We start from the raw sequence: 57,267 nt of genomic DNA, 5'->3' as shown, positions 1-57,267 counted from the left end.
GCGAACTGGGGTGGGGAGTAGCCGTGCTCCTCGGCGAACGCCTCCGCCGCCGCGGTGCTGACCACCCGCTGCTCCCCGTCGGGCAGATGCTCGCCGACGACGCTGATCGAGCTGAGCACCGTCACGCCCTCGGCGGCCTCGCCCACGGGCTCCAACCACAGCCCGCTCGCCTGCGCGCCGCTCATGACGAGCGGGACGTCGGCGCCGACGGCCGCGTACTGCTGGGCGAAGGCGACGCCGGGCGCGCCGGTGCCCCAGAAGAAGAACGCGTCCGGGGCGTCGTCCTCCACGGCGGCGATCACATCGTGGAAGTCGGCGGTGGCGTGCTCGTACTCGTGTGCCGCGACCAGCTCCACCCCGTGCTCCTCTGCCATGTCCTCCATGGCGAGGAACCCGGCGATCGCGTAGGACGTCGCCGAGTACGCGACCGACACCCTGGTGACGCCCGTGTCCTGGAAGTACTCCAGAGCGCGTCGGGCGTAGGCCGAGGTCGTGGAGGTGACGACGAAGACGTTGTCCCTGACGGGGGTGAGCTGTTCGTCGGCCGGCGTGGGGGACAGGTAGGGGATCCCGCTCATCTCCACCGAGGGAAGGGTCGCCATGGCGGAGTCGGAGACGGTCGAGCCGATGACCGCGACGGGATCGCGGTCGATGATGTCGTTGAAGGCCTGGACCGACTGGTCGGGCGAGCTCCGGTCGTCGCGGGTGATGAGTTCGATCTCGCGGCCGAGGACGCCTCCGGCGGCGTTGACCTCGGCGACGGCGAGCTCCACCGCCCTGTGCCCGTCGGTGCCGAGGGCGGAGTAGTCGCCGGTCAGAGGGGCGATGTATCCGACGAGGACGGCGCCGACGGCGCCGTCCCCGCCGTCGTCCTCCTGGCCCGCGCCGCATGCGGCGGTCGCGAGGAGGGCGAGACAGGCGAGGGGTGCGAGGGGTCCGCGCACACTGTGCTCCTGGGGGATCGGAAGACGGGGTCGGTGCGCGCTCCCGGCGCGCGGCGGTTCGTGCACGCCGGGGAGTCCGGGAGGCGCCGCCGGGGACGGCGCGCCCTCCCCGGACCCGGGGCGACGGCTCAGGTCCGGAGCCTCACCCCACCCGGACGGTCACGGAGCCGAGCCGGTCGAACTCCGCGGTGAACGTGTCCCCGGCCCGCATGGGGACGGCGGCGTGCAGGGACCCGGTCATGACGAGGTCGCCCGCGTTGAGCGCCACCCCGTTCTCCCCGAGGGTGTTGGCCAGCCAGGCGACGACCGCGACGGGGTCCCCGAGCGCCGCGGCGCCCGCGCCGGTGTCGACCAGCGCGCCGTCGCGCGTGAGCACCATGCCGATCAGGCGGGGATCCAGCTCCGACAGAGGAACGACCCGCTCGGAGAGCACGACCGCGCCCATGGACGCCAGGTCGGCGACGGTGTCCGCGAGCTTGATCCGCCAGTCCTCGATCCGCGAGTCCACGATCTCCAGCCCGGCCCGCGCCGCCGCGACCGCCTCACGCGCCCGCTCGGTGGTCACCCCGGGGCCCTCCAGCCGCTCGCCCAGGACGAACACGATCTCGGCCTCGACCTTCGGCGCGATGAAGCGGTCGAGTTCGACCGTGTCCCCGTCGGTGTAGGTCGCCGAGGCCAGGACCGGGCCGTAGTCGGGCGAGTCCACTCCGAGCAGCCGCTGCATGGGGGCCGCGGTCAGCCCGACCTTGTGGCCCAGGACGTGGTCGCCGTCGGCGAGCAGCATCGTGACCAGCTCCCGCTGGATCGCGTACCCGTCCGCCATCCCCAGCGAGGGGTCCTCGTCGGTGAAGGGGGGGATCGGCTCGCGCTTCTCCCGGGCGTCGTAGAGCGCTCGCGCGCGCGTCCGTGCCAGCTCGTCGGCGTTCACGCGGACTCCCTCTCCCCGGCGGCGAGCCGCACCGCGACGTCGATGATCATGTCCTCCTGGCCGCCCACGTACCCGAGCTCTCCGCAGCGGCGCAGGATCTCGTGCGCCGGGACCCCGTAGCGCTCCGCCGCGCGTTCGGCGTGCAGCAGGAACGAGGAGTACACGCCGGCCCAGCCCTGGACGATGGCGTTGCGGTCCATCTTCGGCCAGCGGGGAAGGTAGGGGCGGACCACCTCCTCGGCCGCCGCCAGCAGCGCCGGCACGTCGAGGCCGGTGCCGACGCCCAGCCGGTCGAACACCGCCGCCAGGACCTCGGTGGGGGAGTTGCCCGACCCGGCGCCCAGCGCGCACAGCGAGCCGTCGAAGTAGCGCACGCCCGCGTCCCGGGCGAGCACGGAGTTGGCCACGCCCATGGAGAGGTTCTGGTGACCGTGGTATCCGACCCAGGCCTCGTCGCCGACCTCGTCGACGAGGGCCTCGAAGCGCTCCAGGGCCTCGTGCATGAGCAGGGCTCCGGCGGAGTCGGTGACGTAGGGGCACTCGCACCCGGCGTCGACCATGATCCGGGCCTGCCGCGCCAGGTCCTTGGGCCCGACGCGGTGCGCCATCATGAGGAACCCGACGGTCTCCATGCCCAGTTCGCGCGCCGCGGCGAAGTACTGGGGCGAGATGTCGGCCTCGGTGCAGTGCGTGGCGACGCGGACCATGCGGGCGCCGGCGTCGTGGGCGCGTTTGAGGTCGTCGACGGTGCCGATGCCGGGAACGAGCAGGACGGCGATCCGCGCGTCGCGGGCCTCCTCCGCGGCGGCCGAGATCAGCGTCATCTCGTCCGTGCCGGAGAACCCGTAGTTGAACGACGAGCCGCCGATGCCGTCGCCGTGGCTCACCTCGATCCACTCCAGCCCGGCCGCGTCCAGAGCGCGGACGGTGTCGCGGACCTGGGCCTCGGTGAAGCGGTGCGCCATCGCGTGGCTGCCGTCGCGCAGGGTGGTGTCGACGACGCGCACGTCGTGGGTCAGTTCGGGGCGGGTCATGCCGCCGCTCCCATCTTCGCTCGGGCCATGAGTTCGCCGACACGGGCGGCGGCCGCGGTCATGATGTCGAGGTTGCCGGCGTAGGGGGGCAGGTAGTCGCCGTTGCCCCTCACCTCCAGGAGCACCGTGACGCGGGCGTGCCCGTCCCACTCGGGGATCGGGTCGTCGAACTGCGGTTCGGCGCGCAGGGTGTAGCCGGGGACGTACGTGCGCACCTCGGCGACCATGTCGTGGACGGAGGAGGTGATCGCGTCGCGGTCCGCGTCGGCGCCGACCATGCAGAACACGGTGTCGCGCATGATCATCGGCGGTTCGACGGGGTTGAGGATGATGACGGCCTTGCCGCGCGCGGCTCCGCCGACCTGGGCGACCGCGTCGCCGGTCGTGTGCGTGAACTCGTCGATGTTCGCCCGCGTTCCCGGTCCCGCGGACCGGGAGGCGATCGAGGCGACGATCTCCGCGTAGGGGACGGGGGTGATCCGGGAGACGGCGTGCACGATGGGGATGGTCGCCTGCCCGCCGCAGGTGATCATGGAGACGTTCTCCGAGCCGATGTGCGCCTCGCCGTTCACCGCGGGGCTGACCATCGGCCCCAGGTGGGCGGGGGTGAGGTCCACGGCCTGGATGCCCGCCGCGGCGTAGCGGGGGGCGTTCACGACGTGGGCTCCGGCCGAGGTCGCCTCGAACACGATCTGGGGGAGCGGGTCCTGCCGCAGCAGCCAGTCCACCCCCTCCGCGGAGGCCTCGATGCCGTGGGCGCGGGCGCGGGCCAGGCCGTCGGACTCGGCCACGCCGACCACGTACCGGACGTCGATGACGGGGCTGCCCCGCAGTTTCGCCAGGAGGTCGGTGCCGATGTTGCCCGGGCCGACGATCGCCGCGGGTATCTTCTGCGTTGCCATGTGGGGACCATGGCAGGGCGCCGAGCGGTGTGAGGGCCCGTGTTCCACACCGTGGAACACGGCCGGGCGGGGGCGCCGCCCCTCGGGCACGCTGCGACCATGAGAGCAGCAGTAGCCGTCTCCCAAGACGCCGACGACCCCCTGGCGGGATTGGTCCTCAAGGACGTTCCCGTACCGGAGCCCGCACCCGGCTGGGCGCTGGTGCGCGTCCTGGCCTCGTCGCTGAACATGCACGACCTGTGGACCCTGCGCGGTGTCGGGCACCCGCCCGAACAGCTGCCGAGGATCCTGGGGTGCGACGCGGCCGGGGTGGACGAGGACGGGCGGGAGGTCCTCGTCTACCCGGTGATCGCCGACGCGGACGCGGGCGGCGGAGACGAGACCCTCGACCCGGACCGCGCCCTCCTCTCGGAGCGGCACGACGGCGCCTTCGCCGAGTACATCACCGTGCCGCGGCGCAACCTGGTGCCCAAACCGGAGTGGCTGTCCTTCGAGGAGGCCGCCTGCCTGCCGGTCGCCTGGACGACCGCGTACCGCATGCTGTTCACCCAGGCCCGGATCAGGGCCGGTGACCGCGTCCTCGTCCAGGGCGCGGGGGGCGGCGTCGCCTCGGCCGCGATCAGCCTGGCCGCCGCGGCGGGGGCCACGGTCTACGCCACCAGCCGCAGCGAGTCCAAGCGGCGGGCGGCCCTGACGTGGGGGGCGCGGCACGCGGTGCCCACCGGCGAGCGCCTGCCCGAACGCGTCGACGTGGTCGTCGAGACGGTGGGCGAGGCCACCTGGTCCCACTCGCTCAAGTCGCTGCGCCCCGGAGGCACGGTCGTCATCGCCGGAGCCACGAGCGGCGCCAACCCCCCGGCCGACCTGGCCCGGATCTTCTACCTCCAGCAGCGCATCCTCGGCTCGACCGGCTGTACCCGGCACGAGGTCGTCGCCATGCTCCGCATGATGGAGGCGACCGGCCTGCGGCCCGCCGTCGACCGGGTGATTCCGCTCGCGGACATCCACGAGGGCTTCAAGGCGATGGCCGCCGGTGACGTCACCGGGAAGATCGTCGTCCTGCCCACCGACACCCCGTCCACCGATCACTGAGGAGCCCCACCATGCCGGTCGCCCTTGTCGGTATCTCGCATTCCCCGCTCATGGGGACCAACCAGCCCGCCGACGACGTGGTCGCCCGCGTCGACGCGGCGTTGGACGACGCGCGCGCCTTCGTGCGCGACTTCGCGCCCGACCTGGTCGTGCTGTACGCGCCGGACCACTACAACGGCTTCTTCTACCGGAAGATGCCGCCCTTCTGCCTGGGCACCGCCGCGAACTCGGTCGGCGACTTCGGCTCGGCCGAGGGCCCCGTGCGCGTGGACGGCGAGGCCGCCGGGACCATCGCCCGGGCGGTGCTCGACCAGGACGTGGACCTGACCATCTCCGCCCGGATGACCGTCGACCACGGCTTCGTGCAGCCGCTGGAGGTGCTCTTCGGCGGGATCGACGCGGTGGACGTCGTGCCCGTCTACGTCAACGGCGTCGCGGCGCCGCTCGGACCGGTGCGGCGCGTGCGCGCCCTGGGCGAGGCGGTCGGCCGGGCCGCGGCCGCACTGGACCGCAGGGTCCTGTTCGTCGCCTCCGGCGGGCTCTCGCACGACCCGCCCGTCCCCGTGCTGGAGGGCGCGCCGCCGCGGGTGGCCGACGCCCTCATCGAGGGCACCCCGCCCACTCCGGAACAGCGCGCGCGGGGGGAGAAGAGGGTGCTGCAGGGCGCCTTGGACTACGTCGCGGGCACCTCCGACCAGCGGGAGCTGAACCCGGAGTGGGACAACCTGGTGCTGGACACACTGGCCTCGGGGAAGCTGTCCGAGGTGGACGGCTGGACGAACGCGTGGTTCGAGGCCGAGGGCGGCGGGTCCGCCCACGAGGTGCGCACGTGGATCGCCGCCTACGCCTCCCTGGGGGCGAGCGGGCCCTACGCGGTGCGCTCACGCTTCTACGAGGCCATCCCGGAGTGGATCGCGGGATTCGCGGTGACCACCGCCCGTCCCGTGCCCGAGCGGTAGGTCCGGGACGGGCCCGGCGCACGCCTGGCCCCCGGCGACGCCCGCCGGGGGCCGGAGCGGCCGGGGGACCTGAGTCACACGGTGGCGCCCGCGGCCGTCCTGGCCTGCGCCCGCTTCACCGCGAGCGACGCCGCGTAGGCGATGCGGCGCAACTGGTCGGTGTAGCGGGCGGGGTCGAAGCGCCCGGTCCGCCCCGCGATGGACAGGGCGGCGACGGGCCGCTCGCCCCGACCGAGCACGGCCGTGGCCACACAGCTCAGGAACGGGGACGCCTCGCCGTTGTCGAAGGCGAGGCCGTGGGCCCGGATCCGGCCCAGCTCCCGGCGCAGGTCCGCCGGATCGGTGATGGAGGAGTCCGTGAGCCGGACCAGTCCGTTCCCCGCGAACGCCTCGAACGGGTCGGGGGAGTAGGCGAGCAGGACCTTGCCCACGCCCGTGCAGTGGGCGGGCACCGTGGAGCCGACCCTGGACGGAGCGGGAACGGCCCGGTGGCCGTGGAGTTTGGCCAGGTAGACGATGTCCGTTCCGCGCAGGACGCCCAGGTGCACGGTGGCGTGGGTGAGTTCGTACAGCTCGGCCACGAACGGGGTGAGGGTTTCCGCCACCCAGGTGTGCCGGGGCGCGTGGACGCGGGCTCCGAGGTCGTAGACGTTGCGGGCCAGCCGGTAGCTCCGGCCGTGCCGCTCCACCATCCCGTTGCGTTCGAGGATGCCCAGAAGCCGGAACGTGGTCGACTTGGTCAGCCCGGTGCGGCGGGCCAGTTCGCTGACGCCCAGTGCCTCCTGGTGCCCGCCCAGGAAGCGCAGGAGACCGAGCGCCTTGTCCACCGCCGTCTGCTGGGAGTCACCGGTGTCGGAGTGGTACACCTCGCGCGGCGGCCGCGCGTCGAGGGGGCGGGACAGGTGGTCGTCGGGCTTGATGTCCATGGTCATGGCACTGTCCTTCGGCGCGGACGACGTGAGGCGTGACACTCATCATAATAGACACTCGTCTCCCATAGAGGACAGTTGAGAGTGAAATCTTTTCCGCCGTGTTTCCGCCGCCTTGCGTCGCCCGCGTTCCGCGATCCGGCACGGGGGTTGGCGGACGGGTCCCCCGACCAGGTGTCGTGGACCACGTGCAGCCACCACGGCGCACGGCCCGGGGCTCCCACCCGGCCCCGGGCCCAGACCACCTCGGAGGAGACCGTGACCATCGCCCCGACCCCGGCCGCGCCCCGCGCGGGCTGGCGGACGCCGTCCCCGGCGTCCGCCGACGTCAGCGCCTACCTGGACCTGGAACGGGGTGTCCTGGACCGCCGAATATGGAAGGACGAGGCGCTCTACCAGCAGGAGCTCCGACGGGTCTTCGCGCCGAGCTGGCTCTTCCTCGCGCACGAGAGCCAGCTCCCCAAGCCGGGGGACTTCGTCACCGCCTACATGGGCGAGGACCCGGTGATCGCGGTGCGCGGCAAGGACCGCCGCGTCCGGGTCTTCCTCAACACGTGCCGCCACCGCGGCATGCGGCTGTGCCGCGCCGACGCCGGCAGCACCAAGAAGTTCACGTGCAGCTACCACGGGTGGGCCTACGACCTGGACGGAAGCCTGGTCAACGTGCCCAACCCCGACGCCTACCCCGACCACTTCGACACCGCCGACTGGGGCCTGCGGGAGGTCGCTCGGGTGGACTCCCACAAGGGCCTGGTCTTCGCGACCTGGAACCCGGCGGCGCCCGCGCTCACCGAGGCACTGGGCGACATGGCCTGGTACATGGACGCCTTCCTCGACCGCGACCCCGAGGGCACCGAGGTCGTCGGAGGAGTGACCAAGTGGGTGCTGGAAGGGAACTGGAAGCTCGCCGCCGAGCAGTTCGCCAGCGACTGGTACCACGTCAACATGGCCCACGCCTCGGCGCTGATGGTCATGTCGCCCACCGGCAGGGGCCCCAAGAGCGAGATCGCCAACACCCCCGGCCGCCAGTTCACCTCGCCGGAGGGACACGGCGCCGGGTTCCCCGTGCACCCGCGCAGCCGCTTCGACGACCAGACGGTGCACGGGTACTACGACTACGACCAGCTGCGCGGACGGCTCGGGGACGCCCGCGTCGAGGGGCCCATGACCACGGGCCACGCCACCGTCTTCCCCAACTTCTCCTACCTGCCGGTCAACGGCACCATCCGCGTCTGGAACCCCAAGGGCCCCGACCGGATGGAGGTGTGGACCTGGACGCTGGTCGACCGGAGCATGCCCGAGGACGTCAAACAGGCCCAGCGGCTGTACAACCTGCGCACCTTCGGGCCCAGCGGCATCTTCGAGCAGGACGACGGCGAGAACTGGAGCGAGATCCAGGCCGTCTCCCGCGGCTTCATCGCCAACGACACCCGGCTCAACTACCAGATGGGCCTGGGGATCCACCGCGACGACGACCCCGACTACCCCGGCCGGGTGGGCGAGCTCTACAGCGACAACGCCGCGCGGGGCTTCTACGGCCGCTGGCGCGACCTGATGAACACCCCGGCCTGGCACGAGAACCCGGAGGCATCCCATGGCTGAGACCGCCCAGGCGATTCGGGTCGGCTCCACCGCCGACATCGAGGACGGCGAGGCACTGGTGGTGCCCGCGGACCGCACGGGGACCGGGGACGCCATCGCGGTCTTCCACTCCGACGGCGAGTTCCACGCCCTCGACGACACCTGCACGCACGCCGAGGCGTCCCTGGCCGAGGGCTGGATCGAGGACGGGCAGGTGGAGTGCCCGATGCACAGCGGGCGGTTCTGCCTGCGCACCGGCGAGGCGCTGTGCATGCCCGCCACCGAGAACGCCCGGACCCACCCGGTCGAGGTCCGCGACGGCGAGATCTGGCTCCTGCCCCGGAGCGGGACGTGACCGCGAGGGCGACGCGCTCGGTGTGCGTGGTCGGCGCCGGACTGGCCGCCGTCAGCACCGCCGCCGAGCTGCGCGCGCTCGGTTTCGAGGGCGTCATCACGATGCTCGGCGCCGAGCCCCACCAGCCCTACGACCGGCCGCCGCTGAGCAAGGACGTCCTGCTGGGAAAGGCCGACGCGGCCCCGCCCCTGCGCCCGGAGGCCTGGTACGCCGACAACGCCGTCGACCTGCGCCTGGGCACGCGGGCCGTCGGTCTGCGGCGGGGGGAACGGCGCGTGCAGACCGCCGCCGGGGGCTTCGTCGAGGCGGACGCCGTGGTCCTCGCGACGGGAGGCCGCGCGCGCCGGCTGCCCGTGGCGGTGGCGCCCGGCGTGAGCACGCACGTGCTGCGCACGGTCGAGGACGCCCAGCGGCTCCGGGCCGCCCTGGTCCCCGGCGCGCGGGTCCTGTGCGTGGGCGCCGGACTCATCGGGGCCGAGATCGCCTCCAGCGCCACCGCCCTCGGCGCACGCGTCACCCTCGTCGACCCGGTCTCCGTTCCGCTGGAACCGGTCCTGGGCCGGCTGCTCGCCCGGACCCTGCACGAGACGCACGCCGAGCGCGGCATCCGCGTCCTGCACGGCACGCTGGGCGGCGTGCGGGCGTCGGCCCTCGGCACGCGTCTGGCGGCCGTGTCCACGGCGGACGGGCCGGTGACGGTCGAGGCGGACGTGGTCGTCGCGGGGATCGGCATGGCGCCCGACACCGAGGTGGCCGTGTCCGCGGGACTGGACACCGACCGGGGCGTGCTCGTCGACGACGCGCGGCGCACCTCGACGCCCCACGTGTACGCGGTGGGCGACGCCGCCCAGAGCAGACCCGGATCGGTCCGGCCCGCGCACGGCGAGCACTGGGACAACGCCCTGACCGACGGCAGGGCCGCCGCCGCCGCGATCCTCGGGCGCCCCCGGCCGGAGCCGTCGGCGCCCTGGTTCTGGTCCGACCGCCACGGCACGCACGTGGAGGCGGTCGGGCACATGGGCGACGCCGAACGCGTCGTCGTGCGGGGGGATCCCGACGCGGGGAGCTTCACCGTCTTCGGGTTGATCGGGGACCGCTGCGTGGCGGCCGGCTCCCTCGACCGGAGCGCCGACATCCGCGCCGCCCGCAGACTCGTCGACCGCGGCACGCCGGTGGCCGACCAGGCCCTGGCCGACGAGTCGGTCCCGCTCAAACGGCTCCTGCGCCGGTGAGCGCGCCCCCGCCGCCACCGACCACCGACGATACGGAAAGGGAGGCACGATGACCTCCTCCACCGAGGCCGCGCCCACCGGGGGCGCGCCCGCCGACGCCGCACCTCTGGCCGACCCGGCCGCGGTCTCCCTGCACTTCGAGACCCACGTCCTGTACGCGAACGAGGCCCGCTACCTGGACGGCGACCGGTTCGGGGACTGGCTGGACCTGTTCACCGACGACCTCGTCTACTGGGCGCCCACCCGGAGCAACCGGCTGCGCCGCCAGCAGCGCCTGTCCGTCTCCGCCTACGGAGGCGCGGCGTTCTTCGACGAGACCAAGGACAGCCTCGCCTGGCGGATCCGCCGCTTCGAGTCCGGCATGGCCTGGGCGGAGGACCCGCCCTCGCGCACCCGGCACCTGGTCACCAACATCCTGGTGCGCCCGGCCGACGACCAGGAGCTCACCGAGCACGGCATCCCCCGGGAGGTCGCGGAGGAGTCGGCGCACTACACCGCCGAGTCGTCCTTCATCGTCTACCGCAACCGGCTCGAACACGAGGTGGACGTCTACGCGGGCGGTCGCACCGACCTGCTGCGGCGCGACGGCGGCGGGCGGCTGCGCGTCGCCCGGCGCACGATCCTCCTGGAGCAGAACGTCCTGCTCGCCAAGAACATCAGCACTTTCTTCTAGAGGCGGGGAACCACCACATGACCACCGACGAGCGCACGACGCTGACGGAACACACCGTTCCCACCAGCCTCGGGGACCTCTTCGTGCAGGAGAGCGGATCCGGGCCCGCCCTGGTGATGCTGCACGGCGGCGGCCCCGGCGCCTCCGGCCACAGCAACTACCACCAGAACCTCGCCGCGCTGACCCCGCACTTCCGGGTGCTGCTCGTGGACCAGCCCGGTTTCGGCCGCTCGCACAAGCCCACCGCCGAGGAGCTGGAGAAGGGCGACGGCATCACCTCCTACACCGTCACGGCCCTCATCGAGGCCCTCGACGTCCTCGGGGTGGAGCGGGCCCACGTCCTGGGCAACAGCCTGGGCGGCGCCGCGGCGCTCGCCCTCGCGCTCCGTGCCCCGGAGCGGGTGGACCGCCTGGTGCTCATGGCGCCCGGGGGCGGATGGCTCCCCTTCGGGGCCACACCCACCGAGGGCCAGAAGGAGATGTTCCGCTACTACAACGGATCCGGCCCCAGCCTCACGAAGATGCGCACCTACCTGCGTGTCATGCTGCACAACGCCGGACAGATCCCCGAGGAGACGCTCAACGAGCGCTACGAATCCTCCCTGGACCCCGACCACCAGGCCTTTTATCATGTCCTGAACGCCTCCTTCGCGGCCAGGCACGGCATGGACCCCCTCTGGCGGGACGTCCACCGGATCAGCTCCCCGACGCTGCTCCTGTGGGGCCGTGACGACCGCACCATCACCCTGGACGGTGCCCAGGTCATGCTCAAGCAGATCCCGGACGTGCGGCTGCACGTGTTCTCCCGCTGCGGGCACTGGGTGCAGTTGGAGCGCAGGCGCGAGTTCGACCGCCTCGTCGCCGACTTCCTCATGGACGGGGGAGAGTCCGGTGAGTGAGCCCGCGACCCGGACCGTCTCCGGCCGGCGGACCGGATGGCTGGCCGGAACCAGCGCCCTGATCACCGGAGGCGGCTCCGGACTGGGCCGGGCGGTCGCGCACCGCTACGTCGCCGAGGGCGCGAGCGTCACCGTCTTCGACCGCGACGCCGGCAAACTCGCCGCTCTGGACGAGGAACTGCCCGCGGACCGCCTGCGGACCGTCACGGGCGACGTCACCAGCCTCGTCGACCTCCGGGGCGCGGTCGCCGCCGCCGAGGACGCGTTCGGAGGCCTCGACACCCTCGTGGCCAACGCCGGGATCTGGGACTACCACCGGACCCTGCCGCGCCTGGGCGACGCCGACCCGACGGCCGCCTTCGACGAGATCTTCCACGTCAACGTGCTCGGCTACCTGCTCGCCGCACAGGCGGCATGGCGGTCCCTGGTCGCCTCACGGGGGAGCATCGTGCTGACCCTGTCCAACGCCGCGTCCTGGCCCAACGGCGGAGGACCCCTGTACACGGCCAGCAAGCACGCCGCCCTCGGCCTGATGCGCGAACTGGCCTACGAACTGGCCCCGAAGGTGCGCGTGAACGCCGTGGCGCCCGGCGGGATGCGCACCGACCTGCGCGGACCGCGGAGCATGGACCTCGCGGAGCGGGCCATCTCGGCCTCCTTCGACAGGGCCGCCGCCCGGGGCGCGAGCACGCCCATGGTCCCCCTCCACGACGCCTCCACCGAGCCCGAGGACTTCACCGGCCCCTACGTGCTGCTCGCCTCCGCGGCCAACAGCGGCAACATCACGGGAGCGGTGCTCCCCGTCGACGGCGGCATCGCCGTCCGCGGCTTCGCGACCCCGGCCGGCGGAGCCGACCTGTGACCACCGCCCCTCCCCTGTCCCTCCATCCGCGCAGGAGAACACCGTGAACGCCCTACCCAGTCCTCCCGGGATCGCCGCCAGCGTCCGACGCATCGCCCGCAGCCGCCCCGACGCGGAGGCCGTCGTCTACGAGGGCGAACGGATCAGCTTCGGCGAACTCGACAGGCGCGTCCGCCTGCTCGCCGCGCAACTCACCGCGCGCGGCCTGCGGCGCGGCGACCGCCTGGCCTACCTGGGGTTCAACAGCTCCACCCTGCTGGAGGCCCTCATCGCCGCGGCCTCGCTCGGCGCGGTGTTCCTGCCCGTGAACTTCCGGCTCAGCGGCCCGGAGACGTCCGTGATCCTCACCGACGCGGGTGTGCACACCCTCCTGGCCGAGGAGGGGCACCGCGCGCTCGTCGAGCAGATCGTCTCGGATCTGCCCGCCTGCGGGCGCGTGCTCATCGACACCGATCCGAACGTTCCCGCCGCCGACGACACCGGTCCGGGCTGGAAGCGGCTCTCGCAGCTGACCGACGGCGGACAGGACGCGCCCGAGCCGGCCAGGGTCGCCTCCGACGACGTCGCCGTGCTCATGTACACCTCCGGGACCACCGGCAGGCCCAAGGGGGTCGTCCTCACCCACGGCAACCTGTGGTGGAACCAGCTCAACGTGGTCTCGGCGGTGGGCTTCACCCCGGGGGAGACCACCTACGCCGCCGCCCCGATGTTCCACATCGGCGGACTGAACGCCCTGACGCTGCACACCCTCGCGCTGGGCGGGAGGGTCGTCGTGCGCCGCTCCTTCGACCCCGCCGCCGCCCTGGCCGACCTGGTGGAGCACCAGGTGGCCACCATGTTCGGCGTCCCGGCGATGTACGCCGCCCTCGCGCGGCAGCCCGGGTTCGCCGACGCCGACCTGTCGAGCCTGAGGGCCCCCGTGGTCGCGGGTGCGCCCGTGCCGCCCAGTCTGGTCCTGGAGTACGACGAGGCGGGGCTGCGGCTGCAGCAGGCCTGGGGCCTCACCGAGACGGCGCCGTTCGCCACGTTCCTGCCGCCGGACCTGGCCACCGCCAAACCGGCGTCCGCGGGCGTGCCCATGCCCTACTGCGAGGTGCGCCTCGCCGACCCGGCCACCGGGGAGTTCGTGGACACCCCCGACACCTCCGGTGAGGTGGTGGTCCGCGGCCCCAACGTCACGCCCGGATACTGGCACAACGAGGAGGCCACCCGGGCGGCGTTCCGCGACGGCTGGTTCCGCAGCGGCGACATCGGCCACATGGACGCCGACGGAGACCTGTACATCGTGGACCGCCTCAAGGACATGATCATCTCCGGGGGCGAGAACATCTACCCCGCCGAGGTGGAACGGGTGGTCGTCGAGCACCCGGCGGTCGTCGACGTGGCGGTGGTCGGCGCGCCCGACCCCACGTGGGGGGAGACGGTCGTGGCGGTCGTCGCCTGCGAGGAGGGCGCCGCCGCCCCGACGCTGGAGGAGCTGCGCGAACACTGCGCCGCGTCCCTCGCCCGGTACAAGCTGCCCCGCGCCCTGCTGGTGACGGAGGCGGTACCGCGCAACGCCAGCGGCAAGATCGACAAGCGCCACCTGCGGAACTGGGTGGGACAGCGCGTCGCGCGCCAGGGCGGGTCCCCGTCGGAGGCGCGGCCGGAGCCGCAGGACGCGGGAGCCCGGGCCTGAGGCCGCCGCGTGCCAGACGACACCGGGGGCGCGGCCGCGGGCCGCGCCCCCGCCGATCCCCGAGGAGGGTGAGTTGAGCGTCCACACCGTGATCGACTTCGACGACGTCCCGCGGGTCCCGCGCCCGGAACTGCCCGACGCATGGCTCGTGCGCGACGTGGAGGCGACGTCCGGCGCCGGGCCGGTGCGCGCGTTCGCGGTCACCCGCGCGGAGAGGGAGGGCGAGGCGGTCCGGCTGGAGCTGTCCCGCGCGGTCCACGGCCGCTGGCGCGGCGACTACCCGGTCGGCGCACGCGACATCGTGCTCGACGTCCTGGGCATGGGCCTGTCCGGGAGCGCCTCCGCGGCGGTCCGGGCCACGGCGGACGAGCTGATCCGGCTGGACCCGGCCTGCCGCCGGATCCTCGCCCCCTGCCCGGTCTCGGACCTGGTGCGGATGGCGATGCTGGAGGAGGCCGGGTTCGCCTTCGTCACCGAGGTGGACACCGACGAGGGGACCTACGGGTTGCTTCTGCGCATGGCCGACCACCGGCCCTAGGACCGGGTGACGGGGGCCGGGCAGGGGCCGCTGTGGTCGACGGCCCGCCGCGTGCCGACCGTCGAGCCGCCGGAGGTCCCGCCGGTCCCCGGCATGGGCCTGGGCACGCTGGCCACCAGGTGCAGCGTGCAGGGGCCGCCCAGGGACCGGTAGACGTGCGTGCGGTCCCCCGGATAGCGGGCGAAGTCGCCCTCCCCCAGTTCCAGGGGGGCGTCCGCGGGGCCGACCTGGACCCTGCCGGAGATCACGTACAGGTGCTCCAACGTGCCCGGAGGGTGGGGAGGGAACACGCGCTCGCCCCCGGCCGCCACCCGCAGGACGTAGTTCTCGATCACACCGGACCCGTAGATGTGGTCCAGTTCCCGGCTGGAGACGGCGCCCTCCTCGTTCCACCGGGCCTCGTCGCCGCGCTGCACCATCACCAGTTGCGACTGCGTGGAGAGCAGGCGGGTGAGCGGCACCTCCAGAGCCTGGGCCAGCGCGTAGAGGGTGTCCACGGTCGGGTTGCCGGTGCCCAGTTCGAGCTTCGAGATCGTCTGCTTGGCGATTCCGGCCCGGCGGGCCAGTCCGGCCAGGGACAGACCGCGCTGTTCACGCAGCATGTGCACGTTGCGTGCCACGAGTTCGTTGCCTGGAGTCACGTTCGAATTGTATTCGGGTCGGTGCCCCGGAATACGGGCGGCCCTCGTCCCCGGGCCGCCGTTCCGCCCCGGATTCCCCCCGATGAACTGGGAGTTCTCGCCCGTGGCAGCCGTGCCACATGTCGGCACGGGACTCCGTTCACGCGGCCGGACGGACCTACGTTTGCTGTGACCGCGATCACCGCCCCACGGGTGTCGTCATGGCGGTCCAGTCCCCCTTCCTCTCCGAGAACGAGACATTGAGATGAGCACTGAACCTCCGGTCCCCCCGACCGCCGCACGGACGTCGTCGCGTACCGCTGGCAGGGAGGCGGGCAAGGTCGCCTTCGCGTCCTTCGTCGGCACCGCCGTCGAGTGGTACGACTTCTTCCTCTACGGAGCCTCCGCCGCGCTCGTCTTCGGCGCGCTGTTCTTCCCCACGGACAACGCCCTGGTGAGCCAACTCGCCGCACTGGGGACGTTCACCGTGGGGTTCGTCGCCCGCCCCCTGGGCGGCATCGTCGCGGGGCACTTCGGCGACCGCATCGGCCGCAAGCGCATGCTGGTGCTCTCACTCATGCTCATGGGCGTCGCCACCGTGGGCGTCGGCCTGCTGCCGACCTACGCCGCGGTCGGTGTGGCGGCCCCCGCCCTGCTCGTGCTGCTGCGCGTCGGGCAGGGACTGGCCGTCGGAGCCGAGTGGGGCGGCGCCGCCCTCATGGCGGTCGAGCACGCCCCGCCGAACAAGCGGGCCCTGTACGGCTCCGCGCCGCAGCTGGGCGTCCCCGCGGGCGCCATCCTCGCCAACCTCGTGCTGCTGACGGTCGTACAGGCCACCGGCGACGCCTTCATGACCTGGGGATGGCGGATCCCGTTCCTGCTCAGCGTGGTGCTGGTGGTCATCGGAATGTTCGTGCGCCGCCGGGTCACGGAGAGCCCGCTGTTCACCGAGGCGGCCGCCGCGCACCCCGAGCCCGCCCAGCGGAGGAACCCGCTGGTCACCGTGGTGCGCGAGCACCCATGGGCGGCCGTGCGCGGCATGTTCGCCTCGGTGGCCTCCACCTCGTGGGGCTACGTCATCCTCGTCTTCATCCTGTCCTACGGGCCGACCAGCGTCGGCTACTCCCGGAACACGATGCTGACCCTCATCATCCTGTCCAGCCTCCTCCAGGTCGGCGCGATGCTCTACGCGGGCCGCGTCGCCGACCGGATCGGACGGCGCAAGGTCGCCCTGATCGGGTCGGGACTCCAGGTGATCGTGGCGGTGGCCTTCTTCCCCGCCTTCGACAGCGGGACCGTCTGGCTGGCGCTGACCGTGTGCCTGATCGCGTCCGTCGGTCTGTCGGCCCAGTACGGCCCCCTGCCGGCCCTGCTGTCGGAGCAGTTCCCGACCGAGGTGCGCTACACGGGAGTGTCGGTCTCCTACATGTTCGGCAACATCCTCGGCGGCGGCCTCGTACCGCTGGTGGGGACCGCCCTGGTGGCCGCCACCGGGACGTCGTTCTCCGTCGGCCTCTACATGCTGGGGCTGAGCCTGGTGACCGCCGTCGCCGTCCTGGCGACCCGCGAGACGGTCGACGACGACCTGTCCGCGGTCGCCTCGTCCTCCCGGCCCTGAGGGGACCGGGCCCGCGGGCGACCCGCCCCGCCGGGTGCGGAGGGGGCCGCCGCGTCCCTCAGCCGCGCTCCCGTTCCGGGACGGGCTTGGGACTGGCCAGGAACGGGCGCGCCACCCGGTCGGCCAGGCGGGTCGCGGCCAGGCGCAGCAGCTGACGCCGCACCAGCAGCCGCGTGGTCGAGGCGGGCACGAACCACCGGGCCAACCGCCGCCCGGCCGCCTGCTTGACCTCGATCACCGGCTTCACCCGGCCCTCGTACCGGGACAGCGCCGCCGCGAGCTCCCCGCCCGAGCGTGCCGGGGCCAACTCCCGCCCCAGCACCTCGGCGGCGGCCACCGCCATGCTCGCTCCCTGGCCCGCCATGAGCGACACGGCCTGGCAGGCGTCGCCGACCAGCACGACCCGCGAACGCGACCAGTCGGGCACGACGATCTGCTCGACGGCGTCGTAGAAGGGACGTTCGGGGCAGGACTCCAGCAGCCGCGGCAGGTGCCAGCCCATGCCCGCGTACACCTGGCGCAGACGGGCGCGCGGGTCGTCGGGCAGCGACCCGTCCGGCGCCAGGTGGCACAGGAAGGTCGCGCCCGTGGACTCCGACAGGCGGTACAGGCCCGCCTGCGCCCGGGGCGCCTCCAGTATGTGCGCCTCGCGCCCCAGATCTCCCGCCACCTCGGCGTCCTCGAACAGGAACGCCGCGGTGTGCGCCCCCAGGTAGCGGCGGTACCGCTCCTCGGGCCCGAACACCAGCTCCCGCACGCGCGAGTGCACGCCGTCGGCGCCCACCAGCAGGTCCGCCCGCTCCACCGCGCCGTCGGTCAGTTCGACCGTCACCCCGTCGGCGTCCTGGTCGACGCGGGCGACGCTGAGCCCGGGGCGCACGTCGGCCTCCGCCCCCAGGGACAGGCGCAGCTCCAGCTCCAGTCGGCCCCGCAGCAGGGTGACCAGGCGTCCCCCGCCCAGCCGCTGGGTGGCGTCGCCGCCCATTCGCGCGGTGCGGCGGCCTTGCGGCGTCCGGTACTGGATCCCCTCCAACCGCAGGTCGTGGGCGTGCACCTGGTCGAGGAGGCCCATGGCCGCGATCGAGTCGTAGCCGGGGCCGAAGAAGTCGATGACGTAGCCGCCGGGGATGCGCCCCTCGGCGGCCCGGGTTCCGGCGTCCGCGGCGTGGAGCGGGTCGGTCCGGTGCTCGACCACGGTCGTCTCCCAGCCCGCGCGGCGCAGCCACCACGCGGTGGCCAGCCCGGCGATGCCCGCGCCGACGATGACCGCCCTCATCGTGCCTCCTCCTCGCGGTCGGGCGCCGCCAGGAGTCGGCGCAGGGGTTCGGCGTAGGCCTCCGGGCCGGGCACCGGGATCAACGCGCGGTGCAGGACGACCCCGTCGAGGAACGCGCACAGCAGTTCGGCCACCGCCTCGGGCTGGGGTGTGCCGTGGCCGGCCAGTCGCGCGGCGACCGCCGCGCGGACGTCCAGCAGGATGCGGGACATCGTCGTGCGGAGTTCGGGATCGCGCGTGGCCGCCAGGTAGGCCTCGGCGAACAGGACGGAGGCGGGGTCGTCGCCCGAGTAGGCGTCCATGGCGCCCAACGCCGCCGTCAGCCCCTCGACGGGGTCCGCGGCGGCGGTCATCGCCGACAGGGGTCCGTCGACCACCTCGGCCAGCGCCGCGTCGACGGCGGCGCGCAGCAGCGCCTCCAGCGAGTCGAAGTGGTAGTGCACCAGCCCCGGCCGGACCTCGGCCCGTGCGGCGACGAGCCGGGTGGTGACCGCGTTCCAGCCCACCTCGGGGATCAGTTCCACGGCGGCCGCGAGCAGCTTGGCCCGACTGGTCCTGCCGCGTTCGGCGGAGGTGACGGGTGGTGTCCCGTCTGTTTGGTCAATCGCCTTGGTCATATGACCAAACTAGGGGCGCGCGGAGCCCCGGGTCAAGGGGCGGGCGGGTGCGCCGGGGAGCCGGGACGGGTTCAGCGGCGGTCGAGGGCGTCCCCGCGCACGACGCGCGTGCAGCTGTCGCGGAAGCGTTTGACCAGTTCACCGTTGGGTCGGTCGCTGCGCTCGACCCACTCCCGGGCGGCCTCGTCGGTCAGGCCGCCCGCCCGCTGACGGCGGTGCAGGCGCAGCTCCCGGACGTCGTCGGGGGCGTCCACGTACCAGAGCTCGGTGAACAGGGCACGCGCCCGGGGCCAGGGGTCGTCGTCGTTGGCGAGGTAGTTGCCCTCGGTGACGACCAGGCGGGTGTGCGGCTCGACGACGTGCCGGGCGGCGACCGGTTCGTGCAGCTCGCGGTCGTAGTCGGGCACGTAGACCGGGCGGTCGGTCTCCTCCAGGAGACGGCGCACCAGCGCGACGTACCCGTGCGCGTCGAAGGTGTCCGGCGCGCCCTTGCGGTCACGCCGACCGAGGCGGTCGAGCTGGGCGTTGGACAGGTGGAACCCGTCCAGGGGCAGGTACCCGGCGGTTCCGGGCGCCGTGCGCCGGTTCACCTCGGCCACCAGACGGCGGGCGAGCGTCGACTTCCCGGCGGCGGGCGCGCCCGCCAGACCCAGGACGGCGCGACGGCCGTCCCGGGAGGCGGCCTGGGCGAGGACGAGGGCGTCGGTGACGACGGTGTCGGACATGCTCCGAGACTACGACGGCCGCGCCGGGGCGTCCCGGCGCGGCCGTCGACCGCGGACCGGTACGGTCACGGCGCCTGGCCGACGTGCGCCAGCGCCTGGCGGACCAGCACCCCCTGGCCGCCCGCCATCTCCTCGTGCACCAGCGGGTTGGCCGCCTCCTCGGGCGTCAGCCACACCAGGTCCAGGGCGTCCTGGCGCGGCTGGCAGTCACCGGACACGGGGACGATGTAGGCCATCGCCACCGCGTGCTGGCGGGGGTCGTGGAACGGCGTGATCCCGGGGGTGGGGAAGTACTCGGCGATCGTGAAGGGCTGCGGCGAGGTGGGGATCCGGGGCAGCGCGACCGGCCCCAGGTCCTTCTCCAGGTGCCGCAGCAGGGCGTCGCGCACGCGTTCGTGGTAGAGCACCCGGCCCGAGACCACCGACCGGCTGAACGTGCCGTCCGGCGCCGCCCGCATGAGCAGCCCGATGTGGGTGACGGAGCCGGACTCGTCCACGCGGACGGGAACGGCCTGGACGTAGAGCACGGGCATGCGGCCGCGGATGCTCTCCAGCTCCTCCGGGGAGAACCAGCCGGGCTGGGTGTCTGCGGTCTCGGTCATGGGGTGCGCGGCGGGCCCGCCCGGACACGCCGGGACGCGGACGCCGCTCCCTCCCTTCGCTCTCGTCGTGACCCTGGGGTCTGACCGCCCGGTGGGCGGTGGCGCACGTGTGCAGTACCGCTTCTACCGCACCGGAGGGTCGAACGCACGGTGCGGGTGGGTGTCCGGAGTGTCCGGGAGCGGGTGGCGGTCCGGTCGCGGCGTCGCCCCAGAGGATCCCGCCGCCGAACAGGATCGCTCCCAGGGGCAGGCAGACGAGGGCGCCCCCGACGACCGCGCACCCGTCGCCGGGGACGTCGCGGTCGGAGGCGCGCGCCCTCCCGGCCTCCTCCTCGCGGACCAGGTGGGCGCGGACGCGGTCGGGGTCGAGCCCGGGACGGACGATCAGCATGTGGCCTTGGACGCCGGAGGGCGGCGCGGCGTTGCGAGGCCGCGGCGAAGTTTTCTCGCGGAAAGCCTCCCACGATCTCACTACAGAGGTTACGATCTCGTACGCGGTCGCGTAGTGGATAGATTACGTCCAGTGAGAGGTGGCCCGAGTGACGAGTGCTGACCGGTTCCGTGCCCAGGAGCGTTTCCCCTGCACGGGAGTGACGGTGGTCCCCGTCCACGGCGACATCGACCTCGCCACCGCCGACCGCATGCGCGAGCGACTGCTGCGGGCCGCGCAGGGCTCCCGGTGCGACTGCCTCGTGGTGGACATGTCGGGTCTCGACTTCTTCGACGCCAGCGGGCTGCGCGCCCTGCTCGCCGTCCACCGCGTCCTGACGCGCGAGGGGCGGCACGTGGTGCTCGCCGAACCCGCCCCGATCGCCGCGCGCGTCCTCGACGTCCTGGGCATGGACCGGGTGTTCGAGATCTACCCGATCCTGGAGATGGCCCTGACCCACACCAGCGGACTGCGGTGGGACGGCGCCCCCTTCTCCGGCCACCCGGTCACCGGGGCGCCCTGACCGGGGCCGGCGCCCGGCCCCGACCAGGGCGCGGGAACCTAGGGCTCCTGGCCGCCCTCCCGGACCAGGAAGGGCTCCAACAACCCCGGCACTGCGGCGTCCGCCCAGGCCAGCCCCTGGTCCAGTCCGACGTCCACGGCCGCGTACATCCCGCCGCCCGCCGCCGTGGTCGCCGCGACGTCGGCCAGGCCCGCCCACCGCTGGAACGGCGACCGCGTGATCCGCCAGCCGATCACCGCCGACCGTTCCAGCGTCACGGTGTCGCGCGCCGCCATGCCCTGCCGCACCACCAGGTAGCGCGGGTGCAGGCCGTGGCCCAGGGCGCGGTAGGAGCCGACCGCGTAACCGACCGCCAGCACGCCGAACAGCGCCGCCGCCACCGCCCAGCCCCAACTCGGTGTGGCCTCCACCGCCCGCGTCGCCAGCGGCAGCGGGATGATCTCCTCCTCCACCTCGTGCACGTGGGACCACCACGCCTCGGTCGCCAGAGCGTGCGCCCAGGCCAGCAGGGCGGCGGCCACCGCGCCGACGAGCGTGGCGACCCCCGCGCGGGTGAGGCGGCGGCGCAACGCGGATCCGGGGTGCGGGGCCAACGGCACGTCCAGGGGCGAGTCCGGTGTCCGCATCAGCGCGGCGGCCAGATCGCGGGCCCGCTCCCGGGGCATCCCGGGCGACAGGCGGCTCTTGGCGCTCGTCTTCTTCGCGTCGGCCGCGGCCAGCCCCGTCGCCACGGCCCGCACGTCCGCGCCGCCCGCCAGGCGCAGCACGAACGGCTCGTGCAGGGTGACGCCGTTGAGCCGCCGCTCCTCCACCGACAGCGACACACTGGTCAGCAGCCCTCGGCGCAGTCGTACGGTGCCGTCGGGCTCACGGGTGAGCCGGTAGTTCCACCACGTCTCCACGGCCACAACGGTCAGCACGACCACACCGGACACCAGGAGCGCGATCAGGGCCGTGGGCACCACCACGAGCAGCCGTGCCATCACGTACGAGGACATCTCGTCCGGCGTGGGCAGCCCCAACCGGCCCGACAGCCAGTCCCAGCCCACGCCCTGGGTCTGGGCGTTGAGGCCCAGAAGACCGGCGATGGCGCCGAGCCCGACGCCCAGTGTGGCGCTGGTGGCCGAGGCGAACCCCAGCCACGCGGGCTTGAGCCTGGCCAGCTCGACCTCGTCGGCCCCGGCCTCCTCCGCGTCGGCCGCGTCCTCCCCGCCCTCCCCGGCCGCGGGGGAGACGGCGGCCCGCGCGGCGCGGCCCCGGTCGAGCAGGTCGCGCCGCAACGCCTCACCCTGGTCGGCGGTGACGTAGAGGAGCTGGAGCTGGTCCGAGCCGCCGGAACCGACCTTCTCGCCGGTGCCGACGGTCACCGAGCACAGCCCGAAGATCCGCACGAAGACCGGCGCGGCCACGTCCACGCTGCGCACGCGCTCGCGGGGGATGGACCGGTAGGACTTGGCGACGATTCCCGAACGCACCTCCATGCGCTCCCCCGTCACCCGGAACCGGGTCGCGCGCAGTCGCAGCAGGTCGAGGTAGGTCATCAGGGCCAGGAAGGCGAGCGAGGCGGGCACGGGGAGGAAGGCCCACAGGGTCTGGCCCGCGATGGCGAGCACCACCGCGCCGACGATCGCCGAGGGCACGAGGAAGAACCCGACCACGATCGCGGTGGCCCACACCGACAGCGGGTGCAGCCGGTCCCAGGCGGCCTCGGGCTCCGGGACCTGCGGGGAGAAGCCGTCGGGGGAGGTCATGTCGCGTCTCCCGGGGTGGCCTGGGTGGTCTCGGTGAGGCGGTCGGCCACCTCGGTGGCCACGGTGTGGTCCAGTCCGGCGATCTCGATGGGACCGGCCGCCGAGGCGGTCGTCACGGTCACGCTGGACAGTCCGAACGCGCGCTGCAGCGGGCCCCGCTCGGTGTCCACGGTCTGGATCCGCGACATCGGGGCCACCCGCCACTCCTGCCAGATCCAGCCGCTGGAGGTGTACACGGCGGTGTCGGTGACCTCCCACCGGTGGACGCGGTAGCGCCACTGGGGCATGAGGACGGTGATCAGCAGGCCGAGACCGCCGATCACCGCGGCCGCGAGGAGGAACCAGAACCGGGGCGGGGCCCAGATCAGGGCGGGGATCACGGGGATGACCGTGAGGACCACGGTGACCACCAGTGACCGTGTCGTCCACCACCAGACGGCACGCCGGTCAACGCGGTGGTGGGGCGGGCGCAATCGCGGAGCGCCGGTGCTCATCGCGTCCACGTCTCCTCTCGGTAGGGGGCCCGGTCGGGCCTGCTAGTAAAAGTGATATCACAATGCTATGCTCCAGTCATCACTTGGAGGAGAGAAGCGACCATGAGCGAACCCACGCGGGCTCCGCGCCCCACCCCCCAGTACAGAGAGCACGACGCCCGCAGCCTGGACGGACTGCTCATGGCCGCCGTCTGCGCCGCGCTGGTCCTGGCGGGGGCCGCGGTCGCCGTCCTGGCCGTGTTCGGCCAACCCGCGTTCCTGATCGGCGTCGGCTCGGCCGCGGCCGTCGCGGGCGCGGCCCTGTCCCTGGGGCTGACCATGGTCGCGCCCAACGAGGCGCGCGTCGTGCAGCTGTTCGGCCGCTACGTCGGCACCGTCCGCACCGACGGTCTGCGCTGGGTCAACCCCTTCACGCTGCGCGGCGTCATCTCCACGCGCATCCGCAACCACGAGACCTCCGTCATGAAGGTCAACGACGCGGCGGGCAGCCCCATCGAGATCGCCGCCGTCATCGTGTGGCAGGTCGAGGACACCGCCCGGGCCACGTTCGAGGTGGACGACTTCGTCCAGTTCGTGTCCACGCAGACCGAGGCGGCCGTCCGACACATCGCGGGCCGGTACCCGTACGACTCCTACGAGGCCGGGGACGCCCCCTCCCTGCGCGACAGCGCCGACCTCGTCACCGAGCAGCTGTCCAAGGAGGTCGGCGACCGGGTCGCGGCGGCCGGCGTGACCGTGGTCGAGACACGGTTCACCCACCTGGCCTACGCGCCGGAGATCGCGCAGGCCATGCTCCAGCGCCAGCAGGCCGGGGCCATGATCGCCGCCCGTCAGGAGATCGTGGAGGGCGCCGTCGGCATGGTCGACCGCGCCCTGGAACGCCTGTCGCAGGACCGGATCGTGGAGCTCGACGAGGAGCGCAAGGCCGCCATGGTCAGCAACCTGCTCGTGGTGCTGTGCTCCGACCGCCCCACCAACCCCGTCGTCAACACCGGGACCCTGTACCAGTAACCCGGACGAGGTGGCCGTGCCCGAGCGAAAGAAGGTGCTGCTGCGGCTCGACCCGGCGGTCCACGACGCGCTCGCGCGGTGGGCCGGCCAGGAGCTGCGCAGCACCAACGCCCAGATCGAGTTCCTCCTGCGCCGTGCGCTCGACGACGCGGGCCGCATGCCCGGGGAGGCGCGCGACATCCCCCGCCGCGGCCGCCCCCGGAGAACGCGGCCGGAGGAGGAGCCGCCCGAGGAGTGACGGACCGGGCGCCCCGCGCGGGGCGCCCGGCCTCCGTCAGGGATGATCCGTGCCGGTGAGCGCGGCCACCGCGGCGTGCAGGGCACGGGCGGTGGCGCGGTCGGCGGGGAGGAACGACTCGATCCGCAGCTCCGAGACGGTGATGTCCACGGGGGTGCCGAAGGTGGCCACCGTGGACAGGAGCGCCAGCTCCTCCCGGCCGTGGCGCACCCGCAGCGGCACGGCCAGCGCGGCGGTCGCCGCGGCCCCGCCCGGCGAGGGGCCGGAGTCGGCGCAGGGGTAGCCGCACAGCTCGCGGTACAGGTCCCCCAGACCGGGGTCCGCGGTCCACTCCGCCTCCCGGCGCAGCCGGTCCAGCAGGTGGGCCCGCCACTCCCCGAGGTTGACGATCCTGGGCGCCAGCCCCTTCGGGTGCAGGCCCACGCGCAGGACGTTGACCGGCGGTTCCAGCAGCTCCCCGGCGACCCCCTCCAGCAGGACGGCGACACCCGCGTTGGCCTCCAGCAGGGTCCAGGTGCGGTCGACCACCACCGTGGGGAACGGCTCGTGCCCGGCGAGGACCTCCCGGACCGTGCCGCGCAGCGCCTCCATGTCGGGCCCGTCCACCGGCGTCTCCGCGTAGGCCGGGGCGTACCCGGCGGCGAGCAGCAGCCGGTTGCGGTCCCGCAGCGGCACGTCGAGGCTCTCGCTGAGGCGCAGGACCATCTCCCGGCTGGGCCGGGACCGGCCGGTCTCCACGAAGCTGAGGTGCCGGGTGGAGATCCGCGCCTCGATCGACAGGTCCAGCTGGCTGATCCGCCGCCGGTTGCGCCACGACCTCAGCAGCGGCCCGACGCCGGGCTCCGGCGCGACCGCCGCGTCCGTGCTCACACGGCCTCCCGCGCGACCGTGCGGAGCGCGCGTTCCTCGACCACGGTGATCCCCGCGACCGCCAGCGCCTGCGCGAGCACGAAGGCCGCGCCGAACGCCGTCGGCGCGGCGACGAGGACGACCGCCGCCGAGCCCGCGATCCACAGGGCGTTCAGGACCACCACGGGCACGGTCTCCCGGGACCCCGGCGCCGGGCGTGCGGCCAGCAGCCACAGCACGGCGGCGAACGGGACCAGGAAGGCCCCCGCGGACAGCACCAGCGCGAGGGGCAGGCCGAGGAGCCCGGGCAGGACGGGCGCGCCGAACAGCAGCACGAGACCGGCGCATGCGCAGGCCAGGCCGTCCGCGCGCAGGGCCAGCCGGAGCGGGCGGGCGTCGGCGTTGGGGGTCAGGGCGGCCACGGTACCTCCTGGGGTTCTGGGGAGCGGCGTGCCCAGTCTCTCCGCCCCGGTTCATGGCGTCGATGACCTGTGGGGTCATGTCCGCGCGGGAGGGAGCCGGGCGCCCGGCTCCCTCCCGCGGTCCCGGGGCCCGGTCAGTCCAGGGCGAGGATCAGGTCACCGCCCTCCACCCGCTGGACCCCGTCGATCGCGATCCGGGACACCACCCCCGCCGCCGGGGCCGTGATGGAGGCCTCCATCTTCATGGCCTCGATGGTGGCGACCGTGGCGCCGGCCTCCACCCGCTCCCCCTGCGACACGGCCAGCGTGACCACACCGGCGAAGGGCGCGGCCACGTGCCCGGGGACGTTCCGGTCCGCCTTCTCCGCCTCGCGCAGGACGGACGACTGCGAGCGGTCGCGGATCTGGAGCGGGCGGAGCTGGTCGTTGAGCGTGGTCATCACCGTCCGCACACCGCGTTCGTCGGGCTCGCTGACCGCCTCCAGACCGATGAGCAGACGCACGCCCGGCTCCAGGTCCACCACGTGCTCCCCGCCCTCGCGCAGCCCGTAGAAGAAGTCCGGGCTGGACAGCACGCTCGTGTCGCCGTAGGACGCGCGGTGCGACTGGAAGTCCCGGGTGGGACCGGGGAAGAGCAGGCGGTTCAGGGTGGAGCGCCGGTCCTGGGCCAGACCGGCGCGGTCCTCCGCCGTCAGCTCCTCGGTCCGCCGGGCCGCCCCCCGCCCCTCCAGGGCCTTGGTGCGGAACGGCTCGGGCCACGCCCCCGGCGGTACGCCGAGCTCGCCCCGCAGGAATCCGACCACCGAGTCGGGCACGTCGAACCTGCCCGGGTCCTTCTCGAAGTCCTCCGGCGCCACCCCCGCGCCGACCAGGTGCAGGGCGAGGTCGCCCACCACCTTCGAGGACGGCGTCACCTTGACCAGCCTGCCCAGCATCCGGTCGGCGGCGGCGTACATCGCCTCGATGTCCTCGAAACGGTCGCCCAGACCCAGGGCGACGGCCTGCGTGCGCAGGTTGGACAGCTGACCGCCGGGGATCTCGTGGTGGTAGACACGGCCGGTGGGCGAGGCCAGACCGGCCTCGAACGGCGCGTACACCCGCCGGACGGCCTCCCAGTACGGCTCCAGCGCGTTCACCGCGTCCAGGCTCAGACCGGTCGGGTGCTCGGAGTGGTCGAAGGCGGCCACGATCGCCGACAGCGACGGCTGCGACGTCGTCCCCGCCATGGAGGCGACCGCGCCGTCCACCGCGTCCGCGCCCGCGTTCACCGCAGCCAGGTAGGTCGCCAGCTGCCCGCCGGCGGTGTCGTGCGTGTGGACGTGCACGGGCAGGTCGAACTCGCGGCGCAGCGCCGCCACCAGCTTCGCGGCGGCGGGCGCGCGCAGCAGGCCCGCCATGTCCTTGACCGCCAGCACGTGCGCGCCCGCCGCCACGATGCGCTCGGCCAGGGCCAGGTAGTAGTCGAGCGTGTACAGCTTCTCGCCCGGGTCGGACAGGTCGGAGGTGTAGCACAGCGCGACCTCCGCCACCCCCGTCCCGGTCTCGCGGACCGCGTCGATCGCCGGACGCATCTGGTCCACGTCGTTGAGCGCGTCGAAGACGCGGAACACGTCCACGCCCGTCGCCGCGGCCTCCTGGACGAACGCCGAGGTCACCTCGGTGGGGTAGGGGGTGTAGCCCACCGTGTTGCGGCCGCGCAGGAGCATCTGGAGGCAGATGTTGGGCACCGCCTCGCGCAGCGCCGCCAGCCGTTCCCAGGGGTCCTCGGCCAGGAACCGCAGGGCCACGTCGTAGGTCGCGCCGCCCCAGCACTCCAGCGACAGCAGCCCGGGCAGGGTGTCGGCCACCGTGGGCGCCACGGCGAGCAGGTCCGTCGTCCGCACCCGCGTGGCCAGCAGCGACTGGTGGGCGTCGCGGAAGGTGGTGTCGGTGACCGCCAGGGTGTCGGACTCGCGCAGCCAGCGCGCGAACCCCTCCGGGCCCAGCTCCTCCAGCCGCTGCTTCGAGCCGGGCGGCGGCCCGTCCCCGCTGGCCGCGGGCAGCTTGGCGACGGGGTCGACCAGGTGCGGGCGGTCTCCGTTCGGCTTGTTCACCGTCACGTCGGCCAGGTAGGTCAGCAGGCGCGTGCCGCGGTCGGCGGAGGGGCGGGCGGTGAGCAGGTGCGGCCGCTCCTCGATGAACGAGGTGGTGACCCTGCCCTGCTGGAAGTCCGGGTCGTCCAGGACCGCCTGGAGGAAGGGGATGTTGGTGGCGATGCCGCGGATGCGGAACTCGGCCACCGCGCGGCGGGCCCTGCTGATCGCCGTGGGCAGGTCCCTGCCCCGGCAGCTCAGCTTCACCAGCAGGGAGTCGAAGTAGGCGCTGACCTCCGTGCCCGCCGCGGCGGTGCCGCCGTCCAGCCGGATGCCGGAGCCGCCGGGGGAGCGGTAGGCGCTGATGGTGCCGGTGTCCGGGCGGAAGCCGTTGGCGGGGTCCTCGGTCGTGATCCGGCACTGGAGCGCGGCCCCGCGCAGGGTGACGGAGTCCTGGCTCAGTCCCAGGTCGTCCAGGGTCTCCCCGGAGGCGATGCGCAGCTGCGCCTGGACCAGGTCGACGTCGGTGACCTCCTCCGTCACGGTGTGTTCCACCTGGATGCGCGGGTTCATCTCGATGAAGACGTGCCGACCGTCCCGGTCGACCAGGAACTCGACCGTGCCCGCGTTGCGGTAGCCGATGGTGCGGGCGAAGCGCACCGCGTCCTGGCACATCCGCTCCCGCAGCTCCGGGTCGAGGTTGGGCGCGGGGGCCAGCTCCACGACCTTCTGGTGCCGCCGCTGGACCGAGCAGTCCCGCTCGAAGAGGTGGATGACCTCCCCCCGGCCGTCGGCCAGGATCTGCACCTCGATGTGGCGGGGCTCCACCACGGCCTTCTCCAGGAACACCGTGGGGTCGTCGAAGGCCGCGGCGGCCTCGCGCATCGCCGCCTCCACGGCCTCGCGCAGCGCCCCCGGTGCGTCGACCCGGCGCATCCCCCGGCCGCCGCCGCCGGCGACGGCCTTGACGAACAGCGGGAAACCGACCTCCTCGGAGGCGGCCACCAGGGCGTCCACGTCCGTGGAGGGCTCGGACGAGCCCAGCACCGGCACGCCCGCCTCCCGTGCCGCCGCCACCGCCGTGGCCTTGTTCCCGGTCAGCTCCAGCACGTCGGCGGGCGGTCCGACGAACGTGATGCCCGCCTCCTGGCACGCCCGGGCCAGCTCGGGGTTCTCGGACAGGAAGCCGTATCCGGGGTAGACGGCGTCCGCTCCCGCTTCCAGGGCGGTCCGGACGATCTCGTCGACGGACAGGTACGCCCGCACGGGGTGGCCCGGCTCGCCGATCTGGTAGGCCTCGTCGGCCTTGAGCCGGTGCAGCGAGTTGCGGTCCTCGTGCGGGAAGACCGCCACGGTCCTCGCGCGCAACTCGTTGCCCGCACGCAGCGCGCGGATCGCGATCTCTCCTCGGTTGGCCACGAGGATCTTGTGGAACATACAGGCAGCCTCCTGGGTCTCCGCCCGTGGTGGGGTGGGGACCGTCGGCGCCGTTGCCGTCGTCCGTCGCCCCGCGCACATGGTGAGGGGCACGATAGTTGGCACGCCTGGTCGGCGGCGACACCGGGGCGGCCTAGGAACGGCGCCGGACGTTCCGGGAAGGGGGCGCCCGGCTCCGTCAGAGGTGCCTATCCGGCGGCCTCGTCGGAGCCGCCGATGCGTGTCTTCCAACCGCCGCCGGGGGTGACGAGCCAGTGGGGGACGAAGCTCAGGGGGAAGGGCGCGTCCGTCTTGAGGACGTTCTCGCCCGTGACGGTGGCCACCTCCCGGTACCCGCCGTCCTCCAGTCGGAGCTCGGTGATGCTCGGCTGGGCGGGGGCGGGATTGATGATCCAGTACGAGGGAATGCCGAACTCCTCGTACTCCTGCCGCTTGGTGTGGTGGTCGCGGATGGAGCTCTCGGGGGAGACGACCTCGACCGCCAGCAGCGGGGGTTTGGTCAGGTAGGGGCTCTCCGCGTCGGCCGTATGGATCACCGCGACGTCAGGGATGCGGTGGTGGGTGCGGTCGGCGTTGACGTTGATGCCGGGAGTCGAGACGACCTCGAACTCCGGGGGGGCGATGACTCCAAGGTGGATGGTCAGCCGGGACTCGACGCGGGTGTGCACATAGACAGGTGCGGGTGACACGTCAAGCCGCCCGTCGACCAGTTCGTAGCGCCGCCCGTCGTCCGGTGTGTCCTTCAGATCGTCCACGGTGAGCGGGGGTGGACCCAGGTCCGTCTTGCCGGTAGTCACTTTTGGTTGGGCATAGAGACCCCGTCCCTCAGGACAGGGAGGAAACGCCCTTCTCTTTCCGGGTGGTGTAGGCGTAGCCGTCGGCCCGTTGCAGGAGCCTCAGGTTCCTGTGCGAGGTCTTGACCGGCCCCTGCGGGGTGGCGACGGTGTGGCTTCCGGCCGAGCGCACCGCGACCCGTCCGGTGTGGGTTCCGGCGTTCCTGCCTTTGGGGACCACGGCGCGGACCAGGTCGCCGGTGGCGAAGCCGAAGAAGTGCTTGGTGCGGGGTAGCCGTAGGCGGGGGAAGCCGTGCCTGTCGGTGCGGGTACGGGCATAGGTACCGCGCCCTGTACACCCCACGGCCAGAACCGTGCGCACGGTCTGGGTGATGGTGTCGAGTTTGCCGACCGCCACTGCGTCCAGGGTGTGGGACTTGGGCAGTCGGTTGCGGGTGCGGTTCCACTTCGTGCGCCCGCCCGAACCCACACGGGTGGGCAGGCGCTCGTCCAAGGCCCGCCACAGGGCCCACCGGGTCGCGTTCACCGCTGCGGCGTCCCGAAGCGGCGCCTTCGCCTGGGCTGTGATGCGGGCCAGGGCCTTCGGGCTGCGCACGAACTCCTCCACCGGGCAATCACCCTTGGCCTGGTTGCAGTCCACGCAGGCCAGGACCAGGTTGGAGACCCGGTCGGAGCCGCCTTTGGAGCGGGGGTAGACGTGGTCGATGTTGAGCGGCACCCCCTGGGCGCCGCAGTAGACGCAGGTGCGGTCGAACTTGGCGAGCAGGTACTCGCGCACCTCGCACCCGTGCAGCGTCCCCTGCTGGTACTCCACCCCCTCCAACGGTCGCCCGGCGGACAGGGCGTGGGTGTCGAACGCCACCCGCTCCACATGCACGGCCCGCACCGGTGCCCATCGGGACAGGCGGTCCACCCACGACACGGCGGTGTCCACCCGGTGCTTCAGGGACGGGGGAAGCCACCCTGTCGGGCGGGTGCGGTTGTGGAAGCGGGGCTGTCGGTGGCGCAGATTCGCCGACCGGCGCCGCCTGCGAAAGTTGGAGCGCTGGTCGAGTTTCCTACGGATGGTCGCGCCGCGGTGGTCGAGTTGGAGCGCGTACCGGCCCCGCCGTTTCCCCACGACGACGGTGAACACGGCGATGCCGGTGTGCTTCGAGCCGGGGTCGACACCGACTTCGACCCCGTCAACCTGTGACTCGGCGGCGGTGCGGTCTTTCAGCCGGATGGTGAACGGGGTGTGGCGGTGGACGACGGCGCGTCCTTTCGCTAACAGGATGCGGGCTCTGGCCGGATGACAGGGCTGCAAGGGGGTGCCGTGTGCGTCCAGGACGAACACGAACGGATGGGTGGTGTGGGCCTCACGGTCCTGCTCCCCGGCCCCGGGGGGCTCGGGGGTGACGCCGGAACCGCCAGGTGAGGCGGTACCGGTCTCCCCTCGACCATGTTCCACACCGGGTGCCGCATCGCTGTGGCGTCCGCGCCCCGTTTCGTTCCCGATCCGGGGAGTGTCTACTGGCGCGGATTCCAGAGCGGGCCGCTGAGGAAGCACGGCCCGGTGGGTCTTCCGCCCTGTGCGCAACGTAGCCATCAAGGTCACCTCCTCATAGGTGATGGCTGGGTCTGGTAACGGCGACTCTCAACCTGAGGGGCTGAGGGCTCGGTCCTTCAGGGCCGGGATCCCGTTACGACACTCATGATGCCTCTCCGTCGGTACATGAAGACCAGCTTTCCGTGACTGTCCGTAGCAGGGGCGGGAATCGCGGAATTCGTGAATAAGTGACCCGCCACTTCGCCTCCGACCGCCGGACCGCAACCGAACCGCCCGTCCGCTACCCCAGCGCGGTGGCCGCCGCCCGCCCTGCCGTACGCCCCGAGAAGACGCACCCGCCCAGGAAGGTGCCCTCCAGCGCCCGGTACCCGTGCACGCCGCCCCCGCCGAACCCGGCGACCTCGCCCGCCGCGTACACCCCCGGAAGCGGGCTCCCGTCCGCCCGCAGCACCCGGGCGTCCAGGTCGGTGTGTAGCCCGCCCAGCGTCTTGCGGGTCAGCACGTGCAGGCGCACCGCGATCAGCGGCCCCGCCTTGGGGTCCAGGATCTGGTGCGGCCTCGCCACCCGCGCCAGCCGGTCGCCCCGGTACCGGCGGGCGCCGTGGATCGTCATGACCTGGAGGTCCTTGGTGAAGGGGTTGACCATCTCGCGGTCGCGCGCGACCACTTCGCGGGTGACGGTGTCGGGGTCGAGCACCCCGTCGCCCGCCAGCTCCCGCATCCCGTCGATGAGCGCGGGCAGCCGGTCGGCCACCACGAAGTCCTCGCCGTGCCGCTTGAACGCCTCCACCGGACCCGGCGCCCCGGGCAGCACCCGCTGGAGCACGAGCTTGACGTCCTTGCCGGTCAGGTCCGGGTTCTGCTCCGACCCCGACAGCCCGAACTCCTTCTCGATGATCTTCTGCGAGAGCACGAACCACGTGTAGTCGTGGCCGGTGCGCATGATGTGCTCCAGCGTGCCCAGGGTGTCGAACCCGGGGAAGCACGGCGCGGGCATGCGCCGACCGGTCGCGTCCAGCCACAGCGACGACGGCCCCGGCAGGATCCGGATCCCGTGCCGCGCCCAGATCGGGTTCCAGTTCGTGATGCCCTCGGTGTAGTGCCACATCCGGTCGGGGTTGATAATCCGGCCGCCCGCCCGTTCGGTGATGGCGAGCATGCGCCCGTCCACGTGTGCGGGGACCCCGGAGAGCATGTGCGCGGGCGGAGTGCCCAGCCGCTCGGGCCAGTTCTTCCGTACCAGGTCGTGGTCGGCGCCGATCCCGCCGGAGGTGACGATCACCGCCTGCGCGCCCAGTTCGAACTCCCCGACCACGTCCCTGCCGCTGGCCTCCCCGCGCTGGACGTCGCTGGGCGCCAGCACCGCCCCGCGCACCCCGGTGACGGTTCCGTTCGTCACCACCAGACCGTCCACGCGGTGCCGGAAGCGCAGGGTGACCAGCCCGCGCTCGACGGCCGCGCGCACCCGACGCTCGAACGGCGCCACGATCCCCGGGCCCGTGCCCCACGTGATGTGGAAGCGCGGCACCGAGTTGCCGTGCCCCCCGGCCAGGTGGCCGCCCCGCTCCGCCCAGCCGACCAGCGGGAAGATCCGCAGGCCCTGCGCGTGCAGCCACGCGCGCTTCTCCCCGGCCGCGAAGTCGACGTAGGCCTCCGCCCACCGGCGCGGCCAGGCGTCCTCGGGACGGTCGAAGGCGGCCGTGCCCATCCAGTCCTGGAGGGCGAGCTCCGTCGAGTCCCTGATCCCCATCCGGCGCTGTTCGGGGGAGTCGACGAGGAACAGTCCGCCGAACGACCAGAACGCCTGCCCGCCCAAGGAAGCCTCGGGCTCCTGGTCCACCAGGACCACCCGCTTGCCCGCGTCGGCGAGTTCGGCGGTCGCGACCAGTCCGGCCAGCCCCGCTCCGACGACCACCACGTCGGCCTGGTCGACTCGACTGCTCATGCGGACACTTCCCCTCGACGGTCGGGCGCGATGACGACGACTGTGCCCAGGGGAGCGCCCCATGGCAAGGGAGGTGTGTGTCCCGCGCCACAGGGTTTGTCAGGGTGTGACAAGGAATGGGGTTCGTGGCACGATGTCCGGATTCACCCGGGCGGTCCGTTGCCCCTGGTCGTCCGGGCCGCCGTCCCCCGCTCGAAGGAATCCCCCGTGGCCTTCCATCCCCCGACGTTCGAGCCCGGTCCGGTCGCCACGGCGATCGGCGTCGCGCTGATCGTGTGCCTGGTCCTGCAACCGTTCGCCTTCCGTCCCCTCTACGCGGCGACCCGGAGACCGGTCCCCCCGGAGGGGTCCTCGCCCCTGGTCCGCCTGCAGCGAGCCACCGCGTGGTGGTCCCTGGCGCAGGTGTTCGCAGGCATGCTGTTCATCGGAACCGCGACAGGGGTGACCCCGGCGGACATCGGAGTGTCCCCGCCCGCCTTCCACGGGTTCGGTGACGGCCTATTCGTCCCGTTCGCGACCGTGGTCGGAGTCGTGTTCCCGGCAGTGTTCCTCGTTCTGGTGGCCAAGCAGGCCTGGGGGCTGCGGCGCACGGACGGCACACTTCCCCCGAACGTCCAGGCGAGGATGCCGCGCGCGACGCTCGCCCTCCTGCCGCGGAACGTCGCGGAACGCAGGGCGGTCGCCCTGGGCTCCCTGGCGTCGGTGCTGGGTACCACGGTCAGCGTCTACTGCGTACTCATGCCGTTGTTCCTGGGCGGTTTCGGGATCCCACCCCTGGGCGGCCTCGCGTTCGTCTTCCTACTGACCTTGTGGGGCGGGTCCGACACGGGCTGGGGCAACTCCGGCAGCATGGCGCTCCTGGAGGCGACCGCCGCGGCGTGGTACCTGTTCGTTCTCGTCGGGTCCCTCGTCGCCCCGCTGCTGATCTGGGGTCTGGTCCTCGCCGTGTCGCTCGCGGCCATGCCCTACCGCGGACCCGACGCCGACCCCGAGCCCGCCCCGGACGCACCGGCCATGACGTGGCGGCCGGACGACGGCGCCGCGACCCCGGACCCGCGGCCCTGACCTCAGACCCCGAAGCGCACCAGCGACCGGCCGCCCCTGCCCCGGCGCATCCGCTCGAACGCCTCGGGCACCCCGGACAGCGGGATCTCGTCGGTGACCATCGAGGCCAGGTCCAGCGCGCCCGAGCGCACCAGCTCCGCCAGGACGGGGATGTCGCGCGCCGGATCGCTGGACCCGTACACGCACCCGCGCACCGTGCGCGCCTGGTGGAACAGCTCCAGCGCGTTGAACGACACCTCGTCGTCCAGGGCGCCCACCCCGACGACCGTCACGGTTCCGCCGCGCCGTGCCGCGTTCCACGCCGCGCGCACGACCGCGGCCGAACCGACCACCTCGAAGGCGTGGTCCGCGCCCCGGCCGCCGGTCAGCGCCCGCACGGCCCTGGTCAGCGAACCGTCGGCGACCAGGAAGTGCGTCGCGCCCAGCGCCCGCGCCAACTCCTCCTTGGCCGGGGACGCGTCCACCGCGATCAGCGGGTCGGCCCCCGCCAGGCGGGCCGCCTGGAGGACCGACAACCCGACCCCGCCCAGTCCCAGGACCACCGCCGACTGGCCCTCGCGCACCCGCGCCGAGTTGGCCACCGCGCCCCACCCGGTGAGCACCGCGCAGCCCAGCACGGCGGCGACGGCCGGGTCGACCCCGTCGGGCAGCGGGACCACCGCGTGCGCCGGGACGACCGTGGCCTCGGCGAAGGCGCCGGTGCCCAGCCCGGGGTAGACGGGCGTTCCGTCGGCCAGCTCGGCGTAGGTGCGACCGGCGCGGTCCAGGGCGTGCTCGCACAGGTGGGGCTCGCCCTGCGCGCAGAACCAGCACGCCCGGCACGGCGGCGCCCAGTTGAGGATCACCCGCTGCCCCGGCGCGACCCCGGTCACCCCCTCGCCGACCGCCTCGACGGTGCCCGCGCCCTCGTGGCCGAGGACCGCGGGCCAGTTCTGGGGCAGCGTCCCGTCGGACAGGGACAGGTCGGAGTGGCACACCCCGGCCGCGGCGACGCGCACGCGCACCTCGCCCGGCCCGGGATCGGGCAGGACCAGGTCCTGGATGCTCGGCGGGGCTCCGGTCTCGGTGAAGACGGCGGCCTTGACGGTCGTACTCATGGGCGGGCTCCAATCACGCGGTGTCGCGACAGTAGCAATACCGTCTGGTCGGTCGGTGGGGTGGGGCGGGGTGGAGTTTATGGAACTCCCTATATTGGGCTTCCCCGCGCGCGGGTATTTCCTCCTCGATCACCCGGTCACCGCAGGTGGGGCCGGGCCAGCAGCGCCGGGGCAGCGTGGCCGTCGGCGCGGAACGGGGAGGTTCCATGGCGCGACCGGTCGGACCGCCGAAGCCGCGGCACTACCTGATGTGCCGACCCACGTACTTCGCCGTCGAGTACGCGATCAACCCCTGGATGGACCCCGCCGCCGGGGTCGACCGCGAGCGTGCCCTCCGCCAGTGGGAGGCCCTGCGCGACCTGTACCGGGGCCTCGGGCACCAGGTCGCCGAGATCATGCCCATCGAAGGGCTGCCGGACATGGTCTTCGCGGCCAACGGCGCACTCGTCGTGGACGGGCGGGTGTACGGAGCGCGGTTCGCCAGCGCCGAACGCACGCCCGAGGGCCCCGCCTACCTGGACTGGTTCCGCACCGCCGGATACACCGAGACCCGCGAACCCAAGCACGTCAACGAGGGCGAGGGCGACTTCATCACCCTGGACGACGTCGTCCTGGCCGCCACCGGCTTCCGTACCGAGGCCGCCGCGCACCTGGAGGCGGAGCGCTTCCTGGACCGCCCGGTCGTCACCCTGCAACTGGTCGACCCCCGCTTCTACCACCTGGACACCGCCCTGTTCCCGCTCTCCGGCGACCGGGTGGCCTACTACCCGGGCGCCTTCTCCGCGGGCAGCCAGCGCGTCCTGCGCTCGCTCTACCCGGACGCGCTCATCGCGACGGAGGAGGACGCGGCCGTGCTCGGCCTCAACGCCGTGTGCGACGGACGCAACGTCGTCATCGCGGCCGAGGCGACCGCGCTCGCCGACCGCCTCCGCGGGCTCGGCTACGCGGTCCACCCCGTCGAACTCGACGAACTGCGCAAGGCCGGGGGCGGCGCCAAGTGCTGCACCCTGGAACTGCGCGGCATCCGTCCGTGAACGGAACGCGCGCCGCCGGACCCGGACGGCCGGAAACCGCGCACACACGTGCGGATTCCGGCCGTTCAAACCCGACCGGATGTGGGAAATGCCACTCTGCGTCAGGGTGGACTTACCGGTAGTCACAGGTCAGCGTCAGTATCCGTCATCGGGGGTCGTCGGAACCGCCCGTCCGCCCACGATCGGCCCCTGGCCAATCCGGACTGGGCCCCTAGGCTCGAAAACGTGAAGACCAAACAGCGCCGACTTCCGCGTCGTGTCCGGGAGAAGCAGATGATCGACGCCGCCGTCACGGCGTTCGCCCGAGGCGACTACCACACGGTACGCGTCGAGGAGATCGCCGAAGCGGCCGGCACGTCCAAACCCACGGTCTACCACTATCTGGGGTCCAAGGAGGGGATCTTCGCCGCCTGCGTGCGCCGCGAGGCCGACCGGCTCGTCGCCGCGATCCGCGCCGCCGTGCGGGACCCCCAGACCCCGGCCGGAGCCGACCCGCTGCGCCGGGGACTCCAGGCCTTCTTCACCTTCGTCACCGACAACCGCGACAGCTGGACCGTCCTGTACCGGCGGACCTCCTCCCAGGCCGAACCCTTCGCGGGCGAGGTCGTCCGAGCCCGGGACCGCGTGCTGGCCGCGGTCGTCGAGCTCGTCACCGCCTGCACCGGCGACGCCCGCGACGTGCCCGGCGGCGCCGGGTGCCTCCTGGACCCCAAGGAGGCCGAACTCCTGGCGCGCGTGGCGGTCAGCACCGCCGACGCCTGCGCCGACTGGCTCCTGGAGCATCCGGAGGAGACCCCCGACGCCCTGGCCGGGCACGTCACCGAGCTCACCCGGTCGCACCTGCGATCCAGGCACGCGGTCACCGCCCGCTGACACCGGCCACGGTCAGCCGAGCGAGCTCATCACGTGCTTGACCCTGGTGTAGTCCTCCAGGCTGTAGGCCGACAGGTCCTTGCCGTAACCCGAGTGCTTGAACCCGCCGTGCGGCATCTCCGACGCGAGCTCACCGTGACCGTTGATCCACACCGCGCCGAAGTCCAGCGCGGCGCTGACCCGCAGGGCGCGGGCGTGGTCCCCGGTCCACACCGAGGACGCCAGACCCTGGTCGACGCCGTTGGCCAGCGCGACGGCCCCGTCCTCGTCGGCGAACCGCTGCACGGTGACCACCGGGCCGAAGATCTCCTCGCGGACGATCTCGTCCTCGGAGCGCAGGCCGGACACCACCGTGGGGGCCAGGAAGAACCCGGCCTCGCCCACACGGTGGCCGCCGGTCTCCACGACGGCGTGCTCCGGCAGACGCTCCAGCAGCCCCGTGACGCGGGCGAACTGGTCGGCGTTGTTGAGCGGACCGAAGTCGCTCGCCTCGGTCGAGGGCCTGCCGGTCACCAGCGTGGCCGCCTGGCGCGCCAGCTCGGCCACGAACGCGTCGTGGACGCCCTCGTGCACCAGGACACGGGTCGCGGCGGTGCAGTCCTGACCGGCGTTGAGGTAGGCGCCGGCGACCACGCCGGAGGCGGTCCCGGCCACGTCCACGTCGTCGAAGACCAGCACCGGCGCGTTGCCGCCCAGCTCCAGGTGCAGTCGCTTGAGGTCGTCGGAGGCCGTACGCGCCACCTGCGACCCGGCGCGGGTGGAGCCGGTGACCGACACCAGACGCCCCGCCGGGTGCTCGACCAGGGTCCGGCCCGTGCCACGGTCGCCCACGACCGTGTTCACCACGCCCGCGGGCAGCACCCCGGCGGCGATCTCGGCCAGCATGACCGTGGTGGTCGGGGTGGTCTCGGCGGGCTTGAGCACCACCGTGTTCCCGGCGGCCAGGGCCGGGCCGATCTTCCAGACCGCCATCATCAGCGGGTAGTTCCACGGGGTGATGCCCACGCAGACGCCCACCGGCTCACGGCGGATCCACGAGGTGCGCCCGCCCGTGTACTCCGCCGCGGCGCGCCCCTCCAGGTGCCGGGCGGCACCGGCGAAGAAGCGCAGCGTGTCCACGCAGAACGGGATCTCCTCCTCCAGCACGGCGGAGCGCGGCTTGCCGGTCTCGCGGCACTCGGCGTCGGCGAACTCCCCGGCGCGGGCGGCCAGGGCGTCGGCGATGGCGAGCAGTGCGTCCTGGCGGCCGGCGGGGGTCTCCCCCCGCCAGCTCCGGAACGCCCGGAGGGACGAGGCCATCGCGGCCTCCACCTCTGCGGCGCCGCTGACACCGGCCCGGCCGCTGACCCGGCCGGTCACCGGGTCGACCAGGTCGAGGGCCCGGCCGTCCGCGGGCGGCACGGGGGCGCCGTCGATGAAGCTGGGCAGCGTGTCGAACTCGTGGATGCGCATGGCGTCCTTCGTCTCTCCTTGCTCGGGTGGTGCGCGCACGGGCACGCGGGTGGGCGCGCGACCGGGGTCCGGGCCGCGCCGCCGTCCACCGGCGCGCCCCCGCGCCGTCGGCGTCGGCCCTAGGCGCGTGTCTGGTTCAGGGCCAGGACGCTGACCAGGTCGTAGGCCACGTGCGAGGCCGCGGTCGCGGTGATCTGCGCGTGGTCGTAGGCCGGGGCGACCTCCACCACGTCGCCGCCCACCAGGTTGCAGGCGGACAGGCCGCGCAGGATCTCCAGCAGCTCGCGGCTGGTGATGCCGCCCGCCTCGGGCGTGCCGGTGCCCGGAGCGTGCGCCGGGTCGAGGACGTCGATGTCCACGGACACGTACAGGGGGCGGTTCCCCACGCGCTGGCGCAGCATGTCGGAGATCTCGTCGACGCCGCGGCGCATCACGTCCGCGGCGGTCACGATGCCGAACCCGAAGCGGCGGTCGTCCTCCAGGTCCTTCTTGCCGTAGAGCGGGCCGCGGGTGCCCACGTGGGCGATCGCCTCGGTGTCGAGGATGCCCTCCTCCACGGCGCGGCGGAACGGGGTGCCGTGCGTGTAGGGCTCGCCGAAGTAGGTGTCCCAGGTGTCCAGGTGCGCGTCGAAGTGCAGCAGGGCGATCGGTCCGTGCCGGCGGTACAGCGAACGGAGCAGGGGCAGGGCGATCGTGTGGTCGCCGCCGAGGGTGACCAGGCGGGTCCCGGCCTCGGCGAACGTCGAGGCGCCCGCGTCCAGGGTCTCCACGGCGTCGCCGATGGAGAACGGGTTGACGGGGATGTCGCCGCCGTCGACCACCTGGAGCCGCTCGAAGGGCGCCACGTCCAGGCCCGGGTGGTAGGGGCGCAGCAGACGGCTCGCCTCGCGGATGGCCGAGGGCCCGAAACGCGCGCCGGGCCGGTACGAGACGCCGGTGTCGAACGGGACGCCCACGACCGCGATGTCGGCGCGGTCGACCTCGTCGATGCGGGGCAGCCGGGCGAAGGTCGCCGGCCCGGCGAAACGCGGCACACGGCTGGAGTCGATGGGTCCGATCGGAGTGTTCATGTCCGTCCTTGTTCTCGCGGCAACGTTGACGCAGGTCACAGCGCTGCGCTCAGACTAGGGAGCGGGTAGGCTTCCCACTAGTGGTTCAATGGCACCACTGTGGCCCCGGAACTGGACGAAGCATCCATATCGGGGGAAGGAGTGTGAGCGCGTGGCCGTCTCCGCCGCCGGGCCCGACACCCACGCCGTCCCTCTCCGCGCGGTGCTGGCCCGCCGCGACCTGGCCCTGGCCTCCGTCGTCGACGCGGGCGACCCCGGCATCGTCTGGGCGGTCGTCAGCGAGCTGGCCGAACCCGCCCTCTACCTGCGCGGCGGCGAGCTCGTGCTGACCGCGGGGCTCAATCTGCCCAGGAGCGCGGAAGGGGTGCGCGACTACGTGCGCTCCCTCGCCGAGGCCCGCGTCAGCGCCGTCGGCTTCGGCGTCACACCCGTGCACGACACGATCCCCGAAGCGCTGGTCGAGGAGTGCCGGAGCCAGGGCCTGCCCCTGGTCGAGGTGCCCCGACCCACCCCCTTCGCGGCCGTCAGCCAGGCCGTGGGGGAGGAGCTGGAGGAGCGGCGCATGCGCGACCTGCGCCGCCTGGGGGAGGCCCACCAGCGGCTCACCCGTGCCGTCACCGCGACGGGCCCGGTCGGCCGGGTCCTGGACGTGCTGGCCGACTCCCTGGGCGCGTGGTCGGCGCTGGCCGCCCCGGAGGGCCTGCACACCAGCTCCGGCGCCCCGGCCGCCCTGGACGAGGAGTTGACGGGGCTGGTCGCCAAGCTCACCGAGGCCACCGGGCCCCGCAGCGCCAAGGCGTCCTCCGGGTCCGACGAGGTCTTCCTGCACACCGTGGGCACACCCCCGGACGACCACGGCGTGGTCCTGGTGGGCCGCCCGCGCCCGCTCGGCATCACCGACCGCGCGGTCCTGCGCACCGCCACCGCCCTGCTCGACCTCCTCTCGCGCCGCCACGACGACGCGCCGCCCGTCCCCGGCCGCCTGCTGACCGCCCTCCTCGTCGACGGCGGGCCGACCGGCCCCGCCGCACCCCTGCTGGCCGAGCTCACCGGGGCGGGGGAGGCGGGCGCGCCCGCCTACCGGGTGCTGCGCGCCGTCCCGGCCGGAACCGGGCGGCACACGTCTCCGGCGGCGCTGCCCCTGCCCACCCGGGTCCTGGACACCGGCGCCGGCCCCGAACCCGGGCTGCGCGCCGTCCTGGCCGACCGGGGCGAGGACGAGCACCGGGCACACCTGGACGAACTGCGCGTGCACGGCTGGATCGCCGCCCTGAGCGGACCGGTCGCCCCCGAGGACCTCCCGGACGCCGACCGCGGGGCCGCGGCCCTGCTGGAGCGGGCCCGCGCCGTGGGCGGACCCCTGGTGTGGGACGGGGACGAGGACCCCTTCGCCGGGCTGCTCACCCCCGCCGGCGCCGACGACCTCGCCCGCCGGATCCTCGGCCCCCTCGCCGAGCAGACCGACTCCGCGCGGACCCTGCGCCGTACCCTGCGGGCCTGGCTCGTGCGCCACGGCAACTGGGACCGGGCGGCCGCCGACCTCGGAGCCCACCGCAACAGCGTCCGCTACCGGATCGGCCGGATCGAGCGCGATCTGGACGTGGACCTCGCCGACGCCGAGCAGCGCATGCGCCTGTGGTTCGCGCTGACACGGTGGCGGGCGGGCGGCTGAGCCCGGGGCACACGGCCCAACCGGGTGGTCCGGTTTCCCGCCGCGCCGTACCGTCGACGGCGGATGGGGAAGACTGGTGCTCGGAATCGGAACGCGGTACCCGCGACGGCCTCCGAACCGCGTGCGTGTTCCGGTTCCGTCCACCGCCCCCCGACCAGAGGTTGGACACTGTTGAACTCCGCAGAGAACGTGAGGACTGGGGCTCTAATGTCGTTTCCCCCTCTGGACACGGCCCTCCCTGCCGGGGTCGACGCCCGAGAACACGCCAACCTGCTGCGCCGGGTGCACGAGGCCGCGCTCACCGGCCGACCGGCTCCCGCCGCGCTGCGTCCTGTCATCGAGGACTCCTGGGTCCGTATGCGGCGCTTCGGGATCGACCCCGACAGCGGACCTCCGCCGCGCGTGGCCCGACCCGACGAACTCCACCGCACCCGGACGGCCTCCCCGATCGCCGAGGTGCTGCCGCTCATCCGCCGTGCCCTGGTCTCGGTCGCCGACGAGGCGGAGCACATCATGCTCGTCACCGACGCCTCCGGGCAGATCCTGTGGCGCGACGGCTCCCACCGCGTGCGCACGGTCGGCGACCGCGTGGGGCTGGTGGAGGGCGCCTACTGGAACGAGGGCAACACCGGGACCAACGCGATCGGGACCGCGCTGGTGGTGGGAAGGCCCGTGCAGGTGTACTCGGCCGAGCACTTCGTCCGCAACCTGCACGCCCTCACGTGCGCCTGCGCGCCCGTCCACGATCCGCGCGACGGGCGCCTGCTCGGCGCCATCGACGTCACCGGACCGGTCTCGACCGTCCACCCCTCCACCCTGGCGCTGGTGAACACGGTCGCCCAGCTGGCCGAGGCGCACCTGCAGAGCATCCACCACGAGCACCTGGAGCGCCTGCGGGCGGTCGCCGCGCCCCTGCTGGCCAGGATGAGCGGACCCGCCCTGGTCGTCGACGAGGCGGGATGGACCGCGGCCGCCGTGCACATCGAGCCGGTCCGACGGGTGCTCCTGCCCACCCAGCGCGAGACCGGCACCGCCTGGCTGCCCGCGCTGGGCGAGTGCGCGCTCGAACCCCTCCCGGGCGGCTGGCTGGTCCGCCCCTGCCGGGAGGAGTCGGCCAGCCCCACGACCGTCACCCTGGAACTGTCCCGGGCGGCGTCGCCCGCCGTACGGGTCGCCGGGCCCAGCGGGGAGTGGGCGCACCGTCTCACGCCGCGCCACGCCGAGCTCCTCCTGCTCCTGGCCGTCCACCGCGAGGGGCGCACGGCGGCCCAGCTGTCCGAGGACGTGTTCGGAGCGGCCGGACACGTGGTGACCGTGCGCGCCGAGCTCTCCCGGCTCCGCCGCCACCTGGGCGGCATCCTGGACAGCCGCCCCTACCGGTTCAGCGAGGAGGTGCGGGTGTGCGTCTCCTGGCCGCGGGAACGGGCGGACCTGTTGCCCGGCTCCCTCGCCCCCGGGGTCCGGATCCTGCGCGAGCGGGACGCCCACCGTGCCGGGGTCATTGCGGCGGGTGGGGGAGTCGCAACCTAGTGCAACCGTTGCCTGGTCGGTGGGGATGGTGTGGACTGTTCGCACACGGCCCGCCAGGCCGGGCGGACGGTGTCGGGCGTGAGAGGGCGCGACATCCGGAGCCACGGCGTCAGCGGCGATCGCCGCCCGCGGAACCTTGAGGGGGGTTGCAGGGCAGAGGCGAACGCGCGAGCGGGCCCCCGGTGGTCCAGGGCGACAGGGGGAGCTCTCTGGACACACCGCGCGCACGGCGTGCCTCCGAGGTGGCTCCTCGGGGGCACGCCGTCACCCCGTGCCGCCGCCGCTCTCCCCGGCGGCCTCCCCGGATCCGTCCGGCTCCGGGCCGCCCTCCCCGGTGTCCTCCCCGGCCAGAGCGGGCGCGCACTGGAAGCAGTCCATCGCGAACACTTCGGCGCCGCCGACCCGGCCGCTGAACACCCCGCGCAGGCCGTCGTCGCCCGTCTCCCGCTCGGCGAGCACTTCGGGCCGCAGGCGTCCCTCGAAGACCAGGGGGTCGCCGTCGCGGGTCGTGCCGGTGCAGTGCACCTCCACGGCCCCGTCGCCCTCCCGGTCGGCCTCCTCCCGGCCGTCGGTTCCGGCCGACTGCCCGCCCGCCTCCGGGGAGGAACGCCCGGCTGTCGGCTCGTTCGCGCACGTCAGCACCCCCTGGACCGGGTGTCCGGCGCGGGCGAAGGCGCGTTCGGCCGCGGGGCGCAGCACGGTCGCCGACAGCGCACCCGCGGCCCGCGCCATCTCCCGTCGAGCGGACTCCGCCCGTTCCACGCGCGCGTCGTCGGTGGTGCACGCGGTCGTGAGGACGCCCGCCAGGACGAGGCAGGTCAGCGGAGCGAGAACGGTGGTCGTGCGGACTCTCATGTCTTCCCCCGGGGTGCCGGTCCGGGCGCGGTGCGCACCCGGAGGTGTCCCATGCGACCAATGTCTTGGATGTGGGCAATGCTCCCTATGTCCGACTCGCGAGGAAAGGTGAAAATGTGCTTCATCTTCTGGTCATCGGGGCGCACCACCCCGGGCACGCGCGGGTACCCCAACGAGGGACGGCCGCGACGGCGACGGCGGACCGGCGACCGCCGGGACGGCGCCGCGCGTGTGGCGAACGGCACGAAACCGCCAGCTCGTGGGCGGGGGACGACCTCGCTGGGCTAGACTCGGTGCATTTACGGGTCCGGGCGCACCCGGACCATCCGACCCGACCGTCGCACGAGGGCTCCGGCGCCGACCGGGCCACCGTGTGAACCAGCGGGCGGCGCACGGCGTCGAACGGGGGACCGCGAGCGGCCCCGCGTCCCGCCCGTGGGCCACCCGACAGACCTTCCCGACGGAGGTGGACCGTGTCCGCTGACCACCGAGACCAGCAGCCCAGCCCGCAGGGTTCGCGTATCGACCCGCACGTCGGCCGCTACGCACTCCGAGCACAGGGCATGGTCGCATCGGAGGTCCGCGCACTGTTCGCCGTCGCGTCCCGCCCCGAGGTCGTCTCCCTCGCCGGAGGCATGCCCAACGTCGCGGCGCTCCCGCTCGACCAGATCGGCGAACTCGTCCGCGACGTCGTCGCCGAGGAGGGCCCGGCGGCCCTCCAGTACGGTTCCGCCCAGGGCGACCCCGTGCTGCGCGAGCAGATCTGCGACTACATGACGCTGGAGGGCATCACCGCCAGCCCGGACGACGTCATCGTCACCGTCGGCTCCCAGCAGGCCCTCGACCTCATCACCCGCGTCTTCGTCGACCCCGGCGACGTCGTCCTGTGCGAGGCGCCCACCTACGTCACCGCGATCAACACCTTCTCCGCCTTCCAGGCCGAGATCCGCCACGTCGCCATGGACGGGGACGGCGTGGTCCCCGAGGAGCTCGACGAGGCGCTCACACGCGCCGCGCGCGAGGGCCGCAGGGTGAAGTTCTTCTACACCGTCCCCAACTTCCAGAACCCCGCGGGCATCACCATGACCGCCGAGCGCCGCGCCCGGGTCCTGGAGATCTGCGAGCGCCACGACGTGCTCGTGGTCGAGGACAACCCCTACGGCCTGCTCCGCTACGACGGGGAGGCCCAGCCCACGCTCTACTCCCAGGGTTCGGGCAACGTCATCTACCTCGGGTCGCTGTCCAAGACCCTCTCGCCCGGCCTGCGCATCGGCTGGGCGCTCGCCCCCGCGCCCGTCCGCGCCAAACTGGTCCTGGCCGCCGAGTCGGCGATGCTCAGCCACTCCACGTTCAACCAGCTGGTCGTGCGCCGGTACCTGCGGACCTTCCCCTGGCGCGAGCAGATCAAGGCGTTCAACACCATGTACGGCGAGCGCCGCGACGCCATGCTCGGCGCCCTGGAGGCGATGATGCCCGCCGGGTGCACCTGGACCCGCCCCGAGGGCGGCTTCTTCGTCTGGGCCACCCTGCCCGAGGGCATCGACGCCAAGGCCATGCTGCCCCGGGCGGTCGCCGAACGCGTCGCCTACGTGCCCGGCACCGGCTTCTTCGCCGACGGGCGCGGCCGTGCCGACATGCGGCTGAGCTTCTGTTATCCGACCCCGGAGCAGATCCGGGAGGGCGTGCGCCGCCTGGTCGGCGCCATCGAGGGCGAGCTCGACCTGCGTGATACGTTCGGCAGCACTCTGGCCCCGCCCACCGAGGGCAGCCAGGCCCCCGCACCCGACCTGCCCTGACCCCTCCCCCCCCCGTAAGGGCACCGCCACCATGTCAGCACCACACAAGGAGGTCCGCGCCGTGGCAGACCTTGACCGCGTTCTCGTACTCGCCGGGGGCCTGTCCCCCGAACACGAGGTGAGCGTCCACTCCGGGCGGAGCGTCGCCGACGCGCTGCGCCGCCTGGACGTGGAGGTCCAGGTCGCCGACGTCGACGGCACGCTGTTGGACCGGTTGTCCGACGACCCGCCGCAGGTGGTCTTCCCCGTCCTGCACGGTGCGGCGGGCGAGGACGGCGCGATCCGCGAGGTGCTGGAGCTGGTGGGGGCGCCCTACGTCGGCGCCCGCCCGCAGGCGTGCCGCCTGGCCTTCTCCAAGCCCGCGGCCAAGGCCCTGATGGCGGCCGAGGGCGTGCGCGTCCCGCGCGGGGTCGCGCTGCCCAAGTCGGCCTTCCACGACCTGGGCGCACCCGCCCTGCTCGCGCGGATGGCCGAACGCCTGGGCCTGCCGCTGTTCGTCAAGCCGGACCGGGGCGGCTCCGCGTTCGGCGCCGCGCCGGTCACGTCGGTCCAGGACCTGTCGGCCGCCCTGGTCTCCTGCTTCGCCTACAGCGACTCCGCGCTCGTCGAGGAGCAGGTCCAGGGCACCGAACTCGCCGTGGGCGTCCTCGACACCGGGGACGGCCCCGTCGCGCTGCCGCCGGTGGAGATCGTGCCCGACGGCGGGGTCTACGACTACGCCGCGCGCTACACCGCCGGGCGCACGGAGTTCTTCTGCCCGGCCCGCCTGGACGCCGACGCCGTCGCGGCCGCCACCGAGGTGGCCCTGACCGCCCACCGGGTGCTGGGGCTGCGCGACCTGTCGCGCACCGACCTCATCGTCGGCGACGACGGCCGGGCCACGTTCCTGGAGACCAACGTCGCCCCCGGCCTCACCGAGACCTCGACGTTCCCGATGGCGGCGGCCGCCGCGGGACTCGACTTCGCGGTCGTGTGCCGGGAACTGGCCCACCAGGCGCTCCTGCGCGGCTGAACCGGAAGGACCGATGCCCCCCACCTCCACCGCCCGTGCCGGAACCGTCGCCGCCGTGCTCAGCCTGGCCGTCGCCGGATGCGCGACGCCGGCCGACGCTCCCGCGCCGCCGGACGGCCGGGCGTCCCCCGCCCCGCAGACCTACCGGCCGCATCCGGCGGACTTCGACGGCGACGGTCATGAGGACCTGGTCCTCGCCCTGCCCGCCGTCGAGATCGACGGGACGCCCGACGCCGGATGCGTCGTCGTCGTTCCCGGATCGGCGGACGGTCCCGACGTCTCGTCGGCCCGGGCGGTCTCCCGCGCCGACGAGGGCGTGCCGGGGTCGGTGGCGGAGGGCGACCGGTTCGGCGGCGGCTCCTGGCCCGGCCCCGGCACCCTCGCCGGGGACCTGGACGGCGACGGCCTCACCGACCTGTTCGTCGGGGCGGGCCACCAGGGCGGCGAGGGGTCCGCGGGGCAGGGGCCGGTCCTGCTGTGGGGGAGCGGGGACGGTCTCGTCACGGGGGCCGCCCTGGACGTCCCCTACGGCTCCGTGGAGGCGATCGGGGACTTCGACGGCGACGGACACCCCGACCTCGTCCACCACGACGCCCAGGCCGGAGGGGGGCCGGCCGAGTTCGGCCTGCTCTACGGCCCCTTCTCCCGGGAGGGCGGACCCGATCGCACGGGCAGCGCGCCCATCGAACCCGGCGGCGACGACCTCTCCCTGGTCCCCGGGGACGTCAACGGCGACGGCCGCACGGACCTGGTCGGTTTGCGCTCGTTCGAGGAGACGGCCCACTCGGCCGGAGTCTGGTTGGGATCGGCCGACGGTCTCCAGCGGTACGAGAGCGACGAACCGCTCCCGACGGCGGACGAGGGCACGGTCGCCGACGTCGACGGCGACGGGTACGGCGACCTCGTGCTCCGGGACCCCGGCGGCAGCGTCGAGAACCCTCCGCACGTGCCCGGCGAGATCGCGGTCGTGTACGGCTCCCCGGACGGCCCCGGCGATCGGCGCGCCGCGCTGACCCTGGACACCGAGGGTGTGCCAGGGGACTCGTTCGAGGGTGACCGGTTCGGTGGGAGCCTCGCCTCCGGGGACGTGGACGGCGACGGGTACACGGACGTCGTGACCGGGGTGCGGCGCCCCAGCGGGGACGGGCCCGTCGACGCCGGGGACGTCGTGGTCCTCCGCGGCGGCCCCGAGGGGCTCACCGGGAACGGGGCGGTCCGGTACGGTCCGGAGGACGTCGGGGCGCCCGTCTCCTCGCACGACTCCCAGCCCCTGGCACTCGACGCGGACGGTGACGGCCTCACCGAGGTGTTCGTGCGCTCGCGCCCGGAGAGCGCCCAGACCTACCCGGAGGTCCTGGGTTCCCTGTGGATGTTCCACGGCGACGGGGAGCCGGCCGGGATCCTCGACCTGACGGGCGTCCCCTCCCTCCCCGGGGAGTAGCGCGGCCCCGGTCGTCGCCTCGGCCGCCGTTCCCGACCCGCGTGGCGAGGACCGCGCAGCATTCGGCGACGGACGATCATTCGCCTACTGATGCTGTTCAGAGGGCGAACAATTCGGGTGGTAGTGTTCCCGCCGCAGACCTCCCACGCGTGGGGGACGACCGGGACGCCCCCCAAGGGCTCACCGCCCCGGCCCCGCGCACCACCGAAGCGACGGAAGGTGAGCCGCATGCGCACACGTGAGTTCCAGGGGACCCCGGTCGGGCGGGTCGGGCTCGGCCTCATGGGCATGAGCTGGGCCTACTCGGCCTCCGAACGCGACGACGCCCGATCGGTGGAGCTGATCCGCGAGGCCGTCGGTCTGGGCGTGAACTTCCTGGACACCGCCCAGGTCTACGGCGGCGGCCACAACGAGGAGCTGGCTGGCCGCGCCCTCAAGGGCATCCGCGACCAGGTCGTCCTGGCTACCAAGACCGGCCTGGTCATGGACGACGCCGCGACGCTGGCCATGCACCAGGACGGCACGCCCGACCACGTCCGCCGCTCCCTCGACGAGAGCCTGCGCCGCCTCGGCACCGACTCCGTCGACCTGTACTACCTGCACCGCGTCGACCCCGGCGTGCCCCTCACCGACACCTGGGGCGCCATGGCCGAACTGGTCGCCCAGGGCAAGGTCCGCCACCTGGGGCTGTCGGAGGTCACCCGCGCCCAGGCCGACGAGGCGCACGCCGTCCACCCCGTCGCAGCGATCCAGTCGGAGCTGTCCCTGTGGACCCGCGACGCCCAGGGCGCCGAGGGCGGGAGCGCGGGCGGCGCCGCGGGGATGGCCGGCGGCGGCGAGGGCCCCGGAGACGTCGTGGGCTGGTGCGCCGAGCACGGCGCGGCCTTCGTCCCCTTCTCCCCACTGGGCCGCGGCTTCCTGACCGGGACGGTCACGGCCGAGGGCCTGGAGGAGGGCGACCTGCGCGCCCGGCAGCCGCGCTTCCAGGAGGAGGCCGTCCGCCGCAACCAGGCGCTCGTGGACGTCGTGCGGCGCGTCGCCGAACGGCGCGGCACCACGCCCGCCCGGGTGGCGATCGCCTGGACCCTCGCCCAGGGCGACCACGTCATCCCCATCCCCGGCACGAAGAAGTCGGGCTACCTGCACGACAACGCCGGTGCCGCCGACCTCGACCTGACCTCCGAGGACCTGCGCGAACTCGACGACCTGCCCACGGCGGCCGGCACCCGGTACTAGCGCACCGGCCCCGGGCCGCCTCCCGCGGGGAACGGCCCGGGGCCCGTGTCAGTCCCGCGCGAGCCCCAACGCCTGCTCGACCCCGGCGCGGACGGTCGCGCGCAGCAACGCGACCTTGTACCCCGTCGCGGGCAGCGGGGAGCACAGGTCGGCCAGGCCGTCCAACGCCTCCGCGACCGCCGCGCCGGGTTCGGCGCCCGGCACCGCGCCCACCAGCGCGGACTCCAGCTCCGGCAGCCGCAGCGGCGTGCGCGCCACACCCCCGACCGCGACGGCGGCCGAGGCCACCGGACCCCGGCCCTCCGCGCCGCAGTCCAGCCGGACGGTCACCTCCACCAGCGGCCACTCGGCGCGGGCACGCCCGGTCGCCCGCAGGTAGGCCGCCCGCTCGCCGGGCACCGGCTCGGGCAGCGACACCGCCGCCAGCACCTGCGACGGGCCCAGCACGTGGTCGCGGGTCGGGTCCGCTCCGTCGAAGAGGTCCGCCACCGGCCGCTCGGCGGTCCCGTTCCCCGCCACCTCCACCACGGCGTCGTAGGCCACCAGGGCCACGGCCACCGTCGACGGGTGCGGCGCCACGCAGGGGCCCTGGTCCACCACGACCCCGTGCAGATGGTCGCCCTCCCGCGCCGGACAGGAGTCCCCTCCGGTCTGGAAGCAGTCGAAGGCCGGATTGCGCAGGTACCAGCACCGGTTGCGCTGGAGGAGGTTGCCGCCCAGGGTGGCCGTTCCGCGCACCTGGGGCGTGGCGAGCGCCCCCGCCGTGCGCGCCAGGGCCGGGTAGGCCGAGCGCAGCCGGGGGTCGGCGGACAGCTCGTGCACGCTGGTCAGCGTGCCGACCCGTGCTGACCCGTCCTCGCGCCAGCGGATCCCGCGCAGGTCGTCCACCCCGGTCAGGTCCACCACCGGCGCCGGGGCGAGCACCCCGTGGGCCAGGCACGCGGTCAGGTCGGTCCCTCCCGCGCGCGGCCGGGCCCCCGTCCCGTCCAGCTGGGACAGCGCGGTGTCCAGGTCACTCGGTCGCGTCGTGGTCATCGCAGCCCCTCGATCAGTCGGTCCGGACGGATGGGCAGGTCGTGCGGGCGCCAGCCGGTCGCGTCGAACACGGCGTTGGCCACGGAGGCCGCCACGCCCACCGTCGACACCTCGCCCAGTCCCACACCGCCCCCGGGCACGTGCTCGAACCCTTCCTCGTGGAAGTGGACCTCCGTCTCGGGCACGTCGCCCATCCCGGGGATCCGGTAGTCCTCCAGGTTGTCGGTCAGCACGGTGCCGGTGGCGGGGTCGTCGCGCCGTTCCTCGAACAGCGCGTAGCCCACTCCCTGCACCACCGCCCCCTCGCACTGGTTGCGGGCGAGCCGTTCGGAGTAGACACGGCCGGCCGCGATCCCCGCCCAGCAGCGGGTCGGCCGGACCCGCCCCAGCAGGGTGTCGACCTCCACCTCCATGACGTGGACGGCGCCGATCAGCCCCCGCCCGACCGCCAGGTCGTTCCCGGCGAGCAGCGCGGACATCCGCTCCCACCGGTCCAGGGAACGCCCGCCGGTCACCCGCAGCCCCTCGGCGTCCGCGAGCGCCTCCTTGAGGGCGATCTCGGGGATGGGACCCGACGCGGGGACATCGGAGGAGTGCTCGCGCAGACCCTCGCGCAGCTTGTCGGCCGCCTCGGCGGCGGCCGGTCCCATCGAGGTCGTGGTCCGGCTCCCGAAGGAGCCCGTGCCGTGCACCGAAGAGCTGTCCCCGATCTCCACCCGCAGGGCGGAGGCGGGCACGCCGAGCCGGTCGGCCACCACCTCGCCCAGGACCGTGCGGATGCCGGTGCCGATGTCCTGGGTGGCCGAGCGGACGACCACCGTGCCGTCCTCGACCGACAGCTCCACCTTCGCCTGCGGGCCGAGGAGGTAGATCCAGTTGCTCGCGGCCAGGCCCACGCCGCGGCGGAACCGACCGGTGCGCTTCCCGCGCGGGCGGTCGCGCCACAGGGGGAGCCTGGAGACCTGTTCGTACAGGGCCGCGCGCTTGGGGTTGCCGTCCCAGCGCCGCCGCAGGCTCAGCGGGTCCTCGCCCAGGCGCAGCGCCATCTCGTCCACCGCCTGCTCCAGGGCGAAGCCCATCGGCGGCCCGCCCGGCCCGCGGAACGGCGCGCCCGGCGGGCGGTTGGTCACCACGTCGAAGTCCCGGACACGGCGCGGCGTGCGGCCGTACATCAGCGCGGCGAGCGTGGCCGTGTTGGAGCCCACCGACACGCCGCCGTCGCCGTGGGAGTCCACGGTCATCGCCGCCAGGTCGCCCTTGTCGTCGGCGAGCAGGGCCACGCGGGTGCGGGTGCCCGGACGGTGCCCGGCGTCGGTCAGCTCCTCGGAGCGGTCGAGCACGACACGTACGGGCGCGTGGGCGAGCCGCGACAGTTCGACCGCGGACACGATCTCGGACGACATCCCGGCCTTGGCGCCGAAACCGCCGCCGACGTACTGGGTGACCACGTGCACCCGTTCGCGGGGGAGTCCCCAGCGCTCGGCGGCCCGGTCGGCGGTCTGGCTCACGCCCTGGGTGGACACGTGCAGCGTCAGGTCACCGTCCGGTCCCCACTCGGCCACGCACACGTGCGGTTCCAGCGGCGTGTGCAGCTGGACGGAGGTGGTGTACTCCTGGGCGACCAGGCGGGGGTCGTCGGCCTCCGCGGCGGCGCGCAGTCGCCGGGCGGCCGTGGCGCCGCGCCAGCTCACCACGCCGGGACCGCGGACGTTGCCCCGCCAGGGCGCGGAGGGGCCGGGGGCCTCCCCGTACGAGGGGGCCGCCTTCTGCTCGGCGCGGGTCGCGTAGAGCACGGGCGCTCCCGGGGCCCGCGCGGACTCGGTGTCCAGGACGGCGGGCAGGAGGTCGTAGTCGATCCGGACGGCCTCGGCGGCGGCCCGGGCCCCGGTCCTGGTGGGCGCGGCCACGGCGGCGATCGGCTGGCCCACGTAGCGGACCGTGCGGTCCTCGGCCAGCAGGACGGTGACGACGGGAGTCCCGTCCTCCCGGGTGCGGGAGCCCTGGTCGGACGCGCCCCGCGCGCCACCCGGGTCGACGGAGCGCACCCGGGCGTGCGGGACGGTCGAGCGCACGATCACCCCCTCCCAACAGCCCTCGGGGGCGAAGTCCGCGCTGAAGCGGGCGCGGCCGGTCACCTTGTCGCGGGCGTCGGCGCGCGGCGGTTCCCGGTCGGGTTCGGTGTCGAACTCCCCGGCGCAGGCGGCGGCCACGGCCGCGAAGATGCCCTCGTAGGCTCCGCACCGGCACAGGTGGCCGGCCAGGGCGTCGGCGATGGTGTCGCGGTCGGGTCGGACGTCGCCGTGCTCGGCGCGCCAGGCGTCGGTGAACGCCGCGGCCTCCACGACGAACCCGGGCGTGCAGTAGCCGCACTGGAGGCCGTCGTGGGCGGCGAAGGCGCGTTGGACGGGATGGGAGCCGCCCAGGCCCTCCACCGTGGTCACCGAACGCCCGGGCAGGGCGTCGGCGGGCAGGAGGCAGGAGACGGCGGGGGAGCCGTCGACCAGCACGGTGCAGGCCCCGCACACGCCGGTGCCGCAGGCGATCTTGGTGCCGGTCAGGCCGAGCCGGTCGCGGATGTGGTCGGCGGCGGTCGCACCCGGGGTGTCCGTGGCCGATACGGGTGAGCCGTTGACTTCCAGGTCCATGGAATCGTTCCTGGTTCATGAGTGAAGTTGACATTGACAACTTAGGTGGGCCGGGTACCCCTGTCAACGACGAAAGCGGCGCACGCCGACCGTTCGGGTCGGCACGCGCCGCGGTCCGGTACGGGCGGTCAGTCGCCGGGCGCCGGCCAGACCGGCTCGAACACCGGCTCGTCGAGCGGCGCCACGGTGGGCCCGCCTCCCCCGCCGTCACCCGGTTCCTCGGGGTCCTCGCCACCGGGATCCTCGCCGGTGCCGTCGCCGTCGGTGCCGTCACCGGGTTCCCCGCTCGGCTCCTCGCCGGTCCCGTCCCCTCCGTCGGTCGCGCCGTCGTCGGGCCCGCCGGTGCTCTCGCCGTCCCCGGGGCAGCCGTCGGTTCCGCAGGGCTCCGTCCCGGGGCAGCCGTGCGCGTGGGGGTCGGCGGCGCAGTCCGCGCCCTCGGCCGGGTCCTGCGCGCCCCCGCCCGCGGGATCCTCCGCGGGTGCGTCGACCGGGTCCTCGACCTGGTTCACCTCTCCGGCCGGATCCTCCCCGCCGGTCGTCGGGGCCTCGGACGGCGGGGCGGAGGGTGTGGATCCGATGGGCACGATCTCGGGGAGGGCGCCCCGGCTGTAGGCCACCAGCAGCAGGACCGCGAGCACGGCCAGGACCGCGGTGGAGGCGGCCCGCGTCAGGACCCCCGTGCGTGCCCCGTGCCTGCGGCGCCGACCGCCCGAGACGCGACGGCCGTGCCAGGGGGCCGCGGTCCCCGTGCGCGGATCCGCGCCGCCGGACCGGTCGCGGGCGGTCGTGCCCTCCGGCGCCGCGGAGCCGCCGGGACCTCCGCGCGCGGCTCCGTCCGCGGCCGTGGCGGCCCACACGACGCCCGTCAGCACGTCCGTGGGCGGGACCACCGGCCGGATGACCGCGGTCCCCTCGTCGACCAACGTGGCGGCCTGCTCCAGGACGGCCGTCGGGGCGAGGCGCGCGGTGGTCGGACCCGTCCCGAGCAGCGTGCTCAGCACGTCCACCGCCCTGGGGCGCGCCGCGGGCTCCTTGTCCAGGCAGCGCCCCAGGACGGGGAGCAGCCGGTCGGGGACCCCGTCCAGGTCGGGCACGTCGCGCAGCACCCGGTCGACCACCTCCATCGTGGTCTCACCGGGGAAGGCGTGCCGCCCGGTCGCCGCGAAGGCCATGACGGCCGCCCAGGAGAACACGTCGCTGGCCGGTCCCACCGTCTGCCCCCGGACCTGTTCGGGGGACATGTAGGCGGGCGTGCCCACCACGCCCGTGGTGTGCCGGGTGGCGTCGTCCAGGCGCGCGATGCCGAAGTCGATCAGCCGCGGGCCGTCCGGGCCGAGGATGACGTTGCCCGGCTTGACGTCGCGGTGCACCACCCCGGCCTCGTGCACGGCCGTGAGCGCGGTGACCGTGGCGATCGCCAGGCGGTCCAGCGCCGGGCCCTCGCGCGGTCCGCCGTCGTGCACCGCCGTGCGCAGGGTGGGGCCGGGCACGTACTCGCTGGCGATGTAGGGCAGGGGCCCGTCCATGTCCGCGTCCAGCACGGCGGCGGTGCAGAAGGGCGCCACGCGGCGTGCCGCCGCGAGCTCCTGGGCGAACCGCGCGCGCTGGCGCGTGTCGTCGCCCCAGGTCGGGGTCAGGACCTTGACGGCCGCGGGCGTGCCGTCCGGGGCGTGACCCAGGTAGACCATGCCCTGGCCGCCTCCGTCGATACGGGCGGAGAGTGTGTAGGGTCCGATGCGTTCGGGGTCCGAGGTGCCGAGCGGTGTGGTCATGGTGCGCGCCTGTCCGAGGGTGGGGGAGCCGCCGGATCGCGGCCTCGTCCACCTCTGTGACGTCGGGCGGAGCGCGCCGGATCCTTACCCGGAGGTTGCAGTACCGTCACCTTTTCCCTTCGGTGGGGGCGGAGCCCGCCCGTGCCGCCCGACGGCGGGCGCCGGGCCGCCGGGCACCCGCGGGTGCCCGGCGGCCCGAGGCGGCGGGGAGAGGGGGTGCTACTCCAGTCCGAGGGCGTGGAGAGCGAAGTGGAACGCGAACACCGCGGTGAGGACCCACATCAGCCAGTGGATCTCCTTGTACTTGCCCTGGGCGGAGCGGACCACGGTGTACGAGATGATGCCGATCCCGATGCCGGTCGCGATGTCGAAGGCGAACGGCATCATCGCGATGGTCAGGAACGCGGGGATCGCGATCGAGATGTCGCTCCAGTCGATGTCCCTGATGTGCATCATCATCATGACGCCGACCAGGACCATCGCCACCGAGGCCGCCTGCGTCGGCACGATCGCGAACACCGGGGCGAAGAAGAGCGCGCTCAGGAACAGACCGCCGGTGACGACGCTGGACAGGCCCGTGCGGGCCCCCTCGCTCACGCCGGCCGTGGACTCGACGAACACCAGGGTCGCCGAGGAGCTGGTCAGGCCACCGACCACGGCGCCGGACCCGTCAGTCACCAGGATCTGGTTGACCCGGGGCATCTGCCCGGTGGCGTCGGAGATGTTGGCCTTGGCGCCGATCGCGAGGATGGTGCCGAGCGCGTCGAAGAATCCGGCCAGCACCAGGGTGAAGAGGATGACGCCGGCGGTGGTCGGACCGGCCGAGGACCAGGCGCCGAACATGTCCACCTGGAAGAGCAGCCCGAAGTCGGGCAGCGCCACCGGGTTGCTGGGCAGCTCGGGGCTGGAGCCGCCCCAGCCCGGCCCGCCCCAGGCGGAGGCGTCGAGGCCGAACACGTAGTGCAGGGCGATGCCCACCAGGGTGGCGCCGACGATCCCGTAGAAGATCGCGCCCGTCACGTTGCGCGCCAGCAGCACCGAGGCCAGGACCAGGCCCGCCACGAAGACCAGGATCGGCCAGCCGTTGAGGTGGCCGCCGGAGTCGGGGCCTCCGAGCGTCAGCAGCGCGCCGCCCGCGCTGACGAAGCCCGCGTTCTTGAGCCCGATGAGGCAGACGAACATGCCGATGCCGACACCGATGGCGATCTTGAGGTTGTGCGGCAGCGCGTTCATCACCGCGGTCCGCACGCCGGTGACCACCATCAGGATGATGACGATCCCCTGCCAGACCACCAAGCCCATGACCTCGGACCAGGTCATGACGGGTGCGGCCACGTAGGCGACCACGGCGCTGACGCCCAGGGCCGCGGCACAGGCGATCGGGGCGCGGCCCACCACGCCCATCATGATGGTGACCAGACCCGCGGACAGCGCCGTCATCGTGGTCAGCTGCGCCGCGTCGAGGGTGTTGCCCGCGGCGTCCTCCACACCGCTGAGGATGATCGGGTTCAGGACGATGATGTAGGCCATCGCCATGAAGGTGGTGAGCCCGCCGCGGACCTCCTGTCCGACGGTGGAACCGCGCTCACCGACGAAGAAGAAACGGTCGAGCCAGGATCGAGCCGGTGCGGCCTGCGCCGTGGAGCGCTGACCGGTGTCGTCGATGTGTGTCATGTCCCCTCCTGGAGGGAGATGAGCATGGAAGTCACCATGCGAGGGGGGATAGCTACACGGAGTAGCCAAACAATGGGTGGTGGAGGACGACGCTGTCCTACCGGGCACCCGCCCCGGTGCCGAGGGCGCCGGCGGAGCCGGGGCGGGCGGTTCTTGGGGGGCTGGGCGGGGGGGGGGGGGGCGGGGGGGGGCGGGGCGCGCGGCCGGGGGGGGGGGGGGGGGGGGGGGGGGGGGCGGCGGGGGGGGGGGGGGGGGGGGGGGGGGGGGGGGGGGGGGGGGGGGGGGGGGGCTGGGGGGGCGGGGGGGCGGGGGGGGGGGGCCGGGGGGGGGGGGGGTGGGGCAACGCCCGTGGTCGCAGTGATCGTGTCACACCGTGCTGGATGCGTCACGCTCGCGGTGGCCCCGAGGGATGAACCGACCGGATCGCGG

Annotated in this window: 49 protein-coding genes (1 of these 49 only partly in view); 23 read left to right on the top strand and 26 right to left on the bottom strand. The window is 73.8% G+C overall.

From position 1 onward, the window contains the following. The 4 genes from ACIBFB_RS18845 to ACIBFB_RS18830 form a co-directional block, all read right to left on the bottom strand. Positions 1-944, bottom strand: the 5' portion of a protein-coding gene (locus ACIBFB_RS18845; protein ID WP_397231752.1) for an ABC transporter substrate-binding protein. 256 nt of this gene lie to the left of the window's left edge; 944 of the gene's 1,200 nt are visible here — the first part of the coding sequence; the start codon lies at positions 942-944; its stop codon lies off the left edge, out of view. Between the two features lie 142 nt (positions 945-1,086). Further along, complete coding sequence (locus ACIBFB_RS18840; protein WP_397231750.1) at positions 1,087-1,872, bottom strand: 2-keto-4-pentenoate hydratase; 786 nt, start codon at positions 1,870-1,872, stop codon at positions 1,087-1,089. Then, positions 1,869-2,906, bottom strand: coding sequence for a 4-hydroxy-2-oxovalerate aldolase (gene dmpG / locus ACIBFB_RS18835; RefSeq protein WP_397231748.1), 1,038 nt, complete (start codon positions 2,904-2,906; stop codon positions 1,869-1,871). The genes ACIBFB_RS18840 and dmpG overlap by 4 nt, the downstream gene beginning before the upstream one ends. Next, the gene (locus ACIBFB_RS18830; RefSeq protein ID WP_397231746.1) at positions 2,903-3,808 is read right to left on the bottom strand and encodes an acetaldehyde dehydrogenase (acetylating); all 906 of its coding nucleotides are present in this window, start codon (positions 3,806-3,808) and stop codon (positions 2,903-2,905) included. The genes dmpG and ACIBFB_RS18830 overlap by 4 nt, the downstream gene beginning before the upstream one ends. 99 nt (positions 3,809-3,907) lie before the next feature. Between ACIBFB_RS18830 and ACIBFB_RS18825 the strand changes: the two genes are divergently transcribed. Next, on the top strand, positions 3,908-4,900 hold the full coding sequence (locus ACIBFB_RS18825) for a zinc-binding dehydrogenase (RefSeq protein ID WP_397231744.1): 993 nt from the start codon (positions 3,908-3,910) through the stop codon (positions 4,898-4,900). An 11-nt stretch (positions 4,901-4,911) separates the two neighbouring features. Beyond that, positions 4,912-5,859 (top strand): 3-carboxyethylcatechol 2,3-dioxygenase, encoded by a 948-nt coding sequence (locus ACIBFB_RS18820; protein WP_397231742.1) that lies wholly within the window; start codon positions 4,912-4,914, stop codon positions 5,857-5,859. A 74-nt stretch (positions 5,860-5,933) separates the two neighbouring features. On the opposite strand, the gene ACIBFB_RS18815 is transcribed toward ACIBFB_RS18820, so the two are convergent. Continuing rightward, entirely contained in the window at positions 5,934-6,791 is an 858-nt protein-coding gene (locus ACIBFB_RS18815; protein WP_397231740.1) for an IclR family transcriptional regulator, read from the bottom strand. Positions 6,792-7,046: 255 nt separating this feature from the next. On the opposite strand from ACIBFB_RS18815, the gene ACIBFB_RS18810 reads away from it, so the two are divergent. The 8 genes from ACIBFB_RS18810 (at position 7,047) to ACIBFB_RS18775 (ending at position 14,606) form a co-directional block, all read left to right on the top strand. Further along, entirely contained in the window at positions 7,047-8,390 is a 1,344-nt protein-coding gene (locus tag ACIBFB_RS18810) for an aromatic ring-hydroxylating dioxygenase subunit alpha (RefSeq protein WP_397231738.1), read from the top strand. Further along, positions 8,383-8,724, top strand: coding sequence for a bifunctional 3-phenylpropionate/cinnamic acid dioxygenase ferredoxin subunit (locus ACIBFB_RS18805; RefSeq protein WP_397231736.1), 342 nt, complete (start codon positions 8,383-8,385; stop codon positions 8,722-8,724). The genes ACIBFB_RS18810 and ACIBFB_RS18805 overlap by 8 nt, the downstream gene beginning before the upstream one ends. Further along, positions 8,721-9,956 (top strand): NAD(P)/FAD-dependent oxidoreductase, encoded by a 1,236-nt coding sequence (locus ACIBFB_RS18800; RefSeq protein WP_397231734.1) that lies wholly within the window; start codon positions 8,721-8,723, stop codon positions 9,954-9,956. The genes ACIBFB_RS18805 and ACIBFB_RS18800 overlap by 4 nt, the downstream gene beginning before the upstream one ends. Positions 9,957-10,005: 49 nt before the next feature. Further along, a complete protein-coding gene (locus tag ACIBFB_RS18795) occupies positions 10,006-10,629 on the top strand; it encodes a 3-phenylpropionate/cinnamic acid dioxygenase subunit beta (RefSeq protein ID WP_397231732.1) in 624 nt (207 codons plus the stop codon). A gap of 17 nt (positions 10,630-10,646) precedes the next feature. Beyond that, positions 10,647-11,528, top strand: a complete 882-nt coding sequence (locus tag ACIBFB_RS18790) for an alpha/beta fold hydrolase (RefSeq protein ID WP_397231730.1) — start codon at positions 10,647-10,649, stop codon at positions 11,526-11,528. Beyond that, entirely contained in the window at positions 11,521-12,390 is an 870-nt protein-coding gene (locus ACIBFB_RS18785; RefSeq protein ID WP_397231728.1) for an SDR family NAD(P)-dependent oxidoreductase, read from the top strand. Before ACIBFB_RS18790 ends, ACIBFB_RS18785 begins: the two co-directional genes overlap by 8 nt. Before the next feature lie 43 nt (positions 12,391-12,433). Then, a complete protein-coding gene (locus ACIBFB_RS18780) occupies positions 12,434-14,068 on the top strand; it encodes a long-chain fatty acid--CoA ligase (protein ID WP_397231726.1) in 1,635 nt (544 codons plus the stop codon). A gap of 73 nt (positions 14,069-14,141) precedes the next feature. Continuing rightward, positions 14,142-14,606 carry a hypothetical protein gene (locus ACIBFB_RS18775; RefSeq protein WP_397231724.1) on the top strand — a complete coding sequence of 155 codons (465 nt, stop codon included), beginning with the start codon at positions 14,142-14,144 and terminating at the stop codon, positions 14,604-14,606. Here the strand turns inward: ACIBFB_RS18775 and ACIBFB_RS18770 are convergent. Beyond that, entirely contained in the window at positions 14,603-15,247 is a 645-nt protein-coding gene (locus ACIBFB_RS18770) for a helix-turn-helix domain-containing protein (RefSeq protein ID WP_397231722.1), read from the bottom strand. The two genes, ACIBFB_RS18775 and ACIBFB_RS18770, sit on opposite strands and share 4 nt — an antisense overlap. A 244-nt stretch (positions 15,248-15,491) precedes the next feature. Between ACIBFB_RS18770 and ACIBFB_RS18765 the strand changes: the two genes are divergently transcribed. After that, positions 15,492-16,844 carry an MFS transporter gene (locus ACIBFB_RS18765; RefSeq protein WP_397231720.1) on the top strand — a complete coding sequence of 451 codons (1,353 nt, stop codon included), beginning with the start codon at positions 15,492-15,494 and terminating at the stop codon, positions 16,842-16,844. 58 nt (positions 16,845-16,902) lie between these two features. Here the strand turns inward: ACIBFB_RS18765 and ACIBFB_RS18760 are convergent, their stop codons facing one another. From ACIBFB_RS18760 to ACIBFB_RS18745, 4 genes are all read right to left on the bottom strand, one after another. Continuing rightward, the gene (locus ACIBFB_RS18760; protein ID WP_397231718.1) at positions 16,903-18,120 is read right to left on the bottom strand and encodes an FAD-dependent monooxygenase; all 1,218 of its coding nucleotides are present in this window, start codon (positions 18,118-18,120) and stop codon (positions 16,903-16,905) included. Next, positions 18,117-18,737: a TetR/AcrR family transcriptional regulator gene (locus tag ACIBFB_RS18755; protein ID WP_397231716.1), complete on the bottom strand. Its 621-nt coding sequence runs from the start codon at positions 18,735-18,737 to the stop codon at positions 18,117-18,119. Before ACIBFB_RS18755 ends, ACIBFB_RS18760 begins: the two co-directional genes overlap by 4 nt. A gap of 71 nt (positions 18,738-18,808) precedes the next feature. After that, positions 18,809-19,462 (bottom strand): nucleoside/nucleotide kinase family protein, encoded by a 654-nt coding sequence (locus ACIBFB_RS18750; protein WP_397231714.1) that lies wholly within the window; start codon positions 19,460-19,462, stop codon positions 18,809-18,811. A 65-nt stretch (positions 19,463-19,527) separates the two neighbouring features. After that, the gene (locus ACIBFB_RS18745; RefSeq protein WP_397231712.1) at positions 19,528-20,064 is read right to left on the bottom strand and encodes an NUDIX hydrolase family protein; all 537 of its coding nucleotides are present in this window, start codon (positions 20,062-20,064) and stop codon (positions 19,528-19,530) included. 590 nt (positions 20,065-20,654) lie between these two features. Here ACIBFB_RS18745 and ACIBFB_RS18740 point away from each other — a divergent pair. Then, on the top strand, positions 20,655-21,017 hold the full coding sequence (locus ACIBFB_RS18740) for an STAS domain-containing protein (protein WP_397232044.1): 363 nt from the start codon (positions 20,655-20,657) through the stop codon (positions 21,015-21,017). A 38-nt stretch (positions 21,018-21,055) separates the two neighbouring features. On the opposite strand, the gene ACIBFB_RS18735 is transcribed toward ACIBFB_RS18740, so the two are convergent. Beyond that, complete coding sequence (locus tag ACIBFB_RS18735; protein ID WP_397231710.1) at positions 21,056-22,768, bottom strand: PH domain-containing protein; 1,713 nt, start codon at positions 22,766-22,768, stop codon at positions 21,056-21,058. Continuing rightward, entirely contained in the window at positions 22,765-23,262 is a 498-nt protein-coding gene (locus ACIBFB_RS18730; RefSeq protein ID WP_397232042.1) for a PH domain-containing protein, read from the bottom strand. The genes ACIBFB_RS18735 and ACIBFB_RS18730 overlap by 4 nt, the downstream gene beginning before the upstream one ends. Positions 23,263-23,364: 102 nt before the next feature. Between ACIBFB_RS18730 and ACIBFB_RS18725 the strand changes: the two genes are divergently transcribed. Both ACIBFB_RS18725 and ACIBFB_RS18720 read left to right on the top strand, forming a co-directional pair. After that, positions 23,365-24,273, top strand: coding sequence for an SPFH domain-containing protein (locus ACIBFB_RS18725; protein ID WP_397231708.1), 909 nt, complete (start codon positions 23,365-23,367; stop codon positions 24,271-24,273). 16 nt (positions 24,274-24,289) lie between these two features. After that, on the top strand, positions 24,290-24,511 hold the full coding sequence (locus tag ACIBFB_RS18720) for a hypothetical protein (RefSeq protein WP_397231706.1): 222 nt from the start codon (positions 24,290-24,292) through the stop codon (positions 24,509-24,511). Between the two features lie 36 nt (positions 24,512-24,547). Here the strand turns inward: ACIBFB_RS18720 and ACIBFB_RS18715 are convergent, their stop codons facing one another. From ACIBFB_RS18715 to ACIBFB_RS18690, 6 genes are all read right to left on the bottom strand, one after another. Beyond that, positions 24,548-25,381 carry a helix-turn-helix domain-containing protein gene (locus ACIBFB_RS18715; RefSeq protein WP_397231704.1) on the bottom strand — a complete coding sequence of 278 codons (834 nt, stop codon included), beginning with the start codon at positions 25,379-25,381 and terminating at the stop codon, positions 24,548-24,550. Continuing rightward, positions 25,378-25,782 (bottom strand): hypothetical protein, encoded by a 405-nt coding sequence (locus tag ACIBFB_RS18710; protein WP_397231702.1) that lies wholly within the window; start codon positions 25,780-25,782, stop codon positions 25,378-25,380. Before ACIBFB_RS18710 ends, ACIBFB_RS18715 begins: the two co-directional genes overlap by 4 nt. A 134-nt stretch (positions 25,783-25,916) precedes the next feature. Beyond that, positions 25,917-29,291 (bottom strand): pyruvate carboxylase, encoded by a 3,375-nt coding sequence (locus tag ACIBFB_RS18705; protein ID WP_397231700.1) that lies wholly within the window; start codon positions 29,289-29,291, stop codon positions 25,917-25,919. 188 nt (positions 29,292-29,479) lie between these two features. After that, positions 29,480-30,088 (bottom strand): Uma2 family endonuclease, encoded by a 609-nt coding sequence (locus ACIBFB_RS18700; RefSeq protein ID WP_397231698.1) that lies wholly within the window; start codon positions 30,086-30,088, stop codon positions 29,480-29,482. Positions 30,089-30,116: 28 nt separating this feature from the next. Then, positions 30,117-31,421, bottom strand: coding sequence for an RNA-guided endonuclease IscB (iscB, locus tag ACIBFB_RS18695; protein ID WP_397232040.1), 1,305 nt, complete (start codon positions 31,419-31,421; stop codon positions 30,117-30,119). Positions 31,422-31,914: 493 nt separating this feature from the next. Then, entirely contained in the window at positions 31,915-33,579 is a 1,665-nt protein-coding gene (locus ACIBFB_RS18690) for an FAD-binding dehydrogenase (protein WP_397231696.1), read from the bottom strand. 207 nt (positions 33,580-33,786) lie between these two features. Between ACIBFB_RS18690 and ACIBFB_RS18685 the strand changes: the two genes are divergently transcribed. Beyond that, on the top strand, positions 33,787-34,644 hold the full coding sequence (locus ACIBFB_RS18685; RefSeq protein ID WP_397231694.1) for a hypothetical protein: 858 nt from the start codon (positions 33,787-33,789) through the stop codon (positions 34,642-34,644). 2 nt (positions 34,645-34,646) lie between these two features. Here ACIBFB_RS18685 and ACIBFB_RS18680 read toward each other — a convergent pair whose 3' ends face one another. Continuing rightward, positions 34,647-35,741 carry an alcohol dehydrogenase catalytic domain-containing protein gene (locus ACIBFB_RS18680; protein WP_397231692.1) on the bottom strand — a complete coding sequence of 365 codons (1,095 nt, stop codon included), beginning with the start codon at positions 35,739-35,741 and terminating at the stop codon, positions 34,647-34,649. Between the two features lie 206 nt (positions 35,742-35,947). On the opposite strand from ACIBFB_RS18680, the gene ddaH reads away from it, so the two are divergent. Together ddaH and ACIBFB_RS18670 are read left to right on the top strand one after the other, a co-directional pair. Continuing rightward, complete coding sequence (ddaH, locus tag ACIBFB_RS18675) at positions 35,948-36,775, top strand: dimethylargininase (protein WP_397231690.1); 828 nt, start codon at positions 35,948-35,950, stop codon at positions 36,773-36,775. A 225-nt stretch (positions 36,776-37,000) separates the two neighbouring features. After that, positions 37,001-37,648 (top strand): TetR/AcrR family transcriptional regulator, encoded by a 648-nt coding sequence (locus ACIBFB_RS18670; RefSeq protein ID WP_397231688.1) that lies wholly within the window; start codon positions 37,001-37,003, stop codon positions 37,646-37,648. 12 nt (positions 37,649-37,660) lie between these two features. Here the strand turns inward: ACIBFB_RS18670 and ACIBFB_RS18665 are convergent, their stop codons facing one another. Both ACIBFB_RS18665 and speB read right to left on the bottom strand, forming a co-directional pair. After that, entirely contained in the window at positions 37,661-39,100 is a 1,440-nt protein-coding gene (locus ACIBFB_RS18665; RefSeq protein ID WP_397231686.1) for an aminobutyraldehyde dehydrogenase, read from the bottom strand. A 119-nt stretch (positions 39,101-39,219) separates the two neighbouring features. After that, positions 39,220-40,170 carry an agmatinase gene (gene speB / locus ACIBFB_RS18660; RefSeq protein ID WP_397231684.1) on the bottom strand — a complete coding sequence of 317 codons (951 nt, stop codon included), beginning with the start codon at positions 40,168-40,170 and terminating at the stop codon, positions 39,220-39,222. A 151-nt stretch (positions 40,171-40,321) separates the two neighbouring features. Here speB and ACIBFB_RS18655 point away from each other — a divergent pair, with 151 nt between their 5' ends. After that, on the top strand, positions 40,322-41,842 hold the full coding sequence (locus tag ACIBFB_RS18655; protein WP_397231682.1) for a PucR family transcriptional regulator: 1,521 nt from the start codon (positions 40,322-40,324) through the stop codon (positions 41,840-41,842). 207 nt (positions 41,843-42,049) lie between these two features. Next, the gene (locus ACIBFB_RS18650) at positions 42,050-43,372 is read left to right on the top strand and encodes a GAF domain-containing protein (protein ID WP_397231680.1); all 1,323 of its coding nucleotides are present in this window, start codon (positions 42,050-42,052) and stop codon (positions 43,370-43,372) included. A gap of 264 nt (positions 43,373-43,636) precedes the next feature. On the opposite strand, the gene ACIBFB_RS18645 is transcribed toward ACIBFB_RS18650, so the two are convergent. After that, complete coding sequence (locus ACIBFB_RS18645) at positions 43,637-44,227, bottom strand: hypothetical protein (RefSeq protein ID WP_397231678.1); 591 nt, start codon at positions 44,225-44,227, stop codon at positions 43,637-43,639. A gap of 563 nt (positions 44,228-44,790) precedes the next feature. Here ACIBFB_RS18645 and ACIBFB_RS18640 point away from each other — a divergent pair. The 4 genes from ACIBFB_RS18640 to ACIBFB_RS18625 all read left to right on the top strand — a co-directional run bounded on the left by ACIBFB_RS18640 (position 44,791) and on the right by ACIBFB_RS18625 (position 49,712). Next, the gene (locus ACIBFB_RS18640; protein WP_397232038.1) at positions 44,791-46,023 is read left to right on the top strand and encodes a PLP-dependent aminotransferase family protein; all 1,233 of its coding nucleotides are present in this window, start codon (positions 44,791-44,793) and stop codon (positions 46,021-46,023) included. Between the two features lie 61 nt (positions 46,024-46,084). Continuing rightward, entirely contained in the window at positions 46,085-47,035 is a 951-nt protein-coding gene (locus ACIBFB_RS18635) for a D-alanine--D-alanine ligase (protein ID WP_397231676.1), read from the top strand. Positions 47,036-47,048: 13 nt separating this feature from the next. Further along, the gene (locus ACIBFB_RS18630) at positions 47,049-48,476 is read left to right on the top strand and encodes an FG-GAP and VCBS repeat-containing protein (protein WP_397231674.1); all 1,428 of its coding nucleotides are present in this window, start codon (positions 47,049-47,051) and stop codon (positions 48,474-48,476) included. Between the two features lie 228 nt (positions 48,477-48,704). Continuing rightward, on the top strand, positions 48,705-49,712 hold the full coding sequence (locus tag ACIBFB_RS18625; protein WP_397231672.1) for an aldo/keto reductase: 1,008 nt from the start codon (positions 48,705-48,707) through the stop codon (positions 49,710-49,712). 48 nt (positions 49,713-49,760) lie between these two features. Here the strand turns inward: ACIBFB_RS18625 and ACIBFB_RS18620 are convergent, their stop codons facing one another. The 4 genes from ACIBFB_RS18620 to ACIBFB_RS18605 form a co-directional block, all read right to left on the bottom strand. Beyond that, the gene (locus ACIBFB_RS18620; protein WP_397231670.1) at positions 49,761-50,747 is read right to left on the bottom strand and encodes an FAD binding domain-containing protein; all 987 of its coding nucleotides are present in this window, start codon (positions 50,745-50,747) and stop codon (positions 49,761-49,763) included. Further along, positions 50,744-53,392 (bottom strand): molybdopterin-dependent oxidoreductase, encoded by a 2,649-nt coding sequence (locus ACIBFB_RS18615; RefSeq protein WP_397231668.1) that lies wholly within the window; start codon positions 53,390-53,392, stop codon positions 50,744-50,746. The genes ACIBFB_RS18620 and ACIBFB_RS18615 overlap by 4 nt, the downstream gene beginning before the upstream one ends. A 128-nt stretch (positions 53,393-53,520) precedes the next feature. Next, complete coding sequence (locus tag ACIBFB_RS18610) at positions 53,521-55,164, bottom strand: serine/threonine-protein kinase (RefSeq protein ID WP_397231666.1); 1,644 nt, start codon at positions 55,162-55,164, stop codon at positions 53,521-53,523. 219 nt (positions 55,165-55,383) lie between these two features. Beyond that, positions 55,384-56,838, bottom strand: coding sequence for an NCS2 family permease (locus tag ACIBFB_RS18605; protein WP_397231664.1), 1,455 nt, complete (start codon positions 56,836-56,838; stop codon positions 55,384-55,386). Positions 56,839-57,267 lie beyond the last annotated feature (429 nt).

The sequence above is a fragment of the Nocardiopsis sp. NPDC050513 genome, assembly GCF_044457925.1.
Taxonomy (GTDB): Bacteria; Actinomycetota; Actinomycetes; order Streptosporangiales; family Streptosporangiaceae; genus Nocardiopsis.
Note: the sequence above shows the minus strand (reverse complement) of the source record. Positions and strands in the feature narration are given on the sequence as shown.

Bases quoted from the DNA above. Each gene is read 5' to 3' on its own strand.
- ACIBFB_RS18735 (WP_397231710.1), bottom strand. From the start codon at position 22,768: ATGACCTCCCCCGACGGCTTCTCCCCGCAGGTCCCGGAGCCCGAGGCC.
- ACIBFB_RS18640 (WP_397232038.1), top strand. From the start codon at position 44,791: ATGGTCGCATCGGAGGTCCGCGCACTGTTCGCCGTCGCGTCCCGCCCC.
- ACIBFB_RS18805 (WP_397231736.1), top strand. From the start codon at position 8,383: ATGGCTGAGACCGCCCAGGCGATTCGGGTCGGCTCCACCGCCGACATC.
- ACIBFB_RS18790 (WP_397231730.1), top strand. From the start codon at position 10,647: ATGACCACCGACGAGCGCACGACGCTGACGGAACACACCGTTCCCACC.
- ACIBFB_RS18630 (WP_397231674.1), top strand. From the start codon at position 47,049: ATGCCCCCCACCTCCACCGCCCGTGCCGGAACCGTCGCCGCCGTGCTC.
- ddaH (WP_397231690.1), top strand. From the start codon at position 35,948: ATGGCGCGACCGGTCGGACCGCCGAAGCCGCGGCACTACCTGATGTGC.
- ACIBFB_RS18820 (WP_397231742.1), top strand. From the start codon at position 4,912: ATGCCGGTCGCCCTTGTCGGTATCTCGCATTCCCCGCTCATGGGGACC.
- ACIBFB_RS18830 (WP_397231746.1), bottom strand. From the start codon at position 3,808: ATGGCAACGCAGAAGATACCCGCGGCGATCGTCGGCCCGGGCAACATC.
- ACIBFB_RS18745 (WP_397231712.1), bottom strand. From the start codon at position 20,064: ATGACCGAGACCGCAGACACCCAGCCCGGCTGGTTCTCCCCGGAGGAG.
- ACIBFB_RS18705 (WP_397231700.1), bottom strand. From the start codon at position 29,291: ATGTTCCACAAGATCCTCGTGGCCAACCGAGGAGAGATCGCGATCCGC.
- ACIBFB_RS18615 (WP_397231668.1), bottom strand. From the start codon at position 53,392: ATGGACCTGGAAGTCAACGGCTCACCCGTATCGGCCACGGACACCCCG.
- ACIBFB_RS18795 (WP_397231732.1), top strand. From the start codon at position 10,006: ATGACCTCCTCCACCGAGGCCGCGCCCACCGGGGGCGCGCCCGCCGAC.
- ACIBFB_RS18680 (WP_397231692.1), bottom strand. From the start codon at position 35,741: ATGAGTACGACCGTCAAGGCCGCCGTCTTCACCGAGACCGGAGCCCCG.
- ACIBFB_RS18650 (WP_397231680.1), top strand. From the start codon at position 42,050: ATGTCGTTTCCCCCTCTGGACACGGCCCTCCCTGCCGGGGTCGACGCC.
- ACIBFB_RS18825 (WP_397231744.1), top strand. From the start codon at position 3,908: ATGAGAGCAGCAGTAGCCGTCTCCCAAGACGCCGACGACCCCCTGGCG.
- ACIBFB_RS18815 (WP_397231740.1), bottom strand. From the start codon at position 6,791: ATGACCATGGACATCAAGCCCGACGACCACCTGTCCCGCCCCCTCGAC.
- speB (WP_397231684.1), bottom strand. From the start codon at position 40,170: ATGAACACTCCGATCGGACCCATCGACTCCAGCCGTGTGCCGCGTTTC.
- ACIBFB_RS18665 (WP_397231686.1), bottom strand. From the start codon at position 39,100: ATGCGCATCCACGAGTTCGACACGCTGCCCAGCTTCATCGACGGCGCC.
- ACIBFB_RS18730 (WP_397232042.1), bottom strand. From the start codon at position 23,262: ATGAGCACCGGCGCTCCGCGATTGCGCCCGCCCCACCACCGCGTTGAC.
- ACIBFB_RS18605 (WP_397231664.1), bottom strand. From the start codon at position 56,838: ATGACACACATCGACGACACCGGTCAGCGCTCCACGGCGCAGGCCGCA.
- ACIBFB_RS18725 (WP_397231708.1), top strand. From the start codon at position 23,365: ATGAGCGAACCCACGCGGGCTCCGCGCCCCACCCCCCAGTACAGAGAG.
- ACIBFB_RS18755 (WP_397231716.1), bottom strand. From the start codon at position 18,737: ATGACCAAGGCGATTGACCAAACAGACGGGACACCACCCGTCACCTCC.
- ACIBFB_RS18760 (WP_397231718.1), bottom strand. From the start codon at position 18,120: ATGAGGGCGGTCATCGTCGGCGCGGGCATCGCCGGGCTGGCCACCGCG.
- ACIBFB_RS18765 (WP_397231720.1), top strand. From the start codon at position 15,492: ATGAGCACTGAACCTCCGGTCCCCCCGACCGCCGCACGGACGTCGTCG.
- dmpG (WP_397231748.1), bottom strand. From the start codon at position 2,906: ATGACCCGCCCCGAACTGACCCACGACGTGCGCGTCGTCGACACCACC.
- ACIBFB_RS18620 (WP_397231670.1), bottom strand. From the start codon at position 50,747: ATGACCACGACGCGACCGAGTGACCTGGACACCGCGCTGTCCCAGCTG.
- ACIBFB_RS18610 (WP_397231666.1), bottom strand. From the start codon at position 55,164: ATGACCACACCGCTCGGCACCTCGGACCCCGAACGCATCGGACCCTAC.
- ACIBFB_RS18625 (WP_397231672.1), top strand. From the start codon at position 48,705: ATGCGCACACGTGAGTTCCAGGGGACCCCGGTCGGGCGGGTCGGGCTC.
- ACIBFB_RS18750 (WP_397231714.1), bottom strand. From the start codon at position 19,462: ATGTCCGACACCGTCGTCACCGACGCCCTCGTCCTCGCCCAGGCCGCC.
- ACIBFB_RS18690 (WP_397231696.1), bottom strand. From the start codon at position 33,579: ATGAGCAGTCGAGTCGACCAGGCCGACGTGGTGGTCGTCGGAGCGGGG.
- ACIBFB_RS18645 (WP_397231678.1), bottom strand. From the start codon at position 44,227: ATGAGAGTCCGCACGACCACCGTTCTCGCTCCGCTGACCTGCCTCGTC.